This window comes from Paraburkholderia franconis, from assembly GCF_009362735.1.
Classification (GTDB): Bacteria; Pseudomonadota; Gammaproteobacteria; order Burkholderiales; family Burkholderiaceae; genus Paraburkholderia; species Paraburkholderia franconis.
Genome location: NZ_WHNP01000038.1, coordinates 1 through 55,826, shown reverse-complemented (window position 1 = coordinate 55,826; position 55,826 = coordinate 1). Strand labels below are relative to the sequence as shown.

Genomic DNA, 55,826 nt, shown 5'->3' with positions numbered 1-55,826 from the left:
CGCAACAACGATGCCGACCAGTTCAGCATCATGTTCGACTATCAGGTGTCGAAGGCGCTGTCGCTGTATCTGAGCGCCGCCGACCTGGAGAATCGCGGCGAGGCCACGTTCACGCTGCGCGGCGTCAATGTGGTGGGCTTGCCCGTCGCCTATCCGGGCGCGCCTGTACGCGGAGTGCAAGTCGGGATGATCGAGCGGTTCTAGCGCGGTGCAGTATCTTGCATTGAACTATCGTGCCTTCTACCGATACTCGCGGTAGATGGCACATGCATTGCGGATTTCGTCGGTGTATCGAACTGCACTCGCGAGAACTGCATGATGAACCTGCACCAGACTGCTTTTCCTTTTTTCGTTTATCCGGTCAATCAGCGGCTGCATACGCCGACGCCACCCGGCGTCGATCCCGATCCGGCGCCGGACGACGATCCCGATCCGGGCCCCGACTCGCCACCCATTCCCGAGCGCGAGCCTGACCGTGTGCCGCCTGCCGAGGAGCCGCCCGCGGGCGATCCCCCCAGGCGCGAGCCGCCGATGCGTGCCGGCCGTGCAAAGCCCCTCCGAGCCACCCGGGCGGCGTGCGCCGCTGCGCGTCAAAGCTGCGGATCGAGCAACGACACGACGTGATCGACGACTTTCTCCATCCATGGCCGCCGCTTCCATTCCTCGAACGTCACGCGCTTCGACTTCGCGAGATCGTCGGCGAAGATCTGCGTCTGACGACGCGCGAACGCTTCATCGTAAAGATTGAGGTTCGCCTCGTCATTGAGCTTGAACGAGCGCGAATCGAAATTCGTCGAGCCGACCGACACCAGATAATCGTCGACGATCAGCAGCTTGACGTGAAACATCGTCGGCTGATACTCGAACATCTGCACGCCCGCTTCGAGCAACGGTCCCCAGCATGCGCGCGAGGCTTCGCGCACGGTATGCGTGTCGATGCGCTTGCCCGGTGTCAGGATCTGCACGGCGACGCCGCGCTTTGCCGCTTCGACGATCGCGTTGACGGTCAGCCTGTCGGGCACGAAATAGGCGCTCGCAAGATGAATCGAGCGTGTCGCCGCCGTGATGGCCATCAGGTACATCAACTGCATGTCGTCGCTGCCGCCCGACGGCGAGCTGCTGAACATGTGCGCGAGCCCCTCGCCTTGGTCGTTGGACTCAGGAAAATAGTCGGGTCCATGCAGTACATTGCCGGTCGCCTTGATCCAGTTGTCCATAAAGACAGCCTGCATATGACCGACAACAGGACCCGTGACGCGGAAGTGCGTGTCACGCCAGTGCATCTCGTCCTGTGCATGTCCCGTCCATTCCTGCGCGATGCCGACACCACCTGTAAAGCCTATGCGTCCGTCGATGACGAGCAGCTTGCGGTGCGTGCGGTCGTTCATGCGGCCAAGCCCGGTCCAGTGCGGCTTGTGGAACTGGACCACTTCCGCGCCTGCGTCATCGAGCATGCGCAGATAGCGTTTGTCCATCCTCTGCGAGCCGACCCAGTCGAGCAGCACATGCACTGAAATGCCGTCACGCGCCTTCTCCGAAAGCGCAACCGCGATCCGCTCGCCGATTGCGCCGGACCAGTAGATGAAGGTTTCGAACGTGATGGTCTTCCGCGCGCTCGCGATGCCTTCGAGCATCGAAGGAAAGATCTCGTCACCGTTGAGCAGCACATCGAAGCGGTTGCCGGATACGACGGGCGGACCGAGCAACAGGCCCATCGAGCGGATGAACTGAGGATCGTGGCTACCGTACAGACGCTCGATCTTGTGTTCGATCTTCTTTTCGCCTGTCGACAGATTGGCGATCACGAGCACGACCACGAGCGTGACGACGGCCGTGAGCAGTATTGTCAGCATGCGCCGCGTTCAGCGGTGTTCAGGCTTGAGAGACGCGCGCCGAAGAGCAGAACTGCGACGGCGCGCACGAGAAGATGAACTGCAAGTGCGCTAGAGATGCACTGCGAGTGCACTACCAGTCCGGATTGTTCACTTCCTGGCGATAGCCATAGAGGTTGTTCAGCAGGCGATACGGGCGTCCGCCGTCCTGCATCGCTTCGCGCCAGCCGCATAGCGTCGCGAGCGAATCGGTATGCAGCACCGCGTAGGGCTTGCCGGCCACGCCGCCACCTGTTGTCGCGCCGGGAAAGAGTTCGATGGCGTGGTCGTCGACCGTGAGCAGCATGCGTATGTCCGCCTGCAGAATCTGCATTTCATACTGGGAAGCAGGTGTCATGGCGCGCCTCCTTGTGCATCGGAATTGTTCTGGACCGTGGATGCCGACCTGCTGATCGACGGGCTGGCGAAGACGGTTTTCGAAGAATTGGGCTTCGCGCCGCTTACGACGGACGAAGCCTGGCCGTTAGTTGTACGCAAATGACATTCCCAATGCAGGTTCGAGACGGCGTGCGGGGGATGCGGGATGGCCGGTCGGCGCTTTGAAAAAAGCGCCAACGGAGGGAGTGAAAATTACGCGCCGCTGCTCGCTGGCCTGGGCGGACAGACGCGCCAGCGTGTCGCGGGATTCAGCATCGAGGAGTCAGTCGAGGGGAAGCTGATCGCAGGCGTTGGTGGTCGTCGATGCGCAGATGAACGAGTAGTCGCCGCTCCAGCGCACGGCAGTGGCACTGGCGTGCACGGCGTCCTGGAAATCGGGCGACGTTTCCCATGCGATATAGCCGGAACACAGCACGGCGGACATCACGACTAGCGAGAAGGCAACTTTTTCAAAAACCTGAAAACGGGGCGGCATGGCATCTCTTCCTTTGACGCCGCATTTTACCTCATTGTCAGGGTTTTCACCTACACCCATTACGGCTCCGCAACATGCCTTTGTTCGTCCGCGCACGGACGCGCTCGCCGTCGCCCGAAATCGGGCAACAGCAGCGCTGCAACGAGCATGATTCTGACGTTAGGTGCCTCGATGCACTCCGGCTAACCGGCTGTCGGCAAAGCAGCGCATGACGTGGAATGCGTGCGCCAGCAAGCGGAGCAATCTTCTACGACTGGAACGAATGGATCGGCCGAATTTTTTATCCGGTGTATGCGGACGAAATGCCGCTCCCGGAGGCGGCGATCACGATGAAGCCGGATGCACGCGCATCGCAATGCAGCGTGCCACGGTTGCCACGACAGCAGCAGCCGAACACCGAGATGCACTAACGGCTATGCAGTGCAGCGATGTGCATCACGCGCAAGGCGCTCCCGATTCATGCATGTGCCCACGCTTGTCTACTCTTCGTGGCTGGTCGCTGCGCCACCTTGAAGCCAGCTTCTTCGAGCACCGCCCGCGAACGCTCACGCAGATCCTCCGCGGCCAGTTGCGCGTCGGCTCCGCTCACCCACACGGCAATACGCAGTGCCGCGCCGCCGCCCTGAGGATAGTTCGACGCCGTGACCATCGGCGCGAGCGTCGTGCCGCCCAGCACGCGGGGGTCGTCGGCGATCAGCTTCTTCAGTGCATCGATTGCGCCCGCCACGTCCTGGCGCTGCGCAATCCCGACTTCCGCTTCGATGCGCTGCGTCCCGCCGCTGGAGTAATTGATGACGGGATTGCTCCAGATCTGGCTGTTCGGCACGAAGACGGCATTGCCGTCGCTGCGTTCGATACGCGTCGTGAAGAGACCCACTTCGCGCACGATGCCTGCCGTCGCGCCCGTGCCTTCGATCACATCGCCGGCACGAAACGGCCGCAGCAAAAGCAACATAATGCCGGCTGCAATATTTTGCAGCGTGCCCTGCAACGCGAGGCCGATGGCGAGGCCGGCGGCGCCGAGCACGGCCAGCACGCTCGCTGTCGCGACGCCGACTTCGCTCAGCGCCGCGAACAGCACGAGCACACGCACGGCCCAGGCCCCGATCGCATTGATCATCGGCGCGAGCGTGGGGTCCGCACGCGTGCGCGCCAGTCCTTTCGACAGCAGCGAGCCAGTCCGCTTGGACACCCACCAGCCGACGATCAGGATCAGGATCGCAACCGCCGCATGCATCAGATCATGCGTGAGCGTGACGATCAGCGAGGGTTGCAGGTGAAAAACACGAGTGAGCAAATCATCCATGGTTGTATTGCAGTTCGATGGGGATTGGACGCGACGTCAACGCGGCGCAAGAAAGGCAACGTCGTGCAACGCGTCGAAGCAAGGCTCGTCCGACGCCATCCGGCACGAAACGGCAAGCGCGAGCGACTTGCTCTACACTGGCGGCCCGACGATGCATTGGCTCGACACGTCGTTGCGTCGAGCTTCTTTCAACTGCGCGTGCAAATGCGGTGCCTGACACCGACGCATGCATACGACGGCCCGTTATCTGGGACGTCCGTTCATTTATTGATGAAAACACCACCCGCCGGGAACAACGACCAGGAGACCTTCGGCACGCTCGTCGGCGAAACCCATCGCGAACCTGAAATCAGCCTGCCGCGTCAGACGCCGTTCCAGCGTTTCTGGTGCACACGCGTGCTGTCGTCGCTGTCATTTCAGATGCTGGCCGTCGCGATGGGCTGGCATATCTATGCGCTCACGCATAGCGCGTTCGCGCTCGGGCTCGTCGGCCTCGCGCAGTTCCTGCCAATGTTCGTGCTGACGCTCGTCGTCGGCCAGGTCGCGGATCGCTACGACCGGCGGCGCATCGCGGCCATCTGCCAGGGACTCGAATGCGCAGCCGCCGCCCTGTTCGCGTGGAGCACGTTCGCCGGCTGGATCAGCGCGCCCGTGATCTACGCGCTCGCCGCGTGCGTCGGCGCGGCGCGCGCATTCGAATCCCCTGCCGTTGCGTCGCTGTTGCCGGGCGTCGTGCCGCGCGCGCAGCTGTCGCAGGCGACGGCCTGGGCGACGTCCGCGAACCAGGCCGCACAGATCGGCGGCCCGGCGCTTGGCGGGCTGCTCTACGGCATCGGTCCCGGCGCGGCGTATCTCGCGTGCACGTTGTCGTTCGCGCTCGCGTCCGCTGCCGTGAGCACGATCCCGCTGCGCGCGAAGCCCGTGCCGCGCGCACCCGTCACGCTCGAATCGGTGTTCTCCGGCGTGCGCTTCATCCGCAGCCAGCCGGTGATACTCGGCGCGCTGTCGCTCGATCTGTTCGCCGTGCTATTCGGCGGCGCAACTGCGCTGCTGCCGATCGTCGCGCGCGACGTGCTGCATGCCGGGCCGCTCGGGCTCGGCCTGCTGCGCTCCGCGTCGGCCGTCGGCGCGCTCGGCGGCACGATCTGGCTCGCGCATTTTCCGCTGCGCAAGCGGCCGGGTTCGGCGATGTTCGGCGGCGTGATCGCATTCGGCATCGCGACGCTCGTGTTCGGGCTGTCGCATTCGTTCATCGAGTCGCTGCTGGCATTGATGGCGCTCGGCGCGTCCGATGTAATCAGCGTGGTCGTGCGCCTGTCGCTCGTGCAGCTGCGCACGCCCGACGACATGCTCGGCCGCGTGAGCGCCGTCAATTCGCTATTCATCGGCACGTCGAATCAGCTCGGCGAGTTCGAGTCCGGTGTGACTGCCGGATGGTGGGGCGCGCAGGCTGCTGTGCTCGTCGGCGGTTGCGCGACCATTGCGATCGCGCTGCTGTGGATGCGGCTATTCCCCGAATTGCGCCGCACGCGCACGCTTGAGCGCGAAGAACGCGGCGGTGCCGCGGACGCATGACGCGGATGCGTACCTATCAGTGCGGATAACGCAGGGAATCAGGCGCGTCGATTGCGTGCTCGCTCGACAGATCGGCTGCGAAACAACGGTACGGCCATCCGTCAAGACGTCAAGGAGACGCAGATGCGCGACACGCAACGCCACCATCGAATGCCCGCGCTTCGTCGAATCAGTGCGACCGCAGTCATTGCGATAACCGCGCTGGGTCCGCTAACCGTTCGCGCCGACGATTCGCCCAACCCTTGCGCCGCGCTCAAGCGCATCGTCGCGGCCGCGCCGACCGGATTTTCGCAACTGACGCCCGACGACGGCAAAGGCGTCGCGCAACCGTACGGCAACGACGCGCAATGCGGCGCGACAAAAGGCGGCTACGAATGCATGTGGACGCCGAACGAAGGCGCGGGATCGAGCACGACGGCACTGCAGGCCGTCGCGGCGGACATCGCGTCGTGCCTGCCCGACGCCACGCACGACGTGAACTCGCCGGCACGCCAGCATTTCTACATCGGCCCACGCGATGCGCGCACGCAGATCACCGCGATGCCCGCCGGCGCGAGCAAGCTGAAACTGATCGTGTCCGGCAAGTAGCGCGGCATCTGCGCAGCACGATCACGCGGCCGCACTATCGCGCATCGCGCACTATTGCGTGCGATACCAGACGCGAATCCCAGAATACCAGTGGCTCACGCTCGTATCGTCGCCGGAGCCGAACGTCGACAGGCTTTCGACGTTGATCACATCGATGTTGTGCTCGGCAATCCACGCATTCGCGCGATCGACGAGCGCGGCTGCGTTTTCGTACACGTGCCCTCGAATCACGTGGCGTTGCATGACTTGCCGTTCGAAATCCTGGAACGCGATCTTGCTCATGTGTCGTCTCCGCTGATCAGGCTGTTATTGATGTAGCGCCCTCGCGAAAGAGTCTAGCAATGGCGGGACGGGAGCGGCAATTGCTTGATGGAAGACGGCTATTGTCAAAGGGAGCGTCTCATGAGCAGCGAAAAACCACGCGCGGGCACCACGAGTCCGGGCAGCGACGTCGAACATCCGAAGCACCCTGTCCACAGCGATAACGAAAAGAGCAAGATGCCCGAGCGGGACGACGACGGGCGCAAGCAGTCGCCGTCCGATCGTCCGGGCAAAAAGCCGGGCGAAGGCGAGCCCTCGGTCGGCTGACGCAAAAGCGCGCGGTGAAAACCCTTTGCTGCAAAAAATATGGCGGCCTGCGCGTCACGTAGCGCAGGCGCATTTTTTCAGTGCAATCCGCGCATTGTCCTGCCACGCGGACGCATTTTTTGCGGAATTATTTCTGGTTATTTTTTCGTGTCCTTCATCTACCTTGCTGGCAGCAGCGAAAGGTTTCGTCATGTGAAGCGCTCGCTGCGACCACATTGGAGCGAGGTGGAAAACAATGACGATATCCAGCAAGGTTTCCATTTGCGTGCCGACGTGCAACAGGCCGGAGTTGATCGTCGAGTGCCTCGACTCGTGTCTGGCACAAACCCATACGAACATCGAGATCCTGATCGGCGACGATTCGAGCGACACCCGCACGCAACGCCTGATCGAAGCGCGGTATGCACACGACGCGCGCATCCGCTACGTGAAGAACGAGCCGCCGCTCGGGCAGGCGCGCAATGTCGCGAGCCTCTTTGCGCGCGCGAGCGGCGAGAAGATCTCGTTGATCCACGACGACGATTACTTCGCGAAGGACGGCATCGAAAGTCTGCTGGCGTTATGGCAGTCGCATCCGCAGCTCGAAGTCGCGTTCGCGGACCAGTATGAAATCGATGCGCAAGGACACGTCGACCTATCGAAGAGCGATGCCCTCAACGCGAACTTCCATCGCATCGAGCCCGCGCAAGGCATGCAGCAGCAGCCGGGACGCACAGGGCTCGTGCAGATGTTCCCGAACAACGGATGGATGGCGAATGCCGATCTCGTCAAGCGGATCGGCTATCGCGACGACGTCGGCATGTGCTGCGATTACGTGTTCGGGTCCGAGCTATGTCTTGCGGCATCGCAGGTTTATTACCTGCATCGGTACGTGTCGTACTACCGCAAAACCGACGCATCGATTTCGCGCAGCACGCGCGGCTCGACGTTCGCCGCCTCACTGACGGCCTTCGAATTCGTATCGGGATTGTCGCTCGATGCATCGCTCGAACCGGCGCGCAAGCTCGCGTTACGTCGGCTCGCGCCTATCGTCGTGTCGCTGTACGCGAAGAACGATGCGCCTTGGGCCGCGCTCCGCGTGGCGCTCGCGCATCTATATGCGTATGGGTATGGTCGCGATGCGCGGCTCTACTACCATCTGTCGCTGATCGCGCGCGCGTTCGTCTCGATGAGGTGGCGCGGTCTGCCGCCTTCCGCGCCGAAGTTTCCGTAAAAACGCAGCCGCGAAAAACGACGCGGCCATACGAAAACGGCTCTGTTCATCGAACAGAGCCGCTTGTTGCATCACATCCGGTTAGACCGAGCGCATCACGGTTCGTTGCGCAGGTAGCCTTCCTTCGACGGATCGCGCATGCGGAACGACACGAGTCCCGCAATCGCGCACAGAACGGTCACGTACCAGTAGAACATCGGTTCACTGCCCGCCTGCTTGAGCCACAGCGCAACATATTCCGCCGAGCCGCCGAAGATCGCATTCGCCACAGCATACGAAAGGCCCACGCCGAGTGCGCGCACTTCCGGCGGGAACATCTCGGCCTTGATCAAGCCGCTGATCGACGTATAGAAGCTGACGATGGCGAGCGCGGTCACGACGAGCGCGAATGCCGCGAACGGGCTCGTCACGTCCTTCAGCGCATGGAGCAGCGGCACCGTGCCGATCGTCGCGAAGAAGCCGAACAGCAGCATCGAGTTACGGCGGCCGATACGATCCGACAATGCGCCGAACAGCGGCTGGATGACCATGTACACGAAGAGAGCGGCCGTCATCACGTTGCTCGCCGTCTTCGCATGCATGCCCGCCGTGTTGACCAGGTACTTCTGCATGTACGTCGTGAACGTGTAGAAAATCAGCGAGCCGCCAGCGGTGAAGCCGAGCACAGTGAAGAACGCGCCCTTGTGCTGCCACATCCCGCGCAACGTGCCCGCTTCCTTGCGCTGACGCATCTCGGCCGTCGTCGTTTCGTCGAGCGAGCGGCGCAGATACAGCGCGACCAGCGCCGACATTGCGCCGACCACGAACGGAATCCGCCAGCCCCATGCCTTCAGCTCTTCCGTCGTCAGCACCTGTTGCAGGATCACGAGCACAAGCAGCGCGAACAGTTGGCCGCCGATCAGCGTCACGTATTGGAACGACGCGAAGAAGCCGCGGCGTCCCTGCAGCGCGACTTCACTCATATACGTGGCGCTCGTGCCGTACTCGCCGCCCACGGACAGCCCCTGGAACAGACGCGCAACCAGCAGCAGCAAGGGCGCGAGCGCGCCGATCTGCGCATAGGTGGGCACCACCGCGATCACGAGTGAGCCGCCGCACATCATGAACACCGACACCATCATTGCGAAGCGCCGGCCGCGCTTGTCGGCAAGACGCCCGAAGAACCAGCCGCCGATCGGACGCATCAGGAAGCCCGCCGCAAAAACGCCCGCCGTGTTCAGCAGCTGCGCCGTCGTGTCGCCCTTCGGAAAAAACGCGGGCGCGAAGTACAGCGCGCAAAACGAGTAGACGTAGAAATCGAACCACTCGACGAGGTTGCCCGATGAGGCGCCGACGATTGCGAAGATGCGTCGCCGGGTGTCGCTGGGAGTGAAGACAGTCGTGTCGGTCATGCTGGTGTCGGTCCCTTCTAACAGGTTTTAGCGGTCGTGACGCCGCCTTGTATTGCGCTGGAGCCGGTTTGCAGCAGGGTTTCGATCCTGTTGCAATCGGGTTTCAGCGCGCGTGCGAGATTGTAGAGAAACGTAAGCTTTAACGCGGTCGGTATCTTAACGGATATCCATGAATAACGGCGCATGGACGCTCATCTGAAGCGTTTTGTGCCAGACGTGGCCGCGCCGCCTGTGAGTGCGAGCGCGCCGCGCATGTCGAGCGCACAAAAAAAGCCAGCCCGGAGGCTGGCTTTCATCACGGTTGCTGCGAGCGGGGCCGTCAAACGCGCGTCAAAGGTTCGTCAAGCGCCCGTCACACTCGAATCGCGGGCGCCGTATAGCGGCACTCGTAGCGCTTTCTGACCGTCCCGTTTTCGTCGACGCTCTCCAGGTACACGTCGAACTGCCACAAGCGCGCCATGTGCTTGAGCACTTCGTCGCTGTCGTTCGACAGATGCCGGTTGTCGCTCATGAAGTGACGCAGCGTGAGACTGCGGTCGCCGCGCGTATTCACGGAATACACCTGGATGTTCGGCTCGCGATGATGCATGTCGTACTGACGCGACAGCGCCTGGCGCACGTATTGATAGCCGCTGTCGTCGTGAATCGCGGAGACCTCGAGCGCATCGCGCATGTCATCGTCGAGCACCGAGAAGAGCCGCATTTCGCGGATCAGATGCGGCGACAGGTACTGTGCAATAAAGCTCTCGTCCTTGAAGTTACGCATCGCGTAGTGCATCGCCTGCAGCCACGGACTGCCCGCGAGTTCGGGGAACCACTTGCGGTCCTCTTCCGTCGGGTTTTCGCAGATGCGGCGAATGTCGCTCATCATCGAAAAGCCGAGCGCATATGGATTGATCCCGCTGTAGTACGGCTTCGTGACGGGCGGCTGATAGACGACGTTGCTATGCGAATGGAGGAACTCCATCATGAAGCCGTCTTCGAGCTTGCCTTCGTTGTACAGCGTATTGAGCAGCGTGTAATGCCAGAACGTGGCCCAACCTTCGTTCATCACCTGCGTCTGACGTTGCGGATAGAAGTACTGCCCGATCTTGCGCACGATGCGGATGACTTCGCGCTCCCACGGCTCCAGCAGCGGCGCGTTCTTTTCCGCGAAGTACAGCAGGTTTTCCTGCGGCTCCGGCGGATAGCGCTCTTCCACTTCTTCAGGCATGGGCGTGTGGCGCGTCGGCAGCGTGCGCCACAACTCGTTGACCTGCGACTGCATATACGCTTCGCGTTCGCGGCGCGCTGCGAGTTCCCTCTGCAACGACAGCTTCTGCGGACGCTTGTAGCGGTCCACGCCATAGTTCATCAGCGCATGGCACGAGTCGAGCAGTTCTTCGACACGATCGAGCCCGTAACGCTCCTCGCATTCCGCGATGTAGTTCTTCGCGTAGACGAGGTAGTCGACGATCGCATGCGCATCCGTCCACAAGCGGAACAGATAGTTGCCCTTGAAGAAAGAGTTGTGGCCATAGGCCGCGTGCGCGATGACGAGTGCCTGCATCGTCATCGTGTTCTCTTCCATCAGATATGCGATGCAAGGATTCGAATTGATGACGATCTCATACGCGAGGCCCATTTGCCCGCGTCGGTAGCTTTTTTCGGTAGCGAGAAAATGCTTGCCGAATGACCAGTGCCGGTAGTTGACCGGCATGCCGACGGACGCATACGCGTCCATCATCTGTTCGGCGCTGATCAGTTCGAGCTGGATCGGATAGACATCGAGTTCATATTGCTCCGCAACATGCGCGATATGAGTGTCGTACTCTTCGATCAGTTCGAAGGTCCAGTCGGACGGACACGGCAACGGCCTTCTGTCGGCAACGTTCATACGGACTTCCCTTTGCCCTTCGGTGGGCGCCCCGGCGGGTCCTCGTGCTGCGGCTGCGTCAGGCGCTACGCCTGCTCCGGCATCGGGCGCGCGCGTATCCTTCACGCGCGCCGTGTTCGCCTCGGCATGCCCGGCCTCACTTCGCTTCGGCACGCCTTTACGACGCTCGGGCTGATACCCGCGCGCTTCGTTGTGCAGGTGGCGAGTCGTCATGCCGCTTCCACCTGCTTCTCAAACAGCTCACGGAACACTGGATAGATATCCGCAGCCGTCTCGACCTTCTTCATGGCCAGATGCGGCACCATTTGCGCAAGCTGTGCATATTCGAGCCACAGGTTCTGCTCTTCAGGCGTCACCTGAATGTACGCAAAATACCGCACCTTATCGAGAATGTCATCCGAGAGGATCTTGCGGCATTTCGGCGAGTCGTCGGTCCAGTTGTCGCCATCCGAAGCCTGCGCGCCATAAATGTTCCATTCAGTCGGCGAATAGCGTTCGTCGAGGATCTTCTGCATCAGTTCCAGCGCGCTCGATACGACCGTGCCGCCGCTTTCCGTCGAATGGAAGAACGTGTCTTCGTCGACTTCTTCGGCGCGCGTGTGGTGCCGGATGAACACCACTTCGATCTTCTCGTAGTTCCGCTTGAGGAACAGATACAGCAGGATGAAGAAGCGCTTCGCGAGATCCTTGCGCTGCTCGTCCATCGAACCCGACACATCCATCAGACAAAACATCACGGCCTGACTCGATGGTTGCGGCTGCTTCACGCGGTTCACGTAACGCAGATCGAACGGGTCGATAAACGGAATGCGCCAGATGCGGCCGCGCAAATGGTGGATGTCCTCTTCGAGCAGCTTGATCTCTTCGCGACGGTCGGCAGGATCCGCCTTCATCTCTTCGAGCTGCTTCTCAAGCTCGTGCAACTCATTGACAAGCGGCGCGCCGAGCGCGATGCGCCGGCCCAATGCGCTGCGCAATGAACGCACGACGTCGATGTTGTTCGGCGTGCCCTCCGCCGCCCAGCCCGCGCGAATGCTCTTCCATGTCGGCACGGCGAGCAGATGCGTTTTGACGAGACGCGGCAATTCGAGGTCGTCGAAGAAGTACTGCATGAATTCTTCGCGGCTCAGTTCGAAAACGAAATCGTCCTGCCCTTCGCCTTCGTTGCTCGCGCTGCCGCCACCGCCACCGCCGCCGCCCCCTTGCGGGCGGGGTATCTTGTCGCCGCGTATGTAGTCGGCGTTACCCGGGTGCACCATTTCGCGCCTGCCGCCCGGACCATGCCGGAACGACGGCTCGGCGATGTCCTTGCGCGGAATCGTGATGCTCTGGGTGTTCTGAATATCCTTGATACTTCGGTCGCGCACCGCTTCGGACACTGCGCGACGAATATATCCCTTCACGCGACGCAGAAAGCGTTCGCGGTTTGCAATGCTCTTGTTCTTGCCTGCCAGCCTGCGGTCGATGATTTGATGAAGCACATCCGGTCTCCCGCTCCGATTTGGAATACGCGGGGCGCAAGTTGCGCATGCAATGTTATGTCCATGCGGCTTGCGCCTCGCAGGAGGCCCGCGCCAATCGGGTGAAGCGAACCCGTTCGCGCGGGCTTTGCGCTACGCGTTTCATGACGACTTGCGCACACGCAGATACCAATCGCACAAGAGCCGCACCTGCTTCGGCGTATAGCCCTTGGTGACCATCCGGTTGACGAAGTCCTCGTGCTTGCGCTGCTCCTCCGCCGACCCTTTCGCATTGAACGAGATGACGGGGAGAAGTTCTTCCGTATTCGAGAACATTTTCTTTTCGATCACGACGCGCAGCTTTTCGTAGCTGATCCACGCGGGGTTCTTGCCCCCGTTCGCGGCACGCGCGCGCAAAACGAAATTCACGATCTCGTTGCGGAAGTCCTTCGGGTTGCTGATGCCGGCAGGCTTCTCGATCTTCTCCAGCTCGGCATTCAACGCCGCGCGGTCGAAGCTCTCGCCCGTGTCGTGGTCGCGGAACTCCTGGTCCTGAATCCAGAAGTCAGCGTACGTCACATAGCGATCGAAAATGTTCTGCCCGTACTCGGAATACGACTCCAGATACGCGGTCTGAATCTCCTTGCCAATGAATTCTGCGTAACGCGACGCGAGCACGTCCTTGATGAACGACAGGAACTTCTGTTCGGTTTCCGGCGGGAACTGCTCGCGCTCGATCTGCTGTTCGAGCACATACATCAGGTGCACCGGGTTCGCCGCGACTTCCGTCGTATCGAAGTTGAACACGCGCGACATGATCTTGAACGCGAAGCGCGTGGACACGCCCGTCATCCCTTCGTCGACGCCGGCAAAATCGCGATACTCCTGATAGGACTTCGCCTTCGGATCGGTGTCTTTCAGGTTCTCGCCGTCGTACACCTGCATCTTCGAAAAGAGGCTCGAATTCTCCGGCTCCTGCAAGCGCGTGAGCACCGAGAACTGCGCCATCATCTTCAGCGTGCCGGGCGCGCACACGGCATTGGCCAGCGACGAATTGCGCAGCAGCTTCTCGTAGATCTTCATCTCTTCCGAGTAGCGCAGGCAGTACGGCACCTTCACGACGAAGATACGGTCGAGCAGTGCTTCGTTGTTGCGGTTGTTGCGGAACGCTTTCCACTCCGACTCGTTCGAGTGAGCGAGGATGATGCCGTCGAACGGAATCGCGCCGAAGCCTTCCGTGCCCTTGAAATTGCCTTCCTGCGTTGCAGTGAGCAACGGGTGCAGCACCTTGATCGGCGCCTTGAACATTTCGACGAACTCGAGCAGGCCCTGGTTCGCGAGACACAGGCCGCCGGAGTAGCTATAGGCGTCCGCGTCGTCCTGCGCATACTGCTCGAGCTTGCGGATATCGACCTTGCCGACGAGGGACGAAATGTCCTGATTGTTTTCGTCGCCCGGCTCGGTCTTCGCGATCGCGATCTGCCGCAACACCGACGGATAGCGCCGCACCACGCGGAACTTGCGGATGTCGCCGTTGTATTCGTGCAGGCGCTTGACCGCCCACGGACTCAGAATGCTCTTCAGGTAGCGGCGCGGTATGCCGTATTGCTCTTCGAGGATGGGACCGTCCTCGTCATAGTCGAACAGGCCCAAAGGCGATTCGTTGACGGGCGAGCCCTTGATCGCATAGAACGGCACGCGTTCCATCAGCTGCTTGAGCCGCTCGGCAATCGACGACTTGCCGCCGCCGACCGGTCCCAACAGATAAAGAATCTGCTTCTTTTCTTCGAGCCCCTGGGCGGCATGCCTGAAGTAGGCGACCACCTGCTCGATGACGTCTTCCATTCCGTAGAACTCACGGAATGCGGGGTATACCTTGATGACCTTGTTCGCGAAGATACGCGAAAGACGCGGATCGTTGCGTGTGTCTATCTGCTCAGGTTCTCCTATTGCCGACAGCATGCGTTCGCCCGCGGTGGCGTACGCGGCGGGATTGTCTTTGCAGAGCGCGAGATACTCCTCGAGCGAGAATTCCTCCTCTCGCGTTTTCTCGAAGCGGGTCGCGAAACTGCTGTAGATATCCATGCTACCTCCTCGCCGAAGTCTGGGACGATGTCGTGCGCGGCGCGCTATCAGGAAACGACATCGCTCGAATTCATCCTAAACCCTTTTAAATTTTTTTTCACGAACTACGTTGTGAAAATCGCGCCACAGCTAGCGCTCAGCCCCACTCGCTTGATGACGCAAATTCGCTCACCTACAATCATTGCCCACACCTCGCGAGAAGCTTCACCAGCGCTGCTGCATTGCATCTTGCGTTCCTTCCCCACGCTGTCCTCCTCATGCATCTTTCACACGCGGCATCGCGTGGCATTCTGCACTTTTCCGCATCTTGGCAAACGCTCGTGTAGCACGCTGTCCGCCCGTCCACACCACTGCGACACATTACTTCGTCTCGCGCGGGCCTGCAGTGCATGCGACTCAGTGCATGTGGGCTGCGCTGCGTCATCGACTTCAATACCCGCTGCGCAGGGATACGTTGCCGCCCCTTCTGCTCTTTCTGCCATAACGCTCGCATGGATGCTTGCGACGACAGTTCAGTCGCTGTGTTACATGTTTTGCACGTGCGCAAGCGCGCATTCCTGCCGTTCGTCAGCGCGTGCGCCAAATCGTTCAACGCAATCGCGTCTATGCGTCTATGTGCAGGCGCGCATGAATCGGCGTGACACGCGTCATCATCCGTCCTTTGACGCCATGTCCATAGGACGGCGCACGCGACGCGCATCTGAATAGGTAGATGTAGCCAGGTGTTTGCCCTTTTCGCCCTTGATCGACGCGTTTGGTGGGTACGCTGTCGCAAATCGCAGAGGACGAGGCGGCGGAGACGAATGAATGCATGCATGCGGACGCGACGGCAGTGCAGGCCGCCGCATCCGCATGCAGTGTGATGGCGCCGCAGCGCGGCGCCTGGTGGGGCGCGTTATTGAGCTGTATTGGGCCGTATTGGACTTAGTGGTTTACGTCAGTTCGACTTCGACCTCGCCGAGTCCGTCGATATGACCATACACGCGCCCCGGCCCATCGACCCGATGCGCGCCGATATACGAGCCGGTCGTGATGGTCCATTCGGGCTCGATGGTGATACCCATGGCGGCGCAGTGGTTGACGAACCACACGAGCAGTTCGCGCGGGTCGCCGGCGGGATTGCCCGTCGATTCGGGCACGAGCGACTGGCCGTCAACCATCAGTTCGAGTTCGGGCGACACGAAGTCGAACGAGCGCGCGAGCGACGCGTACGGCTGCGCACGCCCCGTCACCAGTGCGCCATTGTTCTGCGCATCGGCGAGTTGCGCGAGGAGCGCGACGTTCGGCCATTCGGCGAAGCGGCTGTCGACGATTTCGATCGCGGGCAGCACCGAGCCGACGCGTGCCAGCACTTCATCGCGCGCATAGGTCTCGCCGTGCGGCTCGATGGGCTCGGCGAAGCGGAACGCGATTTCCAGTTCGAGCAGCACGCGGAAAAACGAACCATGTTCGAGCCGCGCGGGCGAGGCCACCGTCAGCGCAGCCGGAATCGGCGCGCCCGAGGCCGGACCGCCCGGAGCTTTGGCACCGATTTTCCAGGCACCCGTCGAGCCGCCCAGCCCCGTGATGACCGCCTGCTGGATCGCATAGGCCGTCGCGGCGTCGGGCGGGAGGGTGTCGAGCGGGAGCGTGTCGATTGCGCGGTGCTGGCGGCGCGCATCGACGAGGCGCTGCGCGAGGTCGTGATCCGTCATGTCGTTTCCCTTTTGGCTTTCTGGACTGTCCTGGTCTGACGTGGGCTGATGCAACGGCAAAGCGATTGCGGCAAGCGATGGCGTCGCGCGGCGAACGTGCGCGTGAAGCCGTCTCTTCAGACGGCTCGCGCGTGCTGTGATGCGGCATGAGTACAACGGCACATTCGCCGCCGCGTTTGTCCGTTCGTCAATGTACCGGAACATTGGCGCGCTGAGTCGGCTCGAGTGGTCAGAAAGGAGAAGACGGCGACGGCGCGCCATTGCGGGCTTGCGCAACGGCCATGCGCGCATGCAGTTCTGCGCGAACAGGCGGTGGACTTCGTTCATGCGTTCGTCACGGACGCACGAACGGCACAGTGGATGCCGTGTTTCAAACCGGCATCTTCAAGCCCGCTTTTGGTGCGTCGGCACGTCTTTGGAGCAGGCTGCGCTGAATGTTGGCCGATGTCTTCGCGCACGGAAGTCACCCATGTGTTTCGTCGTCTGACGGACCCTACGGCCGCCGTCCGCCTGTAATTGTTACAGCGCCGGGGAAGAACGGCAGTGGCGGCCCGCCACGTGTCCCGCCAGAAAACAAGGGGGCGTTAGGAAGGAAAGGAAACGCTTCAGGCCCCTTCGATTTCCGCGCGCGTCGGAATCGACGGCTGCGCGCCGGCGCGCGTGACGGAAATTGACGCGGCGCGCTGCGCGAAGCGGATCGCGTCCGTCACGCTCGCCCCTTGCGCGAGTTGCGCGGCAAAGCCGCCGATGAAGGTATCGCCCGCCGCAGTCGTATCGACGGCCCGCACGCGCGGCGCGTCGAAATGCCGGGGTTCGTCGCCGCCGGTCGCGGCCACCACGCCCTGTGCGCCGATCGTCACGATTACGTTGCGCGCGCCCGCGTTGCGCAACGCATCGGCGGCCAGCATCGCCTCTTCCGGCGACGAAACGGACAGACCCGTCAGCGTCGCCGCTTCAAGCTCGTTCGGAATCAGGTAGTCGACGAGTGGCAGCCAGTCGGCGGGCAACGGCCCCACGGCGGGCGCCGGATTCAGGATGACGGTCTTGCCGAGGCGGCGCGCGGCCGTGAGCGCGGCGTGGACTGCCGCGGGCGGCGTCTCCAGCTGGCAGATCACGATCTGCGCGCGCGCCAGCGCCGCTTCGTGGCGCGCGACGGTATCGGGTGTCACTTCGCCGTTGCTGCCCGCAATGATGACGATCGAGTTCTGGCTGCCATCGTCGACGATGATGAGCGCGACACCCGTCGGCGCCGTCGCGCTCGTTTCGAGCGCCGCGCAGTCGATGCCCTCCGCTTCGAGCCCCGCGCGCAGCTGCGCGCCGTTCGCGTCCGCGCCGACGCAGCCGAGCATCGCCACCTGCGCGCCGAGACGCGCGGCGGCCACCGCCTGGTTGCCGCCCTTGCCGCCCGGGACCTGCGCGAACGCATGGCCGGCGAGCGTCTCGCCCGGCTGCGGCATGCGCGGCGCGCGCGCGACGAGATCCATGTTCAGACTGCCGACCACGGTCACGTGCCCGCGCGCGTCATTCGTTGCCACGACTGCCTCCATCGTCTTGCCCGTCGGCGCGCATTACCGGCGCGGCCGCATCCTCTTTCGCCCAGCAGCTTCACGCCGCCTTAATATTGCGCCGCGCCCCCGCAAACGCGGCCGTCGACTCGCGCAGGATCAGCCGCGGCGCGATCACGCGGCGGCGGAAGGTCGTATCCGTTGCCGTGCCGTTGATCCGCTCGATCAGCGTCTGTGCCGCCATTTCGCCGAGCGCGCGCACCGACTGGCCGACCGTCGACAGCGCCGGATAGGTGAAGCGCCCCAGCTCGATGTCGTCGAAACCGATGATCGAGCAGTCCTGCGGCACGCGCAGGCCGCGTTCGGCCGCCGCGCGCAACGCGCCGATGCCCATCATGTCGTTGCCCGCGAAGATCGCCGTCGGCTGCACGGTGTCGAACAGCTGTCCTGCCGCGCGGTAGCCGCCGCTGCCCGAGAAGTCGCTTTCGACGATGCCGTTCGGCGCGATCTCGATCCCGCGCTCGGCCATCGCGCGAATGAAGCCGTGCACGCGCATCGCGCTGACGGCCGTTTCGATCGGGCCCGTGATGCAGCCGATCTTCGAATGCCCCAGTTGCAGCAGATGCCGTGTAGCCAGATAGGCGCCCTTCTCGTGGTCGATCTGGACCAGATCGGCGGACAGCCCTTCGATGTTCCGGTCGACGATCACGAGCGGCTCGGGCGAATCGGCGAGCGTCTGCGCAAGCGTCGCGTCGTCGCCCGCCGATGCGACGATCAGCCCGTCGATGCGCTTTTCCTGCAGCACGCGCAGATAGGCGCGCTGCTTCGCGGGATCGTCGTCCGAGTTGCAGAAGAACACGCAGTAGCCATTGCGCGCGCAACCGTCCTCGATGCCGCGCGCCAGCTCCGCGAAGTACGGATTGGTGCTGTTCGGCACCACGAGCCCGATCGTCGCCGTCGAGCGCGCCTTTAGCGACCGCGCGACCGCGGACGGCACGTAGTTGAGCTGGCGGATCGCCAGTTCGACCTTCGAGCGCACATCCGCGGACACCGGCCGCGTATTGTTCACGACATGCGACACCGTAGTGAATGACACGCCGGCGATGGCCGCCACATCCTTGATCGTCGCCATAAGCTAAAACCCCCTGCCTGTTCTTACTGCTGGCCAATGCAGCTCATGCTGCATCCGCGGTGCTCTCGTTGAGTTGTTCCCAGGCGGCCGCCGTCCCGCGCCACGGCGGCCGCCCGCTTTCAATTGCGCTTGCGCCGGCTGCGGTACGTATCCAGCACGACCGCGATCACGATCACAGCACCCGTAATGATGCGCTTGGTCGGTTCGTTCGCGCCGATCTGCGCGAGGCCCGCCGCGAGCACCGATATGATCAACACGCCAAAGAACGTGCTGATGACGGAGCCGCGCCCGCCCATCAGACTCGTTCCGCCGATCACGACAGCCGCGATCACCTGCAGCTCCAGCCCCACGCCCGCGTTCGGGTCGGCCGCTTCCAGACGCGAGATCTGGAACAGCGCCGCGAGCCCCGACAGCGCGCCCATCAGCGCGAACACGATCACCTTGTACGGCTTCGGGTTCACGCCCGCAAGCCGCACGGCTTCCTCGTTCGTGCCGATGCCGACCAGATAGCGGCCGAACACCGTGCGCGTGAGCACCAGCTGCGCGACGATCATCACGGCCACCGCGATCAGGAACGCCGGCGAGATGCCCACGGCGATCGGGTTCGACAGAAAATCGAACGCGTCGCCGATATACGCGGTGCGCGAGTTCGTCATCTGGTACGCGAGGCCGCGCGCCGCTTCGAGCACGCCGAGCGACACGATGAACGACGGAATCCGCCAGCCCACCGTCACAGCGCCCGTGATCGTGCCCGTCAGCGCCGCCGCGGCGAGGCCGAGCGCGGCCGCTACGATCGGCCCGAGCTGCCACTTGAGCGACGCGACACTCACGACCGACGCACCGAGCGCCAGCACCGAGCCGACGGACAGATCGATGCCCGCGATGATCAGCACGAACGTCATCCCGACCGACATCACGACGAGATCGGGAATCTGGTTCGCGATGGTGACGAACGTCTCGAACGTCAAGAAGTGCGAGCTCAGCACCGAGAACAGCGCGATCATCGCGACGAGCGCGCCGACGAGCCCGAGGTAGTTCGAAAAGCCCAGCCGCGTGCCCGCCGGCTTGCCGCTCGCAAGCGGCGCCGACGGATCGGCTGCTTGAGCGGCTACCTGAGCGGCCGTCGCCGTCACGCCGTCGGGCGCGGCCGCCGGCTCCTTGCCCGCGCCTCCCGTGACCCGTTGATCGGTCATGACTGAGTCTCTCCTTCGTGCATCTCATGCGGGTGCAACAGGGCTTCGCGATTGCGATAGCCGGCGAATGCCGCGGCGAGCAGCGCATCCTGCGTCCACTCGTCCCGCCTGAAGACACCCGTCATGCGCCCCGCCGACATCACGCCGATCCGGTCGCAGATCAGCATCAGCTCGCGCAGGTCGCTCGACACGACCACGAGCGCGCGGCCTTCGCGGGCCAGCGCGCCCATCAATCCATAAATATCGAACTTCGCGCCGACATCGATGCCGCGCGTCGGTTCGTCGAATAGCAGCACCTTGCAATCGCGCGCGAGCCACCGGCCGATCACGACCTTCTGCTGATTGCCGCCCGACAGCTCGCCGACCGGCTGCGCCGGCCCCGACGTGCGGATGCGCATCGCGTCGATCTGCCGCTTCGCGAGCGCGTTCTCGCGCTTCGCGTCGACGATGCCGTGCCGCGCGACGCTGCGCAGGTTGCCGAGCGACACGTTCGCCGCGACTGGCTGCGGCAGCAGCAGGCCTTCGCCCTTGCGGTCTTCCGTGATCAGCGCGATGCCATGCTTCACGGCGTCGGAAGGCGTGCCGATCTGCACGGGCGTGGGCGCCGCGCCGGGTGTCGCGGCCAGCGACACCGTGCCGGCATCCTTCTGGTCCGCGCCGTAGACGAGCCGCATCAGTTCCGTGCGGCCCGCGCCGATCAAACCGCTCACGCCGAAAATCTCACCAGCCTTCACCTCGAACGACACGTCGCGCACGACGGGCGCGCGGGTCATCCCGTCGACCTTCAGCAGCGTCGCGCCGATGTTGCGCGCGCCCAGATCGATGCGCTCGCCGAGCTCGCGGCCGACCATCAGCGTGACGATCTGGTCGCTCGTCAGGTTCGCCATCGCGTCGACGCGCACCAGCCTGCCGTCGCGCAGCACGGCCACGCGCTCGGCGACGCGCGCCAGCTCTTCGAGCCGGTGCGAGATGTAGACGAGCGCAACGCCGCGCGCCTTCAGCCGGTCGATCTGCTCGAACAGCAGGTCGACTTCGCGCGCCGTCAGCATCGCCGTCGGCTCATCGAGGATCAGCACGCGACAGTCGCCGATCAGATTGCGCGCGATCTCGACCATCTGCTGATGACCGATGCCCAGTTCGCCGACGAGCGTATCGGGGTCGATCGCCTCAAGTCCGACCTGCGCCATCGCCTCGCGTGCGTCCTCGCGCAGCTTGCGACGGTCGATCCAGCCGAAGCCCAGCTTGCCCGCGCGCGGCAGCCGGTTCAGGAACAGGTTCTCGGCAACCGACAGCGTCGGCAACAGATTCAGCTCCTGCATCACCATGCGGATGCCGAGCGCTTCCGCTTCTGTCCGGCTCGCGGGGGCATACGGCGCGCCCGCGAGCTGCATCGAACCCGTCGTCGGATCGACGAGCCCGCCGATGATCTTCGACAGCGTGCTCTTGCCCGCGCCGTTCTCGCCCGTCAGCGCGAGCGCCTCCCCGGCGTGCAACGCCAGCGAGACGTCCGCCAGCACGGGCTCGGCATAGGTCTTCCCTATCCCCGCGACGGACAGTACGGCAGGCAATGCGTCTTGGTCGGTTGATGCCATCGTGATCCAGATCTCATAGCCGCCGCGCGGCGCTGCAGCGGACTGCGCCTCGTGCGTCGGCCCGTCGTGCAGCGCCGCCGCACGGCCGCGCCGTTCATGCGGACAGCAGGCCCGAAGCCGTGCGCATCCGGACGACACGGCTTTTCGGGCTGCGCCCGTCCATCTGCTCGCGCGGCTGGCCGGCCGTCATGACGCTTACCTCTGGCATAACGGCGGCGCGGCGAATTTCTTGAGCGCGCGTTTATCTCGACGCGCGGACCGTCGGGCGTCGTGCACGCCGAATGTTCCCGCACGGCCCACGCGGGCTCCTTACTTCGTGACCAGATCGACGGGTGTTTCGACGACGCCCGACAGGTCCGCCTGCTTCTTGTGCCCGGCGATCGCCTTCAACGCCACGTCGATGCCGAACACGGCCTGCTTCGCCGCGTACTGGTCAGCCGTAGCGAGTACGCGGCCGTCCTTCAGCATCGGCTTGATCGCGTTGATGTTGTCATAGCCGACCACGTAGACCTTGCCCTGCTTGCCCGCCGCGCGCACGGCCGACACCGCGCCGATCGCCATGTTGTCGTTGCCGCACAGCAGCGCCTTGATGTTCGGATAGGCATTGAGCATCGACGACGCGATCGCGTTGCCCTTGTCGATTTCCCATTCGCCCGACTGCACCGTGTCGACCTTCGCGCCGACCTTCTGCATCGCCGCCTTGAAGCCGGCCGTGCGCTGCTGCGCGTTGGTCGTCGTCGATACGCCTTCGACGATGCCCACCTCGTCGCCCGACTTCAGCTTCTTCGCCAGATAGTCGCCGACCTTCTCGGCGCCCTTCGCGTTGTCCGGACCGACGAACGGAATGTTCAGGTCCTTCGACTTGAGTACGTCGGTGTCGAGCCGGTTGTCGATGTTCACGACGATGATGCCCGCGTCCACCGCCTTCTTGACCACGGGCACGAGCGCCTTCGAATCCGCCGGCGCGAGCACGATCGCATCGACCTTCGAGACGATCATCTGCTCGACGATGCGGATCTGGTTCGCCGTATCCGTCTCGTCCTTGATGCCGTTCGTGATCAGGTCGAAGGTGCTGGCGTTGTGCTTCTGATAGTCCTTCGCGCCCGTTTCCATCGTGAGGAAGAACTCGTTGGCGAGCGACTTCATCACGAGCGCGACTTTCGGTTTTTTGGCGGCCTGGGCCCAGGCCGACGAGAACGGCATGGCGGCGGCCGTGAACACGACAGCGGCCATCAGGACGCGGCGACGAATGCGGTGGTTCATGTGGTATCTCCAGTTGTTGGACTCGGGGCGAGTCCGTTTTTGTTTGTGCGCAAACGTTTGCGAGCGATATTCTCGACGGTGCCTGTTCGCGATGTCAACGGTGGGCGGTGCTGCGCTGCACATCGCACCCGCGACGCATGCGTTGGGCAAGGCTTGGCGCCTTTGGACGCACGTGTTGCCGCGAAGCTTCGGCGGTGCTTCGAATGACGTCGTGACACGGATCGCTCGCTCGGTTCTGCCCGTTGATCGCCCTGTGCGATGGGAGCCGCCTGTGGCCAGAACGCGTCCCGCGCGCAGCGGCGCTCGTGATGCCCGGCGCTGCAACGCGCCGGTACTGCCTTGCTGTTTTCCATCCGCCCGCAAGCCGCAAGTTCCGCGGCAGGCAGGACGCCTATGCTGGCCTCTTCTCGCTCGCGCGGCAAGGGGAAAGAGGGGAAAAGCCCCGGCCGTCGTGATCGGCGCAACAGGTGCGATGTGCGTATTATGGGCCGATGGTTCGTATGGGGCCGTCCTGGGCTCGCGCGTTGCGATCGTCACGACGGCCATGCGGGCGCAACGGCCATTCAACATGGAGTCGTCATGCTCGGTATCAGCCAGTTCCCGCTCTTTCTCGCCGCCGTCACGGTCCTCAATCTCACGCCCGGACCGGACATCGCGTATGTCGCCGGGCAAAGCATCGCGCAGGGACGGCGAGCGGGGCTGCTGTCGGCCGTCGGGGTTGCGTTCGGTGGCTGCATGCATACGGTCGCGTGCGCGCTCGGCATCACGGCGCTGCTGGCGGCGTCGCCGGGCGCGTTCAACGCGATCAAATGGATCGGCGCCGCGTACCTGATGTATCTCGGCTTGAGAATGCTGTGGCCGACGGCGACGGCCGTGGCGAAGGGCGAAGCGCCGCCCGACGTGCCGCGGCTTTCGCGCGGCACACTGCTCTTTCGCGGCTTCGTGACAAACGCGTCGAACCCGAAAGTGCTGCTCTTCTATATAGCGTTCTTCCCGCAGTTCGTCAGCGCCGACAGCCCGCACAAGACGTTGGCCTTTCTCGTGCTGGGCGCGGTGTTCGTGACGCTCGGGCTCATCAACGATTGCGTGGTCGCGTGGCTCGCCGCGACGGCCGCGCGTGCCGTACGCTCGAAACCGGCCGTGCGGCGGTGGATCGACCGCGTGGTGGGCGCGGGGTTCATCGGCCTGGGCGTGCGGCTCGCGCTGACGAAGCGCTGAGGCATTCGACGCGACCCGGCCCACACGCGCTACAGCCAGTTTGCCTTCTTGAAGCCCCGGTACAGCGCGAGGTCGATCAGCAGCATCACCAGCAGGCAGATGGGATAGCCGTACTTGAAGTGCAGCTCGGGAATCTCCTGGAAGTTCATCCCGTAGATGCCGGCGATCATGGTCGGCACGGCGAACAGCGCGGCGAACGAGCCGAGGCGCTTGGTCACTTCGTTCTCGGCGAGCGAGATCATGCCGAGATTGACCTGAATGGCCGTGACGATCATTTCGCGGCGCCCTTCGATGGTCCGCACGATGCGATCGAGGTGATCGTAGACATCGCGGAAGTACGCCTGCATGCCGACGCAAATGGACGGAATGCGTCCGCCCGTGAGCTTGCTGATGCCTTCGAGCAGCGGCGCGATGTGATGCTGGAGCATGACGAGGCGGCGCTTCAACGAGTACAGATCTTCGATGATCGCACGCGACGCGGCGAGGTCGTGCTTGTCGAAGATGCGGTCCTCGATTTCCTCGATCTCGGTGCCGATCGCTTCGAGAAGCGGGAAGTAGCGGTCGACGACATTGTCGGCGAGCGCGTACAGCACGAACGCCGCGCCCTCCTTCAGCAACTGCGGTTCGCGCTCGCACCGCGCACGGACTTCCTGGAAGCCATGACGCGTGCCGCGCCGCACCGACAGCACGTAGTTTGCACCGACGAACACGTCGACCTCGCCGATCACGAACTCGCCGTCGTCGTCGGTCTCGATGGTGTGCATGACGGCGAACAGCGAATCGCCGTACTCCTCCATCTTCGGACGCTGATGGCCGTGACGCACGTCCTCGACGGCCAGTTCGTGCAGCCCGAATTCGTGCTTCATCACTTCGAGCTCGCCTGGGCCCGGGTCTTTCAACGCGACCCAGACGAAGCACTCGGATTTGGCGACATAAACGCTGATGTCGTCGATCTCGATGTCGGCCAGCTTGCGGCCATCCTGATACGCGGCGCAGTTGATCAGCATGATTGAATACCTTGAAAACGATTCGGCTTCGCGGATTGAAAGCGGTTAGTCGCGATGGGCGCTTGTCCTGTTCGTGTGCCGCCCAATCGCGACGCAAAGCCGGCATGAGCGCGGCGTGCGATACGAGTCCCCGATGTTACGTCGGCTCGAACCGGCGCGGTGTGTCGAATTGTGAATGTCGCGTCGAGCCTGCCTGTCAATTGGCGACGCGCCGCAACATGATGCGGTGATCGTCGTTGAACGAAACGCTGGCGCGATTCGAATAGCGCGTGTCCGGCGTCACGAAGAAGCCGATCTCCACGACAGGGTCGAACTGCGTCGACACCGCGATGCGATGCGTGCCTGGCGTGAGCCAGAAGACGATGTGCTCGCCGTTCATGATGTCCGCGACGCGTTCGCCGTCGACATACACGAGGGCATCGCGAAAGCGGACGATGACGTTGTCGGTCCGCTCGCGCCGCAGGTCGACGGCCACCCTGCCGGCGCCCGGTTGCGTGACGTCCGGCTTGACGATGCGCTCGGCGGGCACGTCCTTGAACGGCGCCTTGTCGGCGGGCGTGGACGCGCAACCAGCGACGAGTGACGCGGCCATCATCGCAACCACCAAGAGCGTGAGCGACTGGGCCGTGCGTGCCGCTGCGGCGGCGCGCGTCGCCAGGCTTTGCTTACGTCTCATTGTTCGTCTCCCTGTCGACCGGAGTTGGCGCTTTAGCTGTCGGCTGGAGTTAGTGCTTCAGCACTTACTCCAGCCCCATGCAGAGCACTTACTCCGGTCCCACGCAGAGCGGTCGACCGGAGTTGGCGCTTTAGCTGTCGGCTGGAGTTAGTGCTTCAGCACTTACTCCGATCCCACGCAGAGCGGTCGACCAGAGTTCGCGCTTTGGCGCTTACTCTTGCCCCGTCCTTTCCGGTTCCATACAGCGCGCTTGCTGTTGTTCGCTTTGTTGCTTCGTTGTACAGACACCCGTGCCCCGTCTGCACCGGCCGCGCCGCTACTCTTCTGCCGGCTGGAACGGGTTCAGCACCCGCGCGCCCGTTCCGTCGAAGTCTGCCACGTTGCGCGTCACGACGGTCAGGTTGTAGATCAGTGCCGTCGCCGCGATCATCTTGTCGAGCGAGTGCTCGGGGTGCTGCACGCGCAGATGGCCCCATGTTTGCGCAACGTCGGTGCCGACATTCAGGATGTGGCTGCTGAACGAATCGATGATCGTATCGAGCCATCCTTCCAGCCGCAACGCCTGAAACTTGTCACCGCGATGCCGGATCAGATCGACACCGCGCCGCAACTCGCCCACGGTCACGACCGACAGATACAGGCGATGCCCCTCATCTCTCGCTGCTTCGAAAAATGCCTGAACGCCAGGATTGGCGCGGCTGCTCTTGCGCATTTCGCTGATTACATTGGTATCAATCAAATACACCCGGTCCCTCGCTTTCATCAGTTGCGTCATGCAGGCGCTCGAAGTCGGCGTCTTCGCCGACGTCCGGCATGCTCATCAGCAACTCGGCAAAGCTGAGCTTCTTCGGCTGAAAGAGCGCCTGCGCCAGGATTTCCCGATGTTCTGCTTCGACGCTGCGCCCGTGAGACGCGGCCTGCTCACGCAGGCTCTGCACCAACGCATCGTCCAGACCTCGGACCAACAGATTTGCCATTTCAATTCCCCGGTACACGTGTGATATCAATGATATCACCAAGAATCGCGCAGTCAAGCTGGCCAGATGGCATAGGGGTTGCAGCATGCCGCCTTCGCGTTCAAGATCGGTTCAGGGGCGCCTCATGGACTACGGCGTCCACGCGCGGGCAAGCGGCGCTTCAGGGGAGGCTTCGATGTGGTACTTCAGCTGGATTCTGGGCATTGGCGTGGCGCTGGGCTTTGGGATCATCAACGCGATGTGGCTCGAGGCGAACGGCACGTTCACCCGCGACGACACGCCCGCCCCCACGCCATCCAGGACCGAGGACTCATCCACGTGACGCATCTGGTTTTTATCTGTGGCCATGCGGGCACCGGCAAGACAACGCTCGCCAAACGGCTGATCGGCCCATTGACGAAGGCGACGGGCCATGCCTTCTGTCTGCTGGACAAGGACACGCTCTACGGCGCCTATAGCGCGGCCGCGATCGGCGCGCTGACGGGCGATCCGAACGATCGCGACAGTCCGCTTTTTCTCCAGCATTTTCGCGACCCCGAATATCGCGGCCTGTTCGATACGGCCGCCGAGAATCTGCGGCTCGGCATCGGCGTGATTGCCGTCGGGCCGCTGTCGCGAGAAGTGCGCGAGCGCAAGCTCTTCGATCACGCGTGGCTCGGCGTGCCCAAGGACGTGAAGATCAGCGTCGTGTGGGTTGCGACGTCGGAAGAGACGGCGCGCGAGCGCATTCTCGCGCGCGGCAATCCGAACGACGCATACAAGCTCTCGCATTGGGACGAGTACCGGCAGCGCCGCTTCGTGCCGACGGGCGACCAGCGCGAAGGCCTGCTGATGTTCGACAACACCGCGCCCGTTCCCGCCGATTACGACGCGCTGCTCGCGCAGATCGTGCAAGCGTCGCGACATGCCGGCGTGATGCTGCCGCCGATGCCCGTCTGACACGTGCACGGTCACGCGGCTTCATCGCACACCTTCGGCGCGTATTCAGCACACGCCTTCGGCACATATCTTCAGCACGCGCCGGACGACAAAACGGGCGTTCGACCTCTTTGGTCGAACGCCCGCTTCGCTATTGCCTCTCAGGCGGCCCTCTGCGGAGCCTGATACGTTTACCCTGCCCCCGGTTCCGCTTTTGTGCGCCCAGGTCAGACGGTCAAACCGTCGCCATCGCCTCCAGCGAGCGGCCTTCGTACAGTTGCCCGAAACGGTTCGCGAGAAACTCGCGCAGCGACACCTGCTCCTGACGCACGAACCCGCTTTGCGGCAGCTTCTTTTCGCGGAACAGGTCGAGCACCGCGCACATCGCGCCCGCCGTGGTGATCTGGATCGCGCTCATCGGCACGCCGCACACTGTCTTCGCGAAGATCTTGCGCGTGAACACTTCCTGCACCAGCTGGCCTTCGCGCACGCCCGTCACCGTGATGAAGACGAGCACGACATCCTGAGCCGTCGACGGCACCGAGCGGCGCATGATCGTCTTCAACGTGTCGCGGTCGGTCGCAAGACGCAGATCTTCGAGCAGGAACTGCATCAGGTCGCGATGGCCCGGATAGCGCACCGACTTGTAGTCGAGCGTCTCGACGCGGCCCGCCAGCGTCTCGCACAGCGTCCCCAGACCGCCCGACGTGTTGAACGCCTCGTACTCGATGCCGTCGAGCGAAAAATGCTCGAGGCCTTCGAGCGGCTGCACCCATTGCGTGCGGCTGTCGCGGATCGCTTCGCACGGCTGGCAGTACTCGTTGATGAGGCCGTCGACGCTCCACGTCAGGTTGTACTTCAATGCATTGGTCGGAAACTCGGGCAGCGCGCCGACGCGCATCTTCACATCGCGAATTTCACTGAAGCGGTTCGCCAGTTCATGCGCAGCGATGCCGATGAAGCCCGGCGCGAGGCCACACTGCGGCATGAACGCGTGCTCGGCGCTGTCGGCGATCGCGCGGATCGCATGCGTCGCGCGCACGTCTTCCGTCAGGTCGAAATAGTGCACGCCCGCGCCCTTCGCCGCCGTTGCGACGCTCACCGCGAGGTAATACGGCAGCGCGTTGATGAGCGCGTCGAAGCCCTGGATGGCGGCGCGCAGCGCGGCGGCATCGGCGGAATCGACGCGGCGGGTCGGAATGCCTTGCGCGGCCAGCTTGTCGAGCGCGTGCTGATCGCGGTCCATCGCGACCACTTCGTAGTCGCCCGTCTCACGCAACATGTGCGCGATGGTGTGACCGATCAGACCTGCGCCAACGATGGCAACTTTCATGCGCTTCTCCTTTGTTCTCTGTTCGATGGATGCTGTCTCCAGCGTGAACGGCGCGCCGCAGCGAACCTCTGTAGAGAAGTTTAGGGAGAAGGCCAGTCGGTTTATAGGCGCAAAGTGCTGCGCAATGACCATGAACTTCGACAATCTGACGAGACATTCCGACGATTCGTCGAAAACGTATCAAAACCGCGTAAACGCGGGGCGCGCACGGCCCTTAGCGAACACACGGAGCGAGCCCGCGTGCGTTCATCCGCCGATCATTCCGCGATCGATCTTGCGCGACAGGATGATCGACGTCGTCGTGCGCTCGACGCCCGCGAGGCCGCCGATCTGGTCGAGCAGATCGTTCAGGCGCTCGGGCGAATCGGCGCGCAGCCACGCGACGTAGTCGAACTCCCCGCTCACCGCGCACAGCAGTTGCACTTCGGGCATCCGGTTCAGCTTCTTCTGTACGTCCGGTCCGTACTTCGGCGCGATGATGATGCCGACGTACGCATAGATGCTCGCGTCGAGCACGTCCTGGCCGAGCCGCACGCTATAGCCGGCGATCACGTTGGTCTTTTCCAGCCGTGCGATGCGCGCGATCACGGTCGTGCGCGCGACGCCCAGCTGTCGCGCGAGATTCGCGACGCTTTCGCGCGCGTTGGCCTGCAGCAGCGCAACGAGGTTGCGGTCGAGTTCGTCGAGTTGATCGAGGCGCGGTGGTCTCATCGATTGAAGGTCAGCGTTGAGGTGGAAGCTCGCCGCATGGCGAGCGCAAACGTGGACTACGGGATACGCGGATTATGCACCCCGCGCCCCGCAGTGCGAATACATGCGGACTGCACATATCGCGCATTCGCGTGGGGCGACGCGTCACGCGCCGAAGCGCTCGATCACGAAGTCGATGAACGTCGTGAGCTTCGGCGTCGGGCGGCCGTCACGCGGATAGATCAGATGCACGGGCGCGCCATCGGGCAGCCAGTCTTCGAGCACGCAGACGAGCTCGCCGCGTTCGATCTCGCGCGCGAGCAGCGCTTCGGGCTGGAGCACCAGACCGAAGCCGCGCAGCGCCGCCACCTTGAGCGCCTGGCCGTTGTTCGCGCGAAAGCGTCCCGGACGCAGCTGACAGTCGGTTGCGGCGTCGCCGTCGAGACGCCATAGCCCTTCGCGGCCCCAATGCAGAAAGCCGAGGCACTCGTGATTCGCGAGATCGGCGGGCGTCTTCGGCGTGCCCATCCGCGCGAGATACGCGGGCGATGCACACGCGCGCATCCGGTACGGCTTCAACGGCCTTGCGACGAGACTCGAATCCGGCAGGCGGCCGATGCGCACGGCCGCGTCGAAACCCTCTTCGACCAGATCGACGATACGGTTCGACAGATCGAGTTCGAGGCTGACGTCGGGCCACGCGCTCAGATAGTCGGTCATTGCAGGCGAGAACACTTCGACGCCATACGTGAGCGGCACCGTCACTTTCAGCGTGCCGCGCGGCGCGGACGTCATCGATTCGGCCAGCGACTCCGCGGCCTTCACGTCGGCGAGAATGCGCCGGCATTGCTCGTAATACTGGCGGCCGATCTCGGTGAGGCTTTGACGGCGCGTCGTGCGCGTCAGAAGCCGCGCAGAGAGCTGCGTTTCGAGCGAGCGGATATGCTTGCCGACCATCGCCGACGACAGATGGAAGCGCTCGGCGGCCGCCGTCAGGCTGCCCGCTTCGACCACGGCAACGAAGATTTCCATGCTGACGAATTTATCCACCGGCTATTTTTCCCGATCGTTTCGGTTGTAAGCAGTTGTCGCAATGCAGTCGCAATGGGGCGATAACGTGATACTAATAGCAGCCTGATATGCGCCGCACGCATATGCATAACGCTTCGTCAAGCTTCACTCTCATACGAACGGACAACAGGAGTCTCAATGAAAAAAACGCTCGCCATTCTCGCTTCCGCATTGTCGATGAGCGCTGCATTCGCACAGACGGCAGCGCCCGCCATGTCGGCGGCAGCCTCGCAGACGCAGGGCAAGGCGCGCCACGAGCAGCGCGTCGAAGAACGGATCAACTACCTGCATTCGCAACTGAAGATCACGTCGGCGCAGGAGTCGCAATGGAACGCGTTCGCCGACGTCATGCGCAACAACAGTGAAACGATGGCCAACCTGTTCGAGCAGCGCAGGGCAAATCCGAACATGTCGGCGCTCGACGACATGAAGGGCTACGCCGAGATCACGCAGGCTCACGCGGACGGCTCGAAGAAACTCGTCGACGCCTTCGAGCCGCTCTACACCAGCTTCTCGCCGGAGCAAAAGAAGCTCGCCGACCAAACGTTCCGCCGTCAGCCGGCCGAAGGCGGCGCGCACCACAGCCGTTCGGGCAAGCCGGCCGCGCCCGCTTCGGACGCGACCGTCAAGCCGTAAAACGCAGCGCAAGTTGCCGCATGTATTTCGCAAGACGCCTGCCTTCACGGCAGGCGTTTTTCATTGCAGCCGCGCGAATCTGGCATCATGCGCGCCTGCACCGCGTTTGCACCTCGTTGCGCTTCGTTGCAGCCCCGTCGCCCTTCGTCGCGCTGACGTTGGCTTACGCGGCCCTGTCATCTGAATAAGCTTCAAAGCCCCATGCTCGAACTGAACAACATCGACCTGCTCGCCGATCCGGCCGCGCAACGCGTCGTCAAGGACGAAACCGTCACCGTGCAATTCGCCCAGGGTGACGGCGAACTGATGAGCCTCGAAGGGCCGAATCGCTACACGCGCGGTGACGCGCTGATCACGGGCTCGACGGGCGACCGTTGGGTCGTGTCGCGCGAACGCTTCGATGCGAAGTACCTGCCCGCCGACGCCGGGCTCGCGCACGGCGACGCCGGTTCGTATCGCAATCGCCCTGCCGTCGTGCTCGCGAAGCAGATGAGCGAGCCGTTCTCGCTCGCGCGTTCGTCGCGAGGCGGTGATGTGCTCAAGGGCACAGCAGGTGACTGGATCATGCAATACGCGCCCGGCGACTATGGCGTCGTGCAGGCCGCGCGCTTCGCGAAGGTCTATCGGCTCGCGGATTGAGCGACGCTTCGCGCGACGCTTTCGCGCCCCCGCCTGGGCGCTTCCCTCGTCGGGCTTGCCGCGTTCAGGCGAACTCGTCGTCGAGCTCGACGGTCACTTCGCGCGGCACGCTCTTGCCCGCCGCGTATTCCTCTTCCAGCGATCCCAGCGTCGCCTCGACATACGCGCGCAGCACCGCGAAGCTGCGGCCCCGCAGACGCGGCGGCATCGCGCGATAACGCGCGAGCGCGGCCGGTGTGATCGCGACGGTCAACACCATGCGGCGTGCCGTCGAGCCGAAGCGCATCGCGACCCAATGCACGACGATCTGCGGCACGCCGTTGTCATCGGGGCGTTCGATGAACTGTGTCTGCTCGGGAAAGAGATCGCTGATCACGCGCGCCAGTTCTTCGATCTCGGCGTTCGCGCACTCGTACTGATAGGCTTCCATGTCGATTGGCCTCGGGCCTGTGGGTCTGGATGGACGATAGGATCTGTTCAAGCTCGAGCCGCGCGCGCGTGCATCCTGAGCAGCACCGCGGCCACGGCAAGCGCCGCGACGGCATAGATCGCGTCGACGGTCACGAGCGGCAACAGCCGCGCCTGCGACATCGCGGCGGGCACGTCGATCAGCGCGTGCGCGGCGATCGCAATGGGCAGGATGGTGCGCCAGCCCGCGCGCACGCCGCGCCACATCAGCACGGAGAGCCCGATCTGGAACACCAGCGCAGCCACGCGTTCGAGCACGAAGAGACCTGCCATCGCGGGCGACAGGCCCGCGAGTATCAGATGAAGCCGCATCAGCGATGCGGGCGGGATGTGGCCGAGATACGCGTCGAGCTGGCCGCGATTTTCCAGCACGCCGAACGCGATCCACTGCGCCTGCACGATCACGCCGACGAGCCACGCTTGCGCGCCGCCATGCCCGAGCCCGTATGCAATCGCCGTACCGTCACCCTTTGCATGGTTCGCTGTGCGCCGCGCCAGCCAGCGCATCGCGACGAAGCGGCCGACTTCCTCGCAGACGCCCGCCGCCAGCACGCCGTAGACGACGAACGCGAGCGGGTTCGACAACCATTCGCTCGTGGCCGCGTTCTGACGCAGCAGATAGTCGTTGAGCGCGCGTTCGATTAGCATCGCGGACAACGCGAACACGGCGACGCCCGCAATCGCGTCGCGCCGATTCAGCGCGAACGGCGCGCGCCAGCGGCGGTACAGGCCGATCGGTAGCCATGCAATGAAGAGCGTCGCGACAGCGAGAATCGCAAGCGTAATGGGTGAAACGGGCAAAGCTGGCATCGAGCAGCGCGGATCAGGTGACGAAAGAGAGAGACTCCGCTGCGCATTGTAAGCGCGTCGCCGTCTGAATGCCGAACGCCCGACAATCAGCGCGCCGTCGACGCGCGTTCGATCAGTTCGCCCGGCAGCAGGCAGTCGCGCGCGCTCGCCTGTGCGCCGTCGATGCGTTCGTGCAGAAATTCGACGGCCCGATAGCCGATGTCGTACGTCGGCTGGCGAATTGTCGTGATGCCGGCGAGTTCGGCCCATTCGGGGTCGTCGATCGACAGCAGCGCAACGCGCTTTTGCCAGTCCGCGCCATGCCGCTGGTTCAGATGCCGCGCAAGCGCCAGCGCGACGGGGCCGTTCGCGGCGAAGAGTGCGACGCGCGGCAAGGTGGCCGCGTCTTCGCTTGTTTCGCCGCTTGTTTCCCGGTTCGCAATCGCGGCATCGATCTCGGCGTCGAGCGCGGTGAGCGTCTGCGCGAGCTCATCGGCATCGCCGAGTTCGACCACGACCGTGCGCCCGTTCACCTGCGGATACTGCGTCAGCGCCCGATGAAACGCCGCTTCGCGCAGACGCCGCGAACTGACGCGCTCGAACGGCTGCACGACGAACCACACGCGATCGAAGCCGCGTTCGACGAGATGCCGCGTCGCGACCGTCACGGCCGCCTCGTTGTCGAGCCCGACCATATCGGCGACGAGCCCTTCCACCGAGCGGTCCACCAGCACGGCGGGAATCCCGCCGCCGCCCACGGGCCGCAACGTCTCCTCGCTCACGCCGAGCGCATTGACGATCACGCCTTCCACGCGATACGTCGTCAGCAGTTGCAGGAAGCGCCGCTCCATGTCGACTTCGTTCGCCGCGTGGCAGATGAGCGGCATGTAGCCGAGCGCGTGGCAAGCCGCCTCGACGCCTTGCAGCACCTCGACGGAATACGGGTTCGTCAGATCGGCGACCAGCATGCCGATCAGGCGATTGCGTCCGCGCTTCAAGCCGCGTGCCATCTGGTTCGGCTGATAGTCGAGCCGCTCGATCGCGGCTTCGATACGCGCGCGCAGTTGCGGCGACAGCACGCTCAGCTCGCCGTTCAGATAGCGTGAGATGCTCGTCTTGCCGGTGCCGGCTTCGCGGGCGACGTCGCTGATGGTGGCGCGGCGCGGTGCGCCTGACGGCGGCGTGTTCATTGCGAGAGAACGCTGCGGTTGACGATGTTGGTCTTCAGCGTGCCGTCGAGCGCGCCGACCAGGTTTTCCGCCGCGCAGCGCGCCATCGCGTGACGCGTCTCGTGCGTCGCCGAGCCGATATGCGGCAGCGCGACCACGTTGTTCATCTTCAGCAGCGGCGAGTTCGCGTCGAGCGGCTCGTTGTCGAACACGTCGAGCCCCGCACCGTGGATCGTGCCCGCCTGCAGCGCTTCGATCAGCGCGTTTTCGTCGACGGTCTGTCCGCGCGACGCGTTGATCAGAATCGCGCTCTTCTTCATCTTGCGCAGCTCGTTTACGCCGATCATGTGACGCGTTTCGGGCGTGAGCGGCACCTGCAGGCAAACGAAATCGGACGTGGCGAGCAGCTCGTCGAGTTCGACGCGACGCGCGCCGTAGCGCTGTTCCGCCTCGGCGTTCGCGCTGCGGTTCGTGTACAGCACCCTCATGTTGAAGCCGAGCGCCGCGCGCCGCGCAACGGCCCCGCCGATGCGCCCCAGCCCGACGATGCCAAGCGTCTTGCCCTGCACGTCGACGCCGTACAGCGCGGGCCCGATGCTCGCGTTCCACTCGCCCGCCTTCACCCAGTCGGCCAGTTCGACGACGCGCCGAGCGCTCGCCAGAATCAGCGAGAACACGGTATCCGCCGTCGATTCCGTCAGCACGTCGGGCGTATGCGCGAGTACGATGCCGCGCTTCCTCAGATCGTCGACGTCGAAGTTGTCGTAGCCGACCGAGATCGTCGAGAGCGCCTTGAGCTTCGTTGCGCCTTCGAGCATCGCGGGCGTGATCTTCACGCTCGCGCCGATCGCGCCGTCGGCGTCCTTCAGCGCAGCGACGAACGCATCGTGCCGCGCGGCATCCACCTGCACCACTTCGGCATGCTGCTGGAGATATGACAGCACATCGTCCGGCAGTGGCTTGTATGCGACGATCTTTCGCTTCATCGAATCACTTTCCTTGCAACGGAGTGGCGAGAGCCGCAGACTGCATGCGCGGCGGCTTGACGGCAAGCGTCAGCACGACGGCGGCGACGAGCGCGACGCTCATGAACACATAAGACGCAGCAGGCGAGCCCGTCGCGCCGTTCAGATAGCCGACCACATACGAGCCCACGAACGAGCCGAGCGCGCCCATGCTGTTGATCAGCGCCATCGCGCCGCCCGCGACGTTCTTCGGCAGCAGTTCCGGCACGATCGCGAAGAACGGGCCATACGGCGCGTACATCGCGGCGCCCGCGATGACGAGCAGCGCATACGACATCCAGAAGTGCGTCGAACCGAGCGCATACGAAGCCGCGAACGCCGCCGCGCCGATCAGCAGGAACGGCCACACGAACGCGCGCCGGTTGTTGAGTTTATCCGACGCCCATGACGCCGCGAGCATCGCGATCGTCGCGGCCAGATACGGCAGCGCCGACAGCCAGCCCGTCTCGACCATGCCGAGCGACGAGCCGTTCTTCAAAATGGAAGGCAGCCACAGCACGAAGCCGTACACGCCGATACTCCAGCAGAAGTACTGCGCGCACAGCTTGATGACGGCGGGTTCGCGGAACGCCTCGCCATAGTTGCGCACCGGCTTGATCGCGGCCTGCTCGGCGCGCAGCGTATCGGCGAGCTGCGTCTTGTCCGCCTCCGACAGCCACTTCACCTGCTCGGGCTTGTCCTTCACGATGAACCACCAGCAGACGGCCCACACAATGGCGGGCACGCCTTCCGCGATGAACATCTGGCGCCACCCGAACGAATGCACGAGGTAGCCGGACACGACCGACATCCACAGCACCGTCACCGGATTGCCGAGAATCAGGAACGTGTTGGCGCGCGAGCGCTCGCGCTTCGTGAACCAGTTGCTGATGAAAATCAGCATTGCGGGCATCACGGCCGCTTCGACGATGCCGAGCGCGAAGCGGATCACCATCAGCGACGGAATGTTGCTGACGATGCCCGTCAGCGCCGCGCAGCCGCCCCACAGCACAAGGCTCCAGAACACGAGCTTCTTGACGCTGCGGCGCTCCGCGTAGATCGCGCCCGGAATCTGAAAGAAGAAGTAGCCGAGAAAGAACAGCGCGCCGATCAGCGACGACAGCCCTTTGCTGATGCCGAGATCCTGGTTGATGCCGGCGGCGGCCGCAAAGCCGTAGTTTGCGCGGTCGAGATAGGCGAGGCTGTACGTGATGAACACGATCGGCATGATCGTCCACCAGCGGCGAATCGCGAGTGATGAGGGCATGAATGTCTCCTTTGTCGAACACAGTTGGGGCTTTAGCCCCTTACTCTGGTCCCATGCAAAATATTTGCTGGCGTGAGCCGGTTTCCTGAGTCGGTCTGCTGGTGTGCTGCCGTATGCCCTGTATCGGATCGAGCTTGCGGCTGGCACCTTCTTGTTGTTGTCGTGTTGGTTTGCTGAACGGTTTGCTGAACGCTGAAGCGTCAGGCGGCCAGCGCGGGCTGCGCCGGATCGCTGCGCTCCAGCGCATCGAGTTCGGCGCGCGTCGGCAGGCCTTCGGAATCGCCGATCACCTGGATCGCCAGTGCGCCGATGCGGTTGCCGCGCGCGACGGTCTCCGGCAGCGTGCGTCCTTCGAGCAGCGCGCTCACCACGCCGACGGCGAAGCCATCGCCCGCGCCGACGGTATCGACGACGTTCTCGACGCGCTGCGCCGCGACGATGCCCGAACCGGCCGCCGTGCGGTAATACGCACCTTGCGCGCCGAGCTTGACGATCACGCCCTTCGCGCCGCGCTCCAGGTAAAACTGCGCGATGTCTTCGGCTTTCGTGTAGCCCGTCAGAGTTTCGCCTTCTCCGATGCCGGGCAGCACCCAGTCGGCGAACGTCGCCAGTTCGTTCAGCGCGGCCGCCATCGCTTGGCGCGACGGCCACAGCGTCGGGCGCAGGTTCGGATCGAACGAAACCGTCTTGCCTGCGTTGCGCATTTCGCGCGCCAGATGGAACGCCAGCTCGCGCGAACTCGCCGAAATCGCGGGCGCAACGCCCGTCAGATGCAGATGACGCGCGCCCAGCACGTAGTCCGCCACATAGTCGTCGAGCGACAGATGGCTCGCCGCCGATCCCTTGCGGAAATACTCGACGGCCGGGTCGCTGCCGTCGTCGTTCCTCGACTTGAGCTGAAAGCCCGTCGGATAGCGTTCATCCGTCGTCACGCAACCCTGATCGATGCCTTCCTTCGTCAGCGTGTCGCGTACGTACTGGCCGAACGAATCGCTGCCGACGCGGCTCATCCAGCCCACCTTGAAGCCAAGGCGCGACAGGCCGATCGCGACGTTCAGATCGGCGCCCGCGATGCGTTTCGTGAACTGGCCGACGCCTGCGAGCGGGCCTGTTTCGGCCGCGACGAACATCGCCATCGCTTCGCCGTAGGTGATGACATCGAGTGTCGGATGCATGGCTTCTCCTGTTGATGCCGTCCGCGCTCGCCGCTTTCAGGCGGACGCGAGCCGCGCGACGTGATGCGACGCGTCCTCCGCGATCCGGGCCGCGTCGAACGGGAATTCGATGCCGCGCGGCACGTCGCGCGGCAAAAGCGCGAGCGCGGCCGCGAAATCGGCGTCATCGGCAGCGGGCGCAACGGCAAAACGGCGCGCGCCTTCGCCCGCGACCGCCTTGCAGTGGATGTATTCGACGTGATCCGCGAGCTTGCGAGCCGCTTCGACAGGATCGACGCCGGGCCATTGCCAGTTGCCGATGTCGAACGTCATGCCGAGCACCGGCTTCCGGCCTTCATTGCCCCCGTCTTTGACGAGCGCGTTGAAAAGCGCTTCGAACTGCGCGAGCGAGCCGCCTCGCTCCATCTGCCCGTTCTCGACGACGAGCCGCGCCGCGACGCCCTTCGTACACTTCGCGACCGCCTCGCCGTACGCGCGCCCCGCAAAGCCGCCGAGTTGCAGCTTGACGAAGCGCGCGCCGAGCGCCGTCGCTTCGATCAGCGCCCCGCGCAACGCGGCTTCATCGAGCACGCCGTCCGGCGCGTACAGCTCGGCGGGCGTCGAGTACACCGACCACAGGTTTTGCGCGGCGATCGTCTTGCCGAGCGCGGAAAGCGCCCCGGGCGACGCTTGCGCTTCGAGCGCGAACAGCTCGCGACGCACCTCGAAGCCGGCCGCCCCCGCTTTCGCAGCCGTCTTCAGCCACGCGTGATGACCGTCCTTGCGGATCGCGTCGATCCCAAATGCACTCGCGACGATGACGATTTCCGGCATGTGAAACACCCTGCTTATTGCTTAAAATTGCTCGAAACGGTCTTTGGAATCGGTTCCATAGACGAGTATCAAAAAAGCGCAGTAGCGCTGGTTGCGAATACTGCGCTGCACGGCGCGCGTGCACCATAGTGGTAATCCCTAAACGGAAGAATCGGCCGCCGGCAGGCGAGCGTCGCCGTTCAGGCACAGTTCGAGAAAGCGGCCGACGATGCGCGACGGCGCGCTCGCGTGCGGCACGAGAATCGAGAAACGGCGCGTGAGCGGCTCGGGACCGAGCGGCAGGCGGAACAGCACCTCGTCTTCGTGGCGCATCGACATCGCCGACACGAAGCCGACGCCCATTCCCGCGCGCACGGCCTCTTTCACGCCCTCGACGCCCGCGATCGCCAGTGCAACCCGCATCGGCATGCCGGCCCGCGCGAACGCGCGCTCGATCAGTTGCCGCACGCCGGAGCCTTCTTCGCGCAACACGACGGGATGCGGGCTCAGATCAGCGAGCGTCACGGCCTGCAAGTTGGCCGTAGCGAGCGGATGCGAGCGCGGCATGATCGCGACGATCTCGTCCTCGTGCCACGGATGCACGGCTGTATCGGGCGGCAGTTCGGCTCCGACGTGTCCTTCGACGAGCGCGATATCGAACGAACCGAGCGCGCCGACGATGTCGGCCGTGTTGCCGTCGTCCGTATGCACCGTGACGTCGGGATGACGGCGCTGAAACGCGGCGATCAGATACGGCAGCAGATAGCTCGCGGGCGTCGTGCTCGCGCCGATGCGCAGCGTACCCTGCTCCATTCCGCGCAGCGCGTCGCGATACGCGTAGGCCTGGCGGTACGTGTCACGCAGCCGCGCCGCGTAGCTCGCCAGTTGCTCGCCGGCGGGCGTCAGCCGCACGCCGCGGCCGTCGCGCAGGTACAGCGGCTCGCCGAATTCGTCCTGCAACTGGCGCAACTGGCCCGACACGGCGGGCTGCGACAGATGCAGCGCAAGTGCAGCGCGGCTGATGTTGCGAAGCTCGGCGACGGCGGCGAACGTTATAAGCTGATCAGGGGTCATGGCGAAAAAATATCAGGCTAGCCGATACCACACATTCTAAATCACGATTTCTCATATCGATATATGTATTTTAGGATTAGGCCATCGAGTCATGCAGTTGCAGAAAAAGGTCGAAGCCCATGTCCACCATTTCCACCCGTGCCGTTCCCGCGTCATCGTCGACGCGCGGTCAGATCAACGGCATCCTGTTCGTCGCGTTGTTCGCCGCGGCCGTCACCCGCATCGCCGCGATTCCGTCGATCGCCGGCCTGGGCATCAGCCCGCTGATCGTCGGCATCGTCGGCGGGATGCTCTATGGCAATGCACTGAAAGACGGCATGCCCGAAAGCTGGGCGGCCGGCGTCAACTTTTCGGCGCGCAAGCTGTTGCGCATCGCGGTCGCGTTCTTCGGGCTGCGCGTGAGCATTCAGGAGATCGCGCAGGTCGGCCTGCCGGGCCTCGCCGAGTCGTTGCTGATCGTCGTCAGCACGCTCGCGATCGGCACGTGGGCCGGCATGAAGCTGATGAAGCTCGACCGCGACAGCGCGCTACTGACGGCAGCGGGCAGCGCGATCTGCGGCGCGGCCGCTGTGCTCGCCTTCGAGTCGACGCTGCAATCGAAGCCGCACAAGAGCGCAATGGCCGTCGGCAGCGTCGTGCTGTTCGGCACGCTGTCGATGTTCCTCTACCCCGCTCTGCTGCGCGCCGGCATCCTGCATCTGGATACGACGGGCGTCGGCCTTTTCTTCGGCGGCACGATCCATGAAGTCGCGCAAGTGGTGGGCGCAGCCAGCAACGTGAGCCCCGAAGCCACGCATATCGCGACCATCGTCAAGATGACCCGCGTAATGCTGCTGGTGCCCGTGCTGCTCGTCGTCGGCATGTGGGTGAGCCGCTCGGCGCGTACTGCAACGGGTGTGCACGGCGAAGCCGCTCATGCGCCGCGCAAGCTCGCCGTGCCCTGGTTCGCGCTCGGCTTTCTCGGCTGCGTCGCGGTGAACTCGCTGCACATACTGCCGGAGGCCGCGACCAGCACGCTGAACATGCTCGACACCTTCGCGCTCACGATGGCAATGACGGCGCTCGGCATCGAAACGCGCCTCTCGCAGATCCGCGAGGCCGGTCCCCGTGCGCTGACGACGGGCCTGATCCTGTACGTGTGGCTGTTCGCCGGTGGTCTGGGTATCACATGGCTCGTCCAGCATCTGCTCGGCTAAGCCGGCAATCCCATCACATCAGCCTCGCCGCGTGCGAGGCTTTTGTGCTTTCGGCGCGGCGTGCATGCAAGCGCTGCGCGCCTTTCACACACGCAACCGCTCGTTTCCACACTGCGCCCGACACGCAAACTGCAAGCATCGCGCGGCATACTTCTAGCTCCCGACCGTGTGCATGCGTGGCGCTCAACGACGCCACCGACAACCGAGTGAGGACCGATCGATGACTTATCAACTCTATTACTGGGACGGACTGCAGGGCCGCGGCGAATTCGTGCGGCTCGCACTGGAAGAAGCGCGCGCGGACTACGTCGAGGTGGCGCGTGGCGACGAACAGGACGGGCTCGGCACGGGCGCGATGATCGACGTGATGAACAGCCGGACGGAACCCTACCCGCCGTTCGCGCCGCCGTTTCTGCGCGACGGCGACCTGATCGTTTCGCAGACCGCGAACATCCTGTTCTACCTCGGGCCGAAGCTGAATCTCGCGCCGCAGATCGAGAGCCTGCGCTACGTAGCGAACGGCCTGCAGCTGACGATCGCCGACGTCGTCACGGAAGTCCACGACACCCATCACCCGCTTGCGTCGGGCATGTACTACGAGGAGCAGAAAGAAGCCGCCAAAAGCCGCGCGACGGATTTCATCGACCAACGCATCCCGAAGTTCATGCGCTATTTCGAGCGCGTGCTGAAGCAGAACCCGGCCGGCGATAAACACATGGCCGGCGACAGGCTCACGTATGTCGACCTGTCGATGTTCCAACTGATCGACGGTTTGCACTATGCATTTCCGCGCGCGATGAAGCATTTCGGCCAGCACTACCCGCGCCTCGCCGCGCTGCACGACGCGGTGCTCAAGCGGCCGAACATCGCGGCGTATCTCGCTTCCGAACGCCGTCTGCCGTACAACGAAACGGGCATATTCCGGCACTATCCCGAACTCGACAAGGACGCGCGCTGATGAGCTGACACCGCCCTCCTGTCCCAACGCAGCGGCGCGTATGCGAGCGAGACGCGCCGCCCTTAAACCTTTCGTCGCGCGCTGTCGATATCATGCTGCGCAAAACCAACCTTCAGACGCCCGATTCTTCCGTGCTTTCATTTCTGCTCAGACTGCGCACGCGCGCGGCCAACCTGTTCCGTCTGTCCGACGCGCACACGATGCTGGTGTGGTCGGTGATCGTCGGCATCGCGGGCGCTTTCGCGACGATCGCGTTTCGCGAAGGCATCGCGCTGTTGCAGCGCGTGTTCACCGGACAGGACGGCAGTCTCGTCGAAATGGCACGGCGTCTGCCCATCGCGATGCGCATCGCGCTGCCTGCGTTCGGCGGCCTCATCGCGGGCGGACTGCTGTTGCTCGCGCAACGCGGCGTCGACAAGAAGCTGCATACCGACTACATGGAAGCCGTCGTGATCGGCGATGGCATCGTGCCCGTGCGCGTGAGCCTGTGGCGCAGCGTGTCGTCACTGTTCACGATTTCGAGCGGTGGCTCGATCGGCCGCGAAGGCCCGATGGTGCAACTCGCGGCGCTCGGCGCGTCGCTGATCGGCCGCCTCGTGCATTTCGATCCGCCGCGCCTGCGCCTGCTCGTCGCGTGCGGCGCGGCAGCGGGTATCACGTCGGCGTATAGTGCGCCTATCGCGGGCGCATTCTTCGTCACCGAGATCGTGCTCGGCTCGATCGCGATGGAAAGCTTCGGGCCCGTCGTCGTGTCGTCGGTGGTCGCGAACATCATGATGCGCGAGTTCGCCGGCTACAAGCCGCCTTACGAGATGCCCGTGTTCCCGCCTGTCGCGGGCCTCGAAGTGCTGCTCTTCGTCGCGCTCGGCCTGCTGTGCGGCGTGGCCGCGCCGCAGTTCCTGCGGCTCATCGACACGAGCAAGTCCGCCTTCCGGCGCCTGCCATTACCGTTGCCGATCCGGCTCGCGCTCGGCGGTCTGATCGTCGGCATTCTGTCGGCGTGGACGCCCGAAGTGTGGGGCAATGGCTATAGCGTCGTGAACTCGATCCTGCATTCGCCGTGGACGTGGACGGCGCTCCTCGTCGTGCTCGCGTTCAAGGTGATCGCGACGGCGGCGACCGTCGGCTCGGGCGCCGTCGGTGGCGTGTTCACGCCGACGCTCTTCGTCGGTGCCGCGCTCGGCTCGCTGTTCGGGCTCGGCATGAACGCGCTCTGGCCGCACGCGACGTCCGCGCCGTTCGCGTACGCGATGGTCGGCATGGGCGCGTTCCTCGCGGGCGCGACACAGGCGCCGCTGATGGCGATCCTGATGATCTTCGAAATGACGTTGAGCTATCAGGTCGTGCTGCCGCTGATGGTGTCGTGCGTGGTCGCCTACTTTGCGGCGCGCGCGATCGGCAAGACGTCGATGTACGAGATCACGCTGCACCGGAACCGCGAGGAACAGGAACGCATGCGTCTGCGCGCGACGCAGATGCGCGAGCTGATCCGTCCGCCGCAAACCGTCGTGCAGCCCAACGCGACGGTGCACGACATGACGCGCGTGTTCCTCGAGTATCCCGTCAAGTATCTGTACGTGACGGACGAAGGCGGCTGCTTTCTGGGCGTCGTCGCGCTGAAGGACATCACCTCCGATCTGCTCGACAGGACCGATACGTCCGCCAAGACGGCCGCCGACTATCTGCAGCCGCACTTCGACGTGCTCACGCCCGACATGCCGCTCGGCGTCGCGCTTCAGCATTTCATGGCGTTCCAGGGCGAACGGCTGCCCGTCGTCGAAAGCACCGCGCGGCCGACGCTCGCGGGCGTCGTCTACAAGACGTCGCTGCTCGATGCGTACTTCCGCATGAACCCCGCGCGCTAGGCGCCTGTCCGCCTGCGCTTGCCTGCGCTTGCCTGCGCTTGCCTGCGCTTGCCTGCGCTTGCCTGTGCTTGCCTGTGCTTGCCTGTGCTTGCCTGTGCTTGCCTGTGCTTGCCTGTGCTTGCCTGTGCTTGCCTGTGCTTGCCTGTGCTTGCCTGTGCTTGCCTGTGCTTGCCTGTGCTTGCCTGTGCTTGCCCGCCGGCGCATCGCCCGTTCGGCGCATGGCAAAGCCCGGCAATTTCTCTACAATGAATTGACCATAGACGAGCCGCAGGCCGCATCCCGCGATACACGGCGCTGAGCAACGCCGGCGGCGATGCCGCGCTCTACGAACGGGAGCGAAGATGAGCGAACCGTCCATCGATGCCGTGCGCCGCGATCACGCGGGCTGGATCTTCGTGCATATAGAGGGCGAGCCGTACGACCGTGGCGAGCAGCACGGCCAGTTGCTCGCCGCCGAAATCCAGAATGCGATCCGCACTGCGCGCTATCTCGCGAAATGGGACACGGGTGAAGATTTCGACACGTTCGTCAACGCCGCCGTCGAGCAGTTCGCGCCGCGCATCGATCATGAATTCGCCGACGAAATCCAGGGCATCGCCGACGGCGCAAAGCTGCCCTTCGCCGAAGTGCTCGCATGGAACGGCTATATGGATCTGCTGCAAAGCTGGTGGCCGCAGCACGCCGCGCAGCAGAAACCGCAACTCGGCCTCAAGCCGTGGCGAGGTCGGCGCGGACATCATTGCAGCGCATTCATCGCGACGGGCAGCGCGACGCGCGACGGCCGCATCGTGATGGCGCACAACTCGTGGGACCGCTACGCGGCCGGCGACGCGTTCAACGTCGTGTTCGACATCGTCCCCGAATCGGGCAACCGCATTCTGATGCAGGGACTGCCCGGCTGCATTTCGAGCCTGACGGATTTCTGGGTCACGTCGGCGGGCCTGATGGTGACGGAGACGACGATCTCGAACTTCGCGGGCTACAACGCAGCAGGCGCACCGGAGTTCTATCGGTCGCGGCGCGCGACGCAATATGCGAACAGCATCGGCGAATGGTGCGAGATGTTCGCGCTCGCGAACAACGGCGGCTATGCGAACAGCTGGCTGCTCGGCGACATCAAGACGGGCGAGATCGCCCGCTATGAACTCGGCCTGCACTACTCCGGTTTCGAAAGCACCCAGGACGGCTTCTACAGCGGCTACAACACGGCGGCCGACCTGAAGATCCGCAATCAGGAATGCACGGGCGAAGGCGAGGACTACACCGACGTGCGCAGAAACGGTGCGCGTCGGCTGCGCTTCATGCAGCTCGAAGAGATACATCGCGGGCGGATCGACGTCGAACTGGCGAAGGCCATGATCGCCGATCATCACGACGTCTACCTCGACCGCCCCGATAACCCGTGCTCGCGGACGATCTGCGGCCATCTCGAACTCGACGACCAGCGCTTCGGCGGCTCGGATCACGGTCCGTTCAATCCTTGGGGCGCCAACGACGGCAAGGTCGTCGACAGCGAGATGGCGCGCGAGATGGCGTTCGACGCGCGCTGGGGTCATCCATGCGGGCGCCCGTTCGACGCGCAAGCGTTCATGAAACGCCATCCACAATGGAACTGGCTGAACGGCTACATGCGCGACCGGCCTTCGTGGCCGTGGACGCGCTTTGACGTGCTGCGCTGAAGTCCTCCACGCCCACGCCGCCTTAACGCGTGCGCTACGCGAGGCCACGGGGTTAACGCGACCCGATTTCTACATACGTAATGCGCGACGCAACGCGCGGTCTCGCGCTCGCGGCATGGGCGGCACGACGGCTCGCGACGAAATCTTTCGAGAAATCAATGCCAGGCGCGCGACGGGCGAGTTCCCGCGACGCGCCACCAGCGCTTGTAAAAATAACTGGCGTAATATGGGAAAGATGCGCGGCGCTCGCAGACGGCAGCCGCGCCAGGCGGGCGCCAATCCGTCGCCATCGGAATGGCATAACGCTTGCGTGATGTTCCCGCGCTGCCTGGAAAAGGAGGTCGAGCGATGAAAACCTCGACGCTGTTGACCATGGTGACGTTGTCGGCCTCGTGTTTCGCCGCGCCGGTGCATACGGCAACGGACGGCACGTTCGACATAGCCGCCGCCCGCGCCAATGCCGCCCCCGTCGCGCCCGCCGCGCCGGACGTCGCGGCCCAGACCGATATCCGGCCGGAGCGATGGGAACATATCGCGCTGCCGAAATCGCGGCATCTGGAGCGCGGCTTCAAGGCGCAGGACGAGCATCTGCAGACGTGACGCTACGTACGGGATCGACAGATCGTCCCGTTCGTGTCGATAACTTTCAGAACAATGGAGCGCGAGCATGACGGGATCAGCCATCCCCCGCGAATCGATCGACCTGCAGATCGCCGACGTTCTGCACGGCGTCAGCTATCCGCTGAACAAGGACGCGCTCGTCGACGCCGCGCGCGAAGCAGGCGCAAGCAACGAAGTGCTCTCAATGCTCGACGGCCTGCCCGAGCAGGACTACGCGGATATCGATTCTGTGACGAAGCTGATCGGCAGCAATTTCGGCCCCGGTCTTGGCATCTGACGGACTGAACATGCGGCACGAGCGAGGCGCGCACAAGGCGTCCGCGATTCAGGAACGGTCGCGGCGGGCGGAGCAGCGGCCTGAGCCGGATGTTCACGGCAAGCGCGACTGGATTCGCCGCGCGCCCGCACAGGGCGGCGTCGAACGCATCGAGGCCTTCTTCCAGCACAATGGCTACGCGCTGCATCGGCACGATACCTATGCGATCGGCCGCACACTCGCGGGCGTGCAAAGCTTCCACTACCGGCGCAGCGTGTGCAACAGCCTCCCCGGCGGCACGATCGTGCTGCACCCGGACGAGCCTCACGACGGCCAGGCCGGCACCGCCGAGGGCTTTCGCTACCGGATGATCTACGTCGAGCCAGCCCTCTTTCAGGCAGCGCTCGGCGGCAAGCCGCTGCCGTTCATCGAAGGCGGGCTGTCGGACGATCCGCGTCTTGCCGCCGCGACGCGGGCGCTGCTGCAAGGCATCGACGCCGCGATGGACCTGCTCGAACAGGACGACGCCCTTTACGATCTCGCGCATGCGCTCGATGCCGTGTCCGGTGCGCGGCCGGCGCGCGCCTCCGCCGATTTCCGCGCGGCGCTGCTCGCGCGCGACTATCTGCACGCGGCGCTCGAGCGTCCCGTCACACTCGACGAACTGACTGCCGCAAGCGGCCGGGACCGCTGGAGCCTGTCGCGCGATTTCCGCGCGTTCTTCGGCACGAGCCCGCATCACTATCTGACGATGCGCCGCCTCGATGCCGTGCGAGAAGCGCTGCTGCGCGGCCAGATGCTCGCGGACGCGGCGGCCGCCGCCGGTTTCGCGGACCAGAGCCATATGACGCGGCACTTCATGGCGGCGTATGGCGTGACGCCATCGCGCTGGCTGAAGATGCTCAGAAGCCAGTCCCGCTGAATAAGGGGCCAGCGCGAGGTTCAGCGCTGGGTCCAGCATTCGAAGCGTGCACAAACGTTCAAGACGCCCGCGAGCGCGCGCGCCTACACTCCGTCGCGTGGACTTCAACTGAGGAGACGCCATGCCCGCAACCGATCAGTCAACCCGATTCGAGCCCATCAATTTCGCCGACAAACTCAGCCGCATTCATGAGCAGTGGCAACCGCGCGTCGTGGCCGAGATGAACGACTACCAGTTCAAGATCGTCAAGATCGAAGGCGATTTCATCTGGCACAACCACGCGGAGACGGATGAAACCTTCATCGTGCTGGAAGGCGATCTGCGGATCGACTTTCGTGACGGCGCCGTGCATGTGTCGGCGGGAGAAATGTTCGTCGTGCCGAAGGGCAAGGAGCACAAGCCCTACGCGGAAAAAGAAGTGAAGCTGCTGTTGATCGAACCGCGCGGCGTCAAGAACACGGGCGACGAGAGCAGCGACCGGACAGCCGCGAACGACGTGTGGATCTGAGCGCGTTGCATTGCGCACGGTAAAGCGCGGTGCGCGCGGCCACGCTTCAACGGCCGCGTCTGACCCGCCGTCCCCTACCCCATCGTCCTGCCGAACACGACGCGCGCGAAGAAGTTGCCCAGCACCTCTTCCGCGCGCTCGCCCGAGATGTTTTGCGGATCGACGGTAAAGAAAAACTGCATGCCGTCGCACAGACCCATCAGCCCGAGCGCCAGCGTTTCCGCAGGCAATGGCAGCGGCGTGCCGACACGCACCGAAAACTCGGCGATGTACTCGGTCAGCTGTTCGAGCTTCTCGTGCAGGAACGCGTTGAAGCGCACGCGAAAACGCGCGTCGCGCGCGGCGAGCAGCTTCGCTTCGACCCATAACAGGAAGTACTTGTTATCGCGCGGCAAACGGCTGTAGTAGCGCAGCACGTTCGCTTCCATTTCTTCGCGCGTCGCGTTTTCTTCGAAGATGCTGTGCAGTTCCGCCTGCATCGATTCATGGTCGCGCCGCAGCAATTCCAGAAAGAGCTCGGGCTTGCTGCGGAAGTTCGAGTAGAACGCGCCGCGCGTGTAGCCCGCCGCCTCGGCGATGTCTTCGACGCTCGCCGCCGCAAACCCCTTCTTCATGAAAATGGCCTGCGCAGCATCCAGCAGACGCAGGCGCGTCTGGTCTTTGCTCTGTTCTCGCGTGAGTCGTTTGCGTTTCATATTTAACAGTCTAGCATTGGTCCGTCCCGAGATTCATCTTTGCATTCAGATACAGATATGTATTAGAATGCAGAGCACCATCCGGATCAATGGGTGAAATTACGGACCTCGATGCGATGCGGGTTGAATTGCAGCGCTCGCAGGCCGCTCTGCAGCACATTCAGCAGCACGCCGTCGGTAGCCTCTGGCTTGCCGTATTCGTTTGCTTCTCCAGCCCGGAGGCATCGTGAATCGTTCCCGTCGTGGCGCGTCGTCTCGCGCGCGCAAGCCGTTCCGCCTCGCTTCATCTTCCCTGTCTTTGCCGCTGCTTCGTCATGCGAAGATCGGTGCGCTCGTCGTCATGGGCGCGCTGACGCTTGCCGCGTGCCACAACAAGGAAGCCGCCGCGCCCGCGCCCCGGCCCGTGGTGGCCGTCGCCGTGCATGCGGACGGACTGCCGCTCGCGGCATCGCTGCCCGGCGAAGTGCAGGCGCGTTATTCGACGCCGCTGTCGTTCCGTATCGCCGGCAAGATCATCGAGCGCCGCGTGCGTCTTGGCGACGTGGTCCAGAACGGCCAGGTCGTCGCGCGGCTCGATCCCGCCGACGCGCAGAAGAACGCCGCGAGCGCCGCCGCGCAGCTCGAAGCCGCGCAGCACCGGCTCGTCTATGCAAAGCAGCAGCTCGACCGCGACCGCGCGCAGGCGCATGAGAATCTGATCGCGCAGACGCAACTGGAACAGACGGAAGACGCGTATGCGTCGGCGGCCGCGCAGCGCGATCAGGCCGCTCAGCAGGCCGCGCTCGCGAAGGACCAGCTGCAATACGCGACGCTCGCCGCCGATCACGCGGGCGTCATCACGGCCGAACAGGCGGATACGGGGCAGAACGTATCGGCGGGACAGGCCGTGTACAGCCTCGCATGGTCCGGCGACGTCGATGTGGTCTGCGACGTGCCCGAAGGCGCGCTCGCGTCGCTGCGCGTCGGACAGGCGGCGACCATCAAGCTGGGCGCGCTGCCCGGCCGCACGTTCGATGCGCGCGTGCGCGAACTGTCGCCTGCTGCCGACCCGCAGAGCCGCACGTATCGCGCGAAGCTCACGCTCGATCATCCGGGGCCGGACGTGCGTCTCGGCATGACGGCCGATATCGACTTCTCCCGCGACCACGCCAGCAACCAGCCCGCGTCGTTCACGCTACCGTCCACCGCGCTCTTTCATGACGGCACGACGCCCGCCGTGTGGGTCGTGCGCGCAGGCGGCGATCAGCTCGAATTGCGTCGCGTGCAGGTCGCGCATTACACCGAGCGGACCATCGCGGTCACACAAGGCTTGAACGAGGGCGAGCGTATCGTGTGGCAAGGCGTGCATACGGTGACGGCGGGAGAAAAAGTCCGCGTCGTGCCGCCGCTGCACCCCGAGGATTTCGCGTCATGAGCACTGCGCAGAATGAGGAAGGACGCTTCAACCTGTCCGCATGGGCGCTGCGCCATCAGGCGCTCGTCGTCTTTCTGATCACGCTCGCGACGGCGTTCGGCATCCTCGCCTATACGAAACTCGCGCAATCGGAAGATCCGCCGTTCACGTTCCGCGTGATGGTGATCCGCACCTTCTGGCCCGGCGCGACAGCGCGCCAGGTCCAGGAACAGGTCACCGACCGCATCGGCCGCAAGCTGCAGGAAACACCCGCGATCGATTTTCTGCGCAGCTATTCGCGCCCCGGCGAATCGCTGATCTTCTTCACGATGAAGGACTCCGCGCCCGTCAAGGATGTGCCCGAAACCTGGTATCAGGTGCGCAAGAAGGTCGGCGACATTGCGCAGACATTGCCGCCAGGCATCCAGGGCCCTTTCTTCAACGACGAATTCGGCGACGTCTACACGAACATCTACACGCTCGAAGGCGACGGCTTCTCGGCGGCGCAACTGCACGACTACGCGGACGAACTGCGCACGGTGCTGTTGCGCGTGCCGGGCGTGGCGAAAGTCGACTATTTCGGCGATCCCGATCAGCACGTCTACGTCGAAATCGCCAACACGCAGCTCACGCGCCTCGGCATCACGCCGCAACAGCTTGCGCAGGCGATCAACTCGCAGAACAGCGTGTCGCCGTCCGGCACGCTGACGACCCACGACGACCGCGTGTTCGTGCGTCCGACGGGGCAATTCAACGATCTGAACGCGCTCGCCGACACGCTGATCCGCATCAACGGCCGCTCGTTCCGGCTCGGCGATATCGCGACGATCAGGCGCGGCTACGACGATCCGCCCGTCACGCAGATGCGCTTTCAGGGCAAGCCTGTGCTCGGCATCGGCGTGACGATGCAGCCGGGCGGCGACGTGATCCAGCTCGGCAAGGCGCTCGACGCGAAGATGACGGAGCTGCAGGCGCATCTGCCCGCGGGACTGAAGCTCGTCGAAGTGTCGAGCATGCCGCACGCGGTCTCGCGCTCCGTCGACGATTTTCTCGAAGCCGTCGCCGAAGCGGTGCTGATCGTACTGATCGTGAGCCTCGTGTCGTTGGGCGTGCGCACGGGGATGGTCGTCGTGATCTCGATTCCCGTCGTGCTCGCCGTCACCGCGCTGTGCATGTATCTGTTCGATATCGGCCTGCACAAGGTATCGCTGGGCACGCTCGTGCTCGCGCTCGGCCTGCTCGTCGACGATGCGATCATCGCCGTCGAAATGATGGCCGTGAAGCTAGAACAGGGCTGGAACCGCACGCGCTCCGCGGCGTTCGCGTACACCAGCACGGCGTTCCCGATGCTGACGGGCACGCTCGTCACCGTGTCGGGCTTTCTGCCGATCGCGCTTGCGAAGTCGAGCACGGGCGAATATACGCGCTCGATTTTCGAAGTGTCGGCGATTGCGCTGATCGCATCGTGGCTCGCCGCCGTCGTGCTGATTCCGATGCTCGGCTATCACATGCTGCCCGAGCGCAAGCGTCAGGCGCACGAGCCCGACGACCACGAGCACGACATCTACGGAACGCGCTTCTATCGGCGGCTGACGGGCTGGATCAGCTGGTGCATCGAGCGGCGCTTCGTCGTGCTCGCGATCACGGTCATCCTGTTCGTCGTGTCGCTGGCGGGCTTCACGCTCGTGCCGCAGCAGTTCTTTCCGAGCTCGGACCGGCCGGAGCTGCTCGTCGACGTGCGCCTGCCCGAAGGCGCCTCGTTCGATGCGACATTGCGCCAGGCGCAGCGCATCGAAAAAGCCCTTGAAGGCAGGCCCGAAATCGATCATTCGGTGGACTTCGTCGGCTCCGGCGCGCCACGCTTCTATCTGCCGCTCGACCAGCAATTGCAGACGCCGAACTTCGCACAGTTCGTGATCACCGCGAAGACTGTCGAGGATCGCGAGAAGCTCGCGCGCTGGCTCGAACCGAAACTGCGCAACGACTTCCCCGCGATCCGCACGCGCCTGTCGCGCCTCGAAAACGGCCCGCCCGTCGGCTATCCCGTGCAGTTCCGCGTGAGCGGCGACGATATCGCGACGGTGCGCTCGATCGCCGAGAAAGTGGCCGCGACGATGCGCGCGAATCCCGGCACGGCGAACGTGCAGTTCGACTGGGACGAACCGGCCGAGCGCTCGGTGCGCTTCGAAGTCGACCAGAAGAAGGTACGCGAACTAGGCATCACGTCGGCGGACGTATCGAGCTTTCTCGCGATGACGCTCTCGGGTTATACCGTCACGCAGTACCGCGAGCGCGACAAGCTGATCAGCGTCGATCTGCGCGCGCCGCAGAACGAACGCGTCGACCCGTCGCAACTGCTGACACTCGCGATGCCGACGCCCAACGGCTCGGTGCCGCTCGGCACGCTCGGCCGGCTGCGCAGCGATCTCGAATACGGTGTGATCTGGGAGCGCGACCGTCAACCGACGATCACCGTGCAGTCCGACGTGCGCGGCAACGCGCAAGGCATCGACGTCACGCATGCCGTCGACAAACAGCTCGCGCAGATTCGCGCGGCGCTGCCCGTCGGCTACCGGATCGAGATCGGCGGATCGGTCGAGGAAAGCGCGAAGGGACAGACGTCGATCAACGCGCAGATGCCCATCATGATCATCGCGGTGCTGACGCTGCTGATGATCCAGCTACAAAGCTTCGCGCGCGTCCTGATGGTCGTGCTGACGGCGCCCCTCGGTCTGATCGGCGTGGTCGCGACGCTGCTGCTGTTCGGCAAGCCGTTCGGCTTTGTCGCGATGCTCGGCGTGATCGCGATGTTCGGCATCATCATGCGCAACTCGGTGATTCTCGTCGATCAGATCGAGCAGGACATCGCGCAGGGACACAAGCGCTTCGATGCGATCGTCGGCGCGACGGTGCGGCGCTTCCGCCCGATCACGCTGACGGCGGCGGCCGCCGTGCTCGCGCTGATCCCGCTGTTGCGCTCGAACTTCTTCGGCCCGATGGCGACGGCGCTGATGGGCGGCATCACGAGCGCAACGGTGCTCACGCTGTTCTATCTGCCCGCGCTGTACGCCGCATGGTTCCGCGTGCGCGGTGACGAACGCGATCCGCGGCCCGAGCCGTCCGAACATTCGGGGAATTGATCATGAGCCTCCCTTCGATCACCCATCGCGCCATCGCTTTGGCTGCGGCTTCTCTGCTCGCCGCCGCGTGCTCGTTCGGCCCGAACGGCAATCCGCCGGCGATGCCCGAGCCCGCGCACTACGGCGCCGATCCGCTGCCGACGCAAACGGTGCCCGCGCAAGGCGTCACGCAGCAGTTCGTCGTCGGTGCGAAAGCGGTGCCGCAATGGTGGCGCACGTTCCAGTCGGACGAGCTGAATGCGCTGGTCGACGAAGGCTTGCGCAACAGTCCGACGCTCGCCGCCACCGACAAGAACCTGACGGCCGCGCGCGAGCAGTTGCGCGCGCAGATCGGCAGCAACATGCTGCCGTCCATCGATGCGGGCGGCCAGGTCACGCGGCAACGCGCGCTCGGAATTCCCGAAGCCGGGCCGAACACGTTTCTGTACAACGTGTTCGTCGGCCAGTTGCAGGCGCAGTACACGTTCGACATCTTCGGCGCATCGCGGCTCGCGAATGCGGCGCTCGCATCGCGTGTGAACGTGCAGGCCTATCAGTTCGACGCGGCGCGACGCGCGCTGGCCGCGAACATCGTGACGGCGGCGATTTCGGCGTCGATGCTCGATGCGCAGGTCCAGACGACCGAGCGCCTCGTCGCGCTCGCCAACGATCAGGCGCGCGACACGCAGCGCCGCTATGAACTCGGCGCGGTGCCGCACAGCGATCTGCTCAATGCGCAGCAAGGCGCGGCGTCGCTTGCCGCGAGCCTGCCCGCCGCGCGCCAGCAACTGCTGACGACGCGTCACGCGCTCGCGGTGCTGCTCGGCCGCACGCCGGACCAGGCGCCGCCGCCACTCGATCTCGCGTCTCTGCATGTGCCGGAACAGGTGCCCGTGTCCGTGCCGTCCGATCTGCTCCAGGCGCGCCCCGATATCGAGGCCGCCGACGCGACACTGAAGGCAGCCGCCGCCGAAGTCGGCGTCGCGACGGCGCAGATGTTTCCGAGCCTGACGCTGAACGCGTCGATGGGACAAGGCGGGTTCAGCTGGCCCGTCGCGGTATCGGGCGCGGGAGCGATCTGGAGCCTCGGCGCATCGCTGACGCAGCCGATCTTCCACGGCGGCGCATTGTTCGCGCAACGGCGCGCGGCCGTCGCATCGTATGAAGCCTCGGTGTCGCAATACAAGCAAACCGTGCTCGCCGCGTTCCAGAACGTCGCCGATACGCTCGCCGCGCTCGAACACGACGCGCAGTCGCTCGATGCGGCCAATATCGCGGCACAAACGGCGCAGCGTTCATTCGACGAGACCTCGGCGCGCTATCGTCTGGGCGCCGTGCCCGTGACGGCAGCGAGAGCGAGCGAGCAGCAGTATCGCAATGCGCGGCTCGACGAGATCCGCTACACGGGCGCGCGTTTGAACGACACGGCCGCGCTCTTCCAGGCGATGGGCAATCCGCCCGTCGACGATGCGCGCGCGGCTCCGGCATCGACGGGCGCTGCGACGGCCGCGCGGTGATTGGCGCCGCATGCGGCTGATGCTGCACGTCTGTTGTCCATCAATGGGCGAGCCAGTGGATGGGGGAGCTTCGGCTCGCCGGTTCTGTTCGTCTTGTCACCCGGTATTTCCAGTCTCTTGAAGCTGCGCCCGCTCGCCACATCCTGTGGTGACGGGTCCGTTCAACGTTACGGAGTCTGAGTCAATGCAGAACGAGAAGTCCGACAGCCCCATTACCAGTCCGCTCCACATCACACGCCGTCTCTCGGCACTTGAGCGCATCAGCAACACCGCCGTCGAACACCCCAGCCAGCGCGTCACCGAGTTCGAAATGGTCACGGCGATGATCAGCACGGCCCAGCATCCCGAAGCCCCAGAAACGGATCGCAAGCCCATCCTAAAGGCGCTTGAACGCATGACCGATATCTTCCTCAGCGAGGCGATCGACGGGGAATGCCTCATGTTCGCGCGCAACCGCTCCCCGGAGGAATGGGACGAACTGGACGATCAGTTGATGCAGCAGGGGGCGAACAATGCCAGCGGCTCCAGGCACTGACGCCCGCATGATAGAGGCCGGTCCCGCGCAGACCGGCAGGGCAAGTGCGGCACGGCTGCCCTTGCCTGCCGATCGGAAAACTTCCAAACGCGAAGTGACTTGAAAAAGTGGCCGCGCCCGAAGACGCGGCCAAAGGCCGAACGGAACAACCTGCTCCTAGTACAACATCCCGTAAATTGCTTGATTAATTATCCGGCTGTAAATAGGGCTGCAAGAGCGTGACGACGACATTGGCCATCTCCTCGAGCGAGCCGGTTCCGGGCAGCGGTTCCCAACGACCACTATGGCTGCGGAAGGCAGCGCCATAACGATTGCGGCCGAACTCTGTGAGGCGCGCCACAACAGTGGGCTCCTCATCGTCCAGACGTTTGATCAGCAGGTGACGTCCGTAGGCTTGCGTAACAATTTGGTCATGGCCGAGCAAGGTGCGTAGTTGACGCTGAAGTTCGGCCG

At 64.1% G+C, this 55,826-nt stretch carries 56 protein-coding genes (1 of these 56 running past the window's edge); 24 read left to right on the top strand and 32 right to left on the bottom strand.

The window, feature by feature from the left end; genetic code table 11:
* On the top strand, positions 1 to 204 hold the 3' portion of the coding sequence (locus tag GCT13_RS30820; protein ID WP_407670885.1) for a porin. It extends 831 nt beyond the left edge of the window; 204 of the gene's 1,035 nt are visible here — the last part of the coding sequence; its start codon lies beyond the left edge, outside the window; the stop codon is at positions 202 to 204.
* Positions 205 to 315: 111 nt separating this feature from the next.
* Positions 316 to 624 (top strand): hypothetical protein, encoded by a 309-nt coding sequence (locus GCT13_RS30815; RefSeq protein ID WP_227747092.1) that lies wholly within the window; start codon positions 316 to 318, stop codon positions 622 to 624.
* Here GCT13_RS30815 and cls read toward each other — a convergent pair.
* The 4 genes from cls to GCT13_RS30795 form a co-directional block, all read right to left on the bottom strand.
* Entirely contained in the window at positions 591 to 1,853 is a 1,263-nt protein-coding gene (cls, locus tag GCT13_RS30810; protein ID WP_152764573.1) for a cardiolipin synthase, read from the bottom strand. The two genes, GCT13_RS30815 and cls, sit on opposite strands and share 34 nt — an antisense overlap.
* A gap of 112 nt (positions 1,854 to 1,965) precedes the next feature.
* The gene (locus GCT13_RS30805) at positions 1,966 to 2,229 is read right to left on the bottom strand and encodes a hypothetical protein (RefSeq protein WP_152764571.1); all 264 of its coding nucleotides are present in this window, start codon (positions 2,227 to 2,229) and stop codon (positions 1,966 to 1,968) included.
* 303 nt (positions 2,230 to 2,532) lie between these two features.
* Positions 2,533 to 2,805 carry a hypothetical protein gene (locus GCT13_RS30800; protein ID WP_227747091.1) on the bottom strand — a complete coding sequence of 91 codons (273 nt, stop codon included), beginning with the start codon at positions 2,803 to 2,805 and terminating at the stop codon, positions 2,533 to 2,535.
* A 397-nt stretch (positions 2,806 to 3,202) separates the two neighbouring features.
* Complete coding sequence (locus GCT13_RS30795) at positions 3,203 to 4,051, bottom strand: mechanosensitive ion channel family protein (RefSeq protein WP_152764568.1); 849 nt, start codon at positions 4,049 to 4,051, stop codon at positions 3,203 to 3,205.
* Positions 4,052 to 4,321: 270 nt separating this feature from the next.
* On the opposite strand from GCT13_RS30795, the gene GCT13_RS30790 reads away from it, so the two are divergent.
* Both GCT13_RS30790 and GCT13_RS30785 read left to right on the top strand, forming a co-directional pair.
* Positions 4,322 to 5,626 (top strand): MFS transporter, encoded by a 1,305-nt coding sequence (locus tag GCT13_RS30790; RefSeq protein ID WP_227747090.1) that lies wholly within the window; start codon positions 4,322 to 4,324, stop codon positions 5,624 to 5,626.
* A 150-nt stretch (positions 5,627 to 5,776) separates the two neighbouring features.
* On the top strand, positions 5,777 to 6,214 hold the full coding sequence (locus GCT13_RS30785; protein WP_407670886.1) for a hypothetical protein: 438 nt from the start codon (positions 5,777 to 5,779) through the stop codon (positions 6,212 to 6,214).
* Positions 6,215 to 6,265: 51 nt separating this feature from the next.
* On the opposite strand, the gene GCT13_RS30780 is transcribed toward GCT13_RS30785, so the two are convergent.
* Positions 6,266 to 6,496: a hypothetical protein gene (locus tag GCT13_RS30780; protein ID WP_087735271.1), complete on the bottom strand. Its 231-nt coding sequence runs from the start codon at positions 6,494 to 6,496 to the stop codon at positions 6,266 to 6,268.
* 120 nt (positions 6,497 to 6,616) lie between these two features.
* On the opposite strand from GCT13_RS30780, the gene GCT13_RS30775 reads away from it, so the two are divergent.
* Both GCT13_RS30775 and GCT13_RS30770 read left to right on the top strand, forming a co-directional pair.
* Positions 6,617 to 6,802, top strand: a complete 186-nt coding sequence (locus GCT13_RS30775; RefSeq protein ID WP_152764565.1) for a hypothetical protein — start codon at positions 6,617 to 6,619, stop codon at positions 6,800 to 6,802.
* Positions 6,803 to 7,037: 235 nt separating this feature from the next.
* A complete protein-coding gene (locus GCT13_RS30770; protein WP_152764564.1) occupies positions 7,038 to 8,015 on the top strand; it encodes a glycosyltransferase family 2 protein in 978 nt (325 codons plus the stop codon).
* Between the two features lie 95 nt (positions 8,016 to 8,110).
* Here GCT13_RS30770 and GCT13_RS30765 read toward each other — a convergent pair whose 3' ends face one another.
* The 10 genes from GCT13_RS30765 to GCT13_RS30715 all read right to left on the bottom strand — a co-directional run bounded on the left by GCT13_RS30765 (position 8,111) and on the right by GCT13_RS30715 (position 23,206).
* Entirely contained in the window at positions 8,111 to 9,406 is a 1,296-nt protein-coding gene (locus GCT13_RS30765; protein WP_152764562.1) for an MFS family transporter, read from the bottom strand.
* A gap of 352 nt (positions 9,407 to 9,758) precedes the next feature.
* Positions 9,759 to 11,495, bottom strand: a complete 1,737-nt coding sequence (locus tag GCT13_RS30760) for a SpoVR family protein (protein ID WP_152764560.1) — start codon at positions 11,493 to 11,495, stop codon at positions 9,759 to 9,761.
* A complete protein-coding gene (locus GCT13_RS30755; protein ID WP_321574732.1) occupies positions 11,492 to 12,763 on the bottom strand; it encodes a YeaH/YhbH family protein in 1,272 nt (423 codons plus the stop codon). The genes GCT13_RS30760 and GCT13_RS30755 overlap by 4 nt, the downstream gene beginning before the upstream one ends.
* A gap of 141 nt (positions 12,764 to 12,904) precedes the next feature.
* Entirely contained in the window at positions 12,905 to 14,827 is a 1,923-nt protein-coding gene (locus tag GCT13_RS30750) for a PrkA family serine protein kinase (RefSeq protein WP_087735276.1), read from the bottom strand.
* Between the two features lie 932 nt (positions 14,828 to 15,759).
* The gene (locus tag GCT13_RS30740) at positions 15,760 to 16,521 is read right to left on the bottom strand and encodes a 2-keto-4-pentenoate hydratase (RefSeq protein WP_152764556.1); all 762 of its coding nucleotides are present in this window, start codon (positions 16,519 to 16,521) and stop codon (positions 15,760 to 15,762) included.
* A gap of 605 nt (positions 16,522 to 17,126) precedes the next feature.
* The gene (rbsK, locus tag GCT13_RS30735) at positions 17,127 to 18,068 is read right to left on the bottom strand and encodes a ribokinase (protein ID WP_152764554.1); all 942 of its coding nucleotides are present in this window, start codon (positions 18,066 to 18,068) and stop codon (positions 17,127 to 17,129) included.
* Between the two features lie 58 nt (positions 18,069 to 18,126).
* Positions 18,127 to 19,158 carry a LacI family DNA-binding transcriptional regulator gene (locus GCT13_RS30730; RefSeq protein ID WP_152764552.1) on the bottom strand — a complete coding sequence of 344 codons (1,032 nt, stop codon included), beginning with the start codon at positions 19,156 to 19,158 and terminating at the stop codon, positions 18,127 to 18,129.
* Positions 19,159 to 19,277: 119 nt separating this feature from the next.
* Positions 19,278 to 20,351 (bottom strand): ABC transporter permease, encoded by a 1,074-nt coding sequence (locus GCT13_RS30725; RefSeq protein ID WP_152764550.1) that lies wholly within the window; start codon positions 20,349 to 20,351, stop codon positions 19,278 to 19,280.
* Complete coding sequence (locus GCT13_RS30720; protein ID WP_152764548.1) at positions 20,348 to 21,943, bottom strand: sugar ABC transporter ATP-binding protein; 1,596 nt, start codon at positions 21,941 to 21,943, stop codon at positions 20,348 to 20,350. Before GCT13_RS30720 ends, GCT13_RS30725 begins: the two co-directional genes overlap by 4 nt.
* Before the next feature lie 309 nt (positions 21,944 to 22,252).
* Positions 22,253 to 23,206 (bottom strand): sugar ABC transporter substrate-binding protein, encoded by a 954-nt coding sequence (locus tag GCT13_RS30715; RefSeq protein ID WP_152764546.1) that lies wholly within the window; start codon positions 23,204 to 23,206, stop codon positions 22,253 to 22,255.
* Between the two features lie 579 nt (positions 23,207 to 23,785).
* Here GCT13_RS30715 and GCT13_RS30710 point away from each other — a divergent pair.
* Positions 23,786 to 24,424, top strand: coding sequence for a LysE family translocator (locus GCT13_RS30710; protein WP_152764544.1), 639 nt, complete (start codon positions 23,786 to 23,788; stop codon positions 24,422 to 24,424).
* 29 nt (positions 24,425 to 24,453) lie between these two features.
* Here GCT13_RS30710 and corA read toward each other — a convergent pair whose 3' ends face one another.
* The 4 genes from corA to GCT13_RS30690 all read right to left on the bottom strand — a co-directional run bounded on the left by corA (position 24,454) and on the right by GCT13_RS30690 (position 27,084).
* Positions 24,454 to 25,431, bottom strand: a complete 978-nt coding sequence (corA, locus tag GCT13_RS30705) for a magnesium/cobalt transporter CorA (protein WP_152764542.1) — start codon at positions 25,429 to 25,431, stop codon at positions 24,454 to 24,456.
* Between the two features lie 196 nt (positions 25,432 to 25,627).
* On the bottom strand, positions 25,628 to 26,107 hold the full coding sequence (locus GCT13_RS30700) for a hypothetical protein (protein ID WP_152764540.1): 480 nt from the start codon (positions 26,105 to 26,107) through the stop codon (positions 25,628 to 25,630).
* Between the two features lie 316 nt (positions 26,108 to 26,423).
* Positions 26,424 to 26,819, bottom strand: coding sequence for a type II toxin-antitoxin system VapC family toxin (locus GCT13_RS30695; RefSeq protein ID WP_265335310.1), 396 nt, complete (start codon positions 26,817 to 26,819; stop codon positions 26,424 to 26,426).
* Positions 26,820 to 26,838: 19 nt separating this feature from the next.
* A complete protein-coding gene (locus GCT13_RS30690; protein WP_090864710.1) occupies positions 26,839 to 27,084 on the bottom strand; it encodes a FitA-like ribbon-helix-helix domain-containing protein in 246 nt (81 codons plus the stop codon).
* 175 nt (positions 27,085 to 27,259) lie between these two features.
* Between GCT13_RS30690 and cydX the strand changes: the two genes are divergently transcribed.
* Together cydX and GCT13_RS30680 are read left to right on the top strand one after the other, a co-directional pair.
* On the top strand, positions 27,260 to 27,406 hold the full coding sequence (gene cydX, locus GCT13_RS30685) for a cytochrome bd-I oxidase subunit CydX (RefSeq protein WP_152764604.1): 147 nt from the start codon (positions 27,260 to 27,262) through the stop codon (positions 27,404 to 27,406).
* Positions 27,403 to 28,023, top strand: coding sequence for an AAA family ATPase (locus tag GCT13_RS30680; protein ID WP_321574730.1), 621 nt, complete (start codon positions 27,403 to 27,405; stop codon positions 28,021 to 28,023). The genes cydX and GCT13_RS30680 overlap by 4 nt, the downstream gene beginning before the upstream one ends.
* Positions 28,024 to 28,237: 214 nt before the next feature.
* Here the strand turns inward: GCT13_RS30680 and GCT13_RS30675 are convergent, their stop codons facing one another.
* The 3 genes from GCT13_RS30675 to GCT13_RS30665 form a co-directional block, all read right to left on the bottom strand.
* Complete coding sequence (locus tag GCT13_RS30675) at positions 28,238 to 29,335, bottom strand: saccharopine dehydrogenase family protein (protein ID WP_152764538.1); 1,098 nt, start codon at positions 29,333 to 29,335, stop codon at positions 28,238 to 28,240.
* A gap of 246 nt (positions 29,336 to 29,581) precedes the next feature.
* Entirely contained in the window at positions 29,582 to 30,046 is a 465-nt protein-coding gene (locus GCT13_RS30670; RefSeq protein ID WP_087735288.1) for an Lrp/AsnC family transcriptional regulator, read from the bottom strand.
* Positions 30,047 to 30,190: 144 nt separating this feature from the next.
* Positions 30,191 to 31,075, bottom strand: a complete 885-nt coding sequence (locus GCT13_RS30665; protein ID WP_321574729.1) for a LysR family transcriptional regulator — start codon at positions 31,073 to 31,075, stop codon at positions 30,191 to 30,193.
* A 159-nt stretch (positions 31,076 to 31,234) separates the two neighbouring features.
* Between GCT13_RS30665 and GCT13_RS30660 the strand changes: the two genes are divergently transcribed.
* Positions 31,235 to 31,732, top strand: a complete 498-nt coding sequence (locus tag GCT13_RS30660) for a Spy/CpxP family protein refolding chaperone (protein WP_152764536.1) — start codon at positions 31,235 to 31,237, stop codon at positions 31,730 to 31,732.
* A gap of 201 nt (positions 31,733 to 31,933) precedes the next feature.
* Positions 31,934 to 32,371, top strand: coding sequence for a PGDYG domain-containing protein (locus tag GCT13_RS30655; protein ID WP_152764534.1), 438 nt, complete (start codon positions 31,934 to 31,936; stop codon positions 32,369 to 32,371).
* A 64-nt stretch (positions 32,372 to 32,435) separates the two neighbouring features.
* On the opposite strand, the gene GCT13_RS30650 is transcribed toward GCT13_RS30655, so the two are convergent.
* The 8 genes from GCT13_RS30650 to GCT13_RS30615 form a co-directional block, all read right to left on the bottom strand.
* The gene (locus GCT13_RS30650) at positions 32,436 to 32,801 is read right to left on the bottom strand and encodes a DUF3022 domain-containing protein (RefSeq protein WP_152764532.1); all 366 of its coding nucleotides are present in this window, start codon (positions 32,799 to 32,801) and stop codon (positions 32,436 to 32,438) included.
* 47 nt (positions 32,802 to 32,848) lie between these two features.
* Complete coding sequence (locus tag GCT13_RS30645; RefSeq protein ID WP_152764530.1) at positions 32,849 to 33,649, bottom strand: YhfC family intramembrane metalloprotease; 801 nt, start codon at positions 33,647 to 33,649, stop codon at positions 32,849 to 32,851.
* A gap of 86 nt (positions 33,650 to 33,735) precedes the next feature.
* Positions 33,736 to 34,818, bottom strand: a complete 1,083-nt coding sequence (locus GCT13_RS30640) for a LacI family DNA-binding transcriptional regulator (protein ID WP_152764529.1) — start codon at positions 34,816 to 34,818, stop codon at positions 33,736 to 33,738.
* Positions 34,815 to 35,783, bottom strand: coding sequence for a 2-hydroxyacid dehydrogenase (locus tag GCT13_RS30635; protein WP_152764527.1), 969 nt, complete (start codon positions 35,781 to 35,783; stop codon positions 34,815 to 34,817). The genes GCT13_RS30640 and GCT13_RS30635 overlap by 4 nt, the downstream gene beginning before the upstream one ends.
* Positions 35,784 to 35,787: 4 nt before the next feature.
* Positions 35,788 to 37,068, bottom strand: coding sequence for an MFS transporter (locus tag GCT13_RS30630; protein ID WP_152764525.1), 1,281 nt, complete (start codon positions 37,066 to 37,068; stop codon positions 35,788 to 35,790).
* A gap of 200 nt (positions 37,069 to 37,268) precedes the next feature.
* The gene (locus tag GCT13_RS30625) at positions 37,269 to 38,243 is read right to left on the bottom strand and encodes a sugar kinase (protein ID WP_152764523.1); all 975 of its coding nucleotides are present in this window, start codon (positions 38,241 to 38,243) and stop codon (positions 37,269 to 37,271) included.
* A 36-nt stretch (positions 38,244 to 38,279) separates the two neighbouring features.
* Positions 38,280 to 39,056: a TIM barrel protein gene (locus GCT13_RS30620; RefSeq protein ID WP_152764521.1), complete on the bottom strand. Its 777-nt coding sequence runs from the start codon at positions 39,054 to 39,056 to the stop codon at positions 38,280 to 38,282.
* A gap of 138 nt (positions 39,057 to 39,194) precedes the next feature.
* Positions 39,195 to 40,109 carry a LysR family transcriptional regulator gene (locus tag GCT13_RS30615; RefSeq protein WP_152764519.1) on the bottom strand — a complete coding sequence of 305 codons (915 nt, stop codon included), beginning with the start codon at positions 40,107 to 40,109 and terminating at the stop codon, positions 39,195 to 39,197.
* A gap of 119 nt (positions 40,110 to 40,228) precedes the next feature.
* Between GCT13_RS30615 and GCT13_RS30610 the strand changes: the two genes are divergently transcribed.
* The 9 genes from GCT13_RS30610 (at position 40,229) to GCT13_RS30575 (ending at position 48,114) form a co-directional block, all read left to right on the top strand.
* Entirely contained in the window at positions 40,229 to 41,305 is a 1,077-nt protein-coding gene (locus GCT13_RS30610) for a YeiH family protein (protein WP_152764517.1), read from the top strand.
* Positions 41,306 to 41,525: 220 nt separating this feature from the next.
* Positions 41,526 to 42,263, top strand: a complete 738-nt coding sequence (locus tag GCT13_RS30605) for a glutathione S-transferase (protein ID WP_152764515.1) — start codon at positions 41,526 to 41,528, stop codon at positions 42,261 to 42,263.
* Between the two features lie 131 nt (positions 42,264 to 42,394).
* On the top strand, positions 42,395 to 44,128 hold the full coding sequence (locus GCT13_RS30600; RefSeq protein WP_321574735.1) for a ClcB-like voltage-gated chloride channel protein: 1,734 nt from the start codon (positions 42,395 to 42,397) through the stop codon (positions 44,126 to 44,128).
* 341 nt (positions 44,129 to 44,469) lie between these two features.
* Positions 44,470 to 45,807, top strand: a complete 1,338-nt coding sequence (locus tag GCT13_RS30595; RefSeq protein WP_152764511.1) for a C45 family autoproteolytic acyltransferase/hydolase — start codon at positions 44,470 to 44,472, stop codon at positions 45,805 to 45,807.
* Positions 45,808 to 45,922: 115 nt separating this feature from the next.
* A complete protein-coding gene (locus GCT13_RS48605) occupies positions 45,923 to 46,159 on the top strand; it encodes a hypothetical protein (RefSeq protein ID WP_193727795.1) in 237 nt (78 codons plus the stop codon).
* Positions 46,156 to 46,407 carry a hypothetical protein gene (locus GCT13_RS30590; protein ID WP_087735303.1) on the top strand — a complete coding sequence of 84 codons (252 nt, stop codon included), beginning with the start codon at positions 46,156 to 46,158 and terminating at the stop codon, positions 46,405 to 46,407. The genes GCT13_RS48605 and GCT13_RS30590 overlap by 4 nt, the downstream gene beginning before the upstream one ends.
* A 67-nt stretch (positions 46,408 to 46,474) precedes the next feature.
* A complete protein-coding gene (locus tag GCT13_RS30585; protein ID WP_152764509.1) occupies positions 46,475 to 46,705 on the top strand; it encodes a DUF2795 domain-containing protein in 231 nt (76 codons plus the stop codon).
* A gap of 10 nt (positions 46,706 to 46,715) precedes the next feature.
* A complete protein-coding gene (locus GCT13_RS30580; RefSeq protein WP_152764507.1) occupies positions 46,716 to 47,606 on the top strand; it encodes an AraC family transcriptional regulator in 891 nt (296 codons plus the stop codon).
* A gap of 121 nt (positions 47,607 to 47,727) precedes the next feature.
* Positions 47,728 to 48,114, top strand: a complete 387-nt coding sequence (locus GCT13_RS30575) for a cupin domain-containing protein (protein WP_152764505.1) — start codon at positions 47,728 to 47,730, stop codon at positions 48,112 to 48,114.
* Positions 48,115 to 48,188: 74 nt separating this feature from the next.
* Here the strand turns inward: GCT13_RS30575 and GCT13_RS30570 are convergent, their stop codons facing one another.
* Positions 48,189 to 48,809, bottom strand: a complete 621-nt coding sequence (locus GCT13_RS30570) for a TetR/AcrR family transcriptional regulator (protein ID WP_152764503.1) — start codon at positions 48,807 to 48,809, stop codon at positions 48,189 to 48,191.
* Between the two features lie 340 nt (positions 48,810 to 49,149).
* Between GCT13_RS30570 and GCT13_RS30565 the strand changes: the two genes are divergently transcribed.
* The 4 genes from GCT13_RS30565 (at position 49,150) to GCT13_RS30550 (ending at position 55,373) form a co-directional block, all read left to right on the top strand.
* Positions 49,150 to 50,223: an efflux RND transporter periplasmic adaptor subunit gene (locus tag GCT13_RS30565; protein ID WP_227747097.1), complete on the top strand. Its 1,074-nt coding sequence runs from the start codon at positions 49,150 to 49,152 to the stop codon at positions 50,221 to 50,223.
* Positions 50,220 to 53,342, top strand: a complete 3,123-nt coding sequence (locus tag GCT13_RS30560; RefSeq protein ID WP_152764501.1) for an efflux RND transporter permease subunit — start codon at positions 50,220 to 50,222, stop codon at positions 53,340 to 53,342. Before GCT13_RS30565 ends, GCT13_RS30560 begins: the two co-directional genes overlap by 4 nt.
* A gap of 2 nt (positions 53,343 to 53,344) precedes the next feature.
* Positions 53,345 to 54,838, top strand: coding sequence for an efflux transporter outer membrane subunit (locus GCT13_RS30555; protein WP_152764498.1), 1,494 nt, complete (start codon positions 53,345 to 53,347; stop codon positions 54,836 to 54,838).
* 184 nt (positions 54,839 to 55,022) lie between these two features.
* The gene (locus GCT13_RS30550; RefSeq protein ID WP_152764496.1) at positions 55,023 to 55,373 is read left to right on the top strand and encodes a hypothetical protein; all 351 of its coding nucleotides are present in this window, start codon (positions 55,023 to 55,025) and stop codon (positions 55,371 to 55,373) included.
* A 184-nt stretch (positions 55,374 to 55,557) separates the two neighbouring features.
* Here the strand turns inward: GCT13_RS30550 and GCT13_RS30545 are convergent.
* A partial coding sequence (locus GCT13_RS30545) for a hypothetical protein (RefSeq protein WP_227747089.1) occupies positions 55,558 to 55,826 on the bottom strand: 269 nt, incomplete at its 5' end.

Bases quoted from the DNA above. Each gene is read 5' to 3' on its own strand.
- GCT13_RS30765 (WP_152764562.1), bottom strand. From the start codon at position 9,406: ATGACCGACACGACTGTCTTCACTCCCAGCGACACCCGGCGACGCATC.
- GCT13_RS30625 (WP_152764523.1), bottom strand. From the start codon at position 38,243: ATGCATCCGACACTCGATGTCATCACCTACGGCGAAGCGATGGCGATG.
- GCT13_RS30655 (WP_152764534.1), top strand. From the start codon at position 31,934: ATGCTCGAACTGAACAACATCGACCTGCTCGCCGATCCGGCCGCGCAA.
- GCT13_RS30720 (WP_152764548.1), bottom strand. From the start codon at position 21,943: ATGGCATCAACCGACCAAGACGCATTGCCTGCCGTACTGTCCGTCGCG.
- GCT13_RS48605 (WP_193727795.1), top strand. From the start codon at position 45,923: ATGGGCGGCACGACGGCTCGCGACGAAATCTTTCGAGAAATCAATGCC.
- GCT13_RS30775 (WP_152764565.1), top strand. From the start codon at position 6,617: ATGAGCAGCGAAAAACCACGCGCGGGCACCACGAGTCCGGGCAGCGAC.
- GCT13_RS30570 (WP_152764503.1), bottom strand. From the start codon at position 48,809: ATGAAACGCAAACGACTCACGCGAGAACAGAGCAAAGACCAGACGCGC.
- GCT13_RS30815 (WP_227747092.1), top strand. From the start codon at position 316: ATGATGAACCTGCACCAGACTGCTTTTCCTTTTTTCGTTTATCCGGTC.
- GCT13_RS30800 (WP_227747091.1), bottom strand. From the start codon at position 2,805: ATGGGTGTAGGTGAAAACCCTGACAATGAGGTAAAATGCGGCGTCAAA.
- cydX (WP_152764604.1), top strand. From the start codon at position 27,260: ATGTGGTACTTCAGCTGGATTCTGGGCATTGGCGTGGCGCTGGGCTTT.
- GCT13_RS30730 (WP_152764552.1), bottom strand. From the start codon at position 19,158: ATGGCGACGATCAAGGATGTGGCGGCCATCGCCGGCGTGTCATTCACT.
- GCT13_RS30795 (WP_152764568.1), bottom strand. From the start codon at position 4,051: ATGGATGATTTGCTCACTCGTGTTTTTCACCTGCAACCCTCGCTGATC.
- GCT13_RS30645 (WP_152764530.1), bottom strand. From the start codon at position 33,649: ATGCCAGCTTTGCCCGTTTCACCCATTACGCTTGCGATTCTCGCTGTC.
- GCT13_RS30590 (WP_087735303.1), top strand. From the start codon at position 46,156: ATGAAAACCTCGACGCTGTTGACCATGGTGACGTTGTCGGCCTCGTGT.
- GCT13_RS30595 (WP_152764511.1), top strand. From the start codon at position 44,470: ATGAGCGAACCGTCCATCGATGCCGTGCGCCGCGATCACGCGGGCTGG.
- GCT13_RS30615 (WP_152764519.1), bottom strand. From the start codon at position 40,109: ATGACCCCTGATCAGCTTATAACGTTCGCCGCCGTCGCCGAGCTTCGC.
- GCT13_RS30675 (WP_152764538.1), bottom strand. From the start codon at position 29,335: ATGAAAGTTGCCATCGTTGGCGCAGGTCTGATCGGTCACACCATCGCG.
- GCT13_RS30585 (WP_152764509.1), top strand. From the start codon at position 46,475: ATGACGGGATCAGCCATCCCCCGCGAATCGATCGACCTGCAGATCGCC.
- GCT13_RS30580 (WP_152764507.1), top strand. From the start codon at position 46,716: ATGCGGCACGAGCGAGGCGCGCACAAGGCGTCCGCGATTCAGGAACGG.
- GCT13_RS30750 (WP_087735276.1), bottom strand. From the start codon at position 14,827: ATGGATATCTACAGCAGTTTCGCGACCCGCTTCGAGAAAACGCGAGAG.
- GCT13_RS30605 (WP_152764515.1), top strand. From the start codon at position 41,526: ATGACTTATCAACTCTATTACTGGGACGGACTGCAGGGCCGCGGCGAA.
- GCT13_RS30690 (WP_090864710.1), bottom strand. From the start codon at position 27,084: ATGGCAAATCTGTTGGTCCGAGGTCTGGACGATGCGTTGGTGCAGAGC.
- GCT13_RS30575 (WP_152764505.1), top strand. From the start codon at position 47,728: ATGCCCGCAACCGATCAGTCAACCCGATTCGAGCCCATCAATTTCGCC.
- GCT13_RS30805 (WP_152764571.1), bottom strand. From the start codon at position 2,229: ATGACACCTGCTTCCCAGTATGAAATGCAGATTCTGCAGGCGGACATA.
- GCT13_RS30650 (WP_152764532.1), bottom strand. From the start codon at position 32,801: ATGGAAGCCTATCAGTACGAGTGCGCGAACGCCGAGATCGAAGAACTG.
- GCT13_RS30555 (WP_152764498.1), top strand. From the start codon at position 53,345: ATGAGCCTCCCTTCGATCACCCATCGCGCCATCGCTTTGGCTGCGGCT.
- GCT13_RS30660 (WP_152764536.1), top strand. From the start codon at position 31,235: ATGAAAAAAACGCTCGCCATTCTCGCTTCCGCATTGTCGATGAGCGCT.
- GCT13_RS30700 (WP_152764540.1), bottom strand. From the start codon at position 26,107: ATGAGACGTAAGCAAAGCCTGGCGACGCGCGCCGCCGCAGCGGCACGC.
- GCT13_RS30725 (WP_152764550.1), bottom strand. From the start codon at position 20,351: ATGACCGATCAACGGGTCACGGGAGGCGCGGGCAAGGAGCCGGCGGCC.
- GCT13_RS30710 (WP_152764544.1), top strand. From the start codon at position 23,786: ATGCTCGGTATCAGCCAGTTCCCGCTCTTTCTCGCCGCCGTCACGGTC.
- GCT13_RS30740 (WP_152764556.1), bottom strand. From the start codon at position 16,521: ATGACGGATCACGACCTCGCGCAGCGCCTCGTCGATGCGCGCCGCCAG.
- GCT13_RS30550 (WP_152764496.1), top strand. From the start codon at position 55,023: ATGCAGAACGAGAAGTCCGACAGCCCCATTACCAGTCCGCTCCACATC.
- rbsK (WP_152764554.1), bottom strand. From the start codon at position 18,068: ATGGAGGCAGTCGTGGCAACGAATGACGCGCGCGGGCACGTGACCGTG.
- GCT13_RS30560 (WP_152764501.1), top strand. From the start codon at position 50,220: ATGAGCACTGCGCAGAATGAGGAAGGACGCTTCAACCTGTCCGCATGG.
- GCT13_RS30780 (WP_087735271.1), bottom strand. From the start codon at position 6,496: ATGAGCAAGATCGCGTTCCAGGATTTCGAACGGCAAGTCATGCAACGC.
- GCT13_RS30790 (WP_227747090.1), top strand. From the start codon at position 4,322: ATGAAAACACCACCCGCCGGGAACAACGACCAGGAGACCTTCGGCACG.
- GCT13_RS30635 (WP_152764527.1), bottom strand. From the start codon at position 35,783: ATGAAGCGAAAGATCGTCGCATACAAGCCACTGCCGGACGATGTGCTG.
- GCT13_RS30760 (WP_152764560.1), bottom strand. From the start codon at position 11,495: ATGACGACTCGCCACCTGCACAACGAAGCGCGCGGGTATCAGCCCGAG.
- GCT13_RS30640 (WP_152764529.1), bottom strand. From the start codon at position 34,818: ATGAACACGCCGCCGTCAGGCGCACCGCGCCGCGCCACCATCAGCGAC.
- GCT13_RS30670 (WP_087735288.1), bottom strand. From the start codon at position 30,046: ATGAGACCACCGCGCCTCGATCAACTCGACGAACTCGACCGCAACCTC.
- GCT13_RS30715 (WP_152764546.1), bottom strand. From the start codon at position 23,206: ATGAACCACCGCATTCGTCGCCGCGTCCTGATGGCCGCTGTCGTGTTC.
- GCT13_RS30565 (WP_227747097.1), top strand. From the start codon at position 49,150: ATGGGCGCGCTGACGCTTGCCGCGTGCCACAACAAGGAAGCCGCCGCG.
- GCT13_RS30620 (WP_152764521.1), bottom strand. From the start codon at position 39,056: ATGCCGGAAATCGTCATCGTCGCGAGTGCATTTGGGATCGACGCGATC.
- GCT13_RS30770 (WP_152764564.1), top strand. From the start codon at position 7,038: ATGACGATATCCAGCAAGGTTTCCATTTGCGTGCCGACGTGCAACAGG.
- cls (WP_152764573.1), bottom strand. From the start codon at position 1,853: ATGCTGACAATACTGCTCACGGCCGTCGTCACGCTCGTGGTCGTGCTC.
- GCT13_RS30610 (WP_152764517.1), top strand. From the start codon at position 40,229: ATGTCCACCATTTCCACCCGTGCCGTTCCCGCGTCATCGTCGACGCGC.
- GCT13_RS30695 (WP_265335310.1), bottom strand. From the start codon at position 26,819: ATGCGCAAGAGCAGCCGCGCCAATCCTGGCGTTCAGGCATTTTTCGAA.
- GCT13_RS30630 (WP_152764525.1), bottom strand. From the start codon at position 37,068: ATGCCCTCATCACTCGCGATTCGCCGCTGGTGGACGATCATGCCGATC.
- corA (WP_152764542.1), bottom strand. From the start codon at position 25,431: ATGCTGATCAACTGCGCCGCGTATCAGGATGGCCGCAAGCTGGCCGAC.
- GCT13_RS30785 (WP_407670886.1), top strand. From the start codon at position 5,777: ATGCCCGCGCTTCGTCGAATCAGTGCGACCGCAGTCATTGCGATAACC.